54 protein-coding genes (1 of these 54 cut by a window edge) are annotated in these 57,109 nt (G+C 71.1%); 13 read left to right on the top strand and 41 right to left on the bottom strand.

Annotated features, from left to right (window positions below; translation table 11 throughout):
• The first annotated feature begins 73 nt into the window (after positions 1-73).
• Both ABZ374_RS21005 and ABZ374_RS21000 read left to right on the top strand, forming a co-directional pair.
• Positions 74-859, top strand: coding sequence for an ECF subfamily RNA polymerase sigma factor, BldN family (locus ABZ374_RS21005; protein ID WP_360313152.1), 786 nt, complete (start codon positions 74-76; stop codon positions 857-859).
• 145 nt (positions 860-1,004) lie between these two features.
• Entirely contained in the window at positions 1,005-2,234 is a 1,230-nt protein-coding gene (locus ABZ374_RS21000; protein ID WP_360313150.1) for a DUF5667 domain-containing protein, read from the top strand.
• A 106-nt stretch (positions 2,235-2,340) separates the two neighbouring features.
• On the opposite strand, the gene ABZ374_RS20995 is transcribed toward ABZ374_RS21000, so the two are convergent.
• The 15 genes from ABZ374_RS20995 to ABZ374_RS20925 all read right to left on the bottom strand — a co-directional run bounded on the left by ABZ374_RS20995 (position 2,341) and on the right by ABZ374_RS20925 (position 16,678).
• The gene (locus tag ABZ374_RS20995) at positions 2,341-3,531 is read right to left on the bottom strand and encodes a lysophospholipid acyltransferase family protein (RefSeq protein ID WP_360313148.1); all 1,191 of its coding nucleotides are present in this window, start codon (positions 3,529-3,531) and stop codon (positions 2,341-2,343) included.
• Positions 3,524-4,558 (bottom strand): NAD-dependent epimerase/dehydratase family protein, encoded by a 1,035-nt coding sequence (locus tag ABZ374_RS20990; RefSeq protein ID WP_360313146.1) that lies wholly within the window; start codon positions 4,556-4,558, stop codon positions 3,524-3,526. Before ABZ374_RS20990 ends, ABZ374_RS20995 begins: the two co-directional genes overlap by 8 nt.
• Before the next feature lie 287 nt (positions 4,559-4,845).
• A complete protein-coding gene (locus ABZ374_RS20985; protein WP_012854759.1) occupies positions 4,846-4,944 on the bottom strand; it encodes an AURKAIP1/COX24 domain-containing protein in 99 nt (32 codons plus the stop codon).
• 119 nt (positions 4,945-5,063) lie between these two features.
• Positions 5,064-5,267 carry a helix-turn-helix domain-containing protein gene (locus ABZ374_RS20980; protein ID WP_020549639.1) on the bottom strand — a complete coding sequence of 68 codons (204 nt, stop codon included), beginning with the start codon at positions 5,265-5,267 and terminating at the stop codon, positions 5,064-5,066.
• A gap of 146 nt (positions 5,268-5,413) precedes the next feature.
• Positions 5,414-6,232 (bottom strand): phosphatase, encoded by an 819-nt coding sequence (locus ABZ374_RS20975; RefSeq protein ID WP_360313143.1) that lies wholly within the window; start codon positions 6,230-6,232, stop codon positions 5,414-5,416.
• A gap of 54 nt (positions 6,233-6,286) precedes the next feature.
• Entirely contained in the window at positions 6,287-7,489 is a 1,203-nt protein-coding gene (locus tag ABZ374_RS20970; protein ID WP_360313141.1) for an acetoin utilization protein AcuC, read from the bottom strand.
• Positions 7,490-7,521: 32 nt separating this feature from the next.
• Entirely contained in the window at positions 7,522-8,721 is a 1,200-nt protein-coding gene (locus ABZ374_RS20965) for an MFS transporter (RefSeq protein ID WP_360313139.1), read from the bottom strand.
• 65 nt (positions 8,722-8,786) lie between these two features.
• The gene (locus tag ABZ374_RS20960) at positions 8,787-9,470 is read right to left on the bottom strand and encodes an HAD family hydrolase (protein WP_360313137.1); all 684 of its coding nucleotides are present in this window, start codon (positions 9,468-9,470) and stop codon (positions 8,787-8,789) included.
• A complete protein-coding gene (gene proC / locus ABZ374_RS20955; protein WP_360313135.1) occupies positions 9,467-10,276 on the bottom strand; it encodes a pyrroline-5-carboxylate reductase in 810 nt (269 codons plus the stop codon). Before proC ends, ABZ374_RS20960 begins: the two co-directional genes overlap by 4 nt.
• 84 nt (positions 10,277-10,360) lie before the next feature.
• Positions 10,361-11,098: an ABC transporter permease gene (locus tag ABZ374_RS20950; RefSeq protein WP_360313133.1), complete on the bottom strand. Its 738-nt coding sequence runs from the start codon at positions 11,096-11,098 to the stop codon at positions 10,361-10,363.
• Positions 11,095-11,853 carry an ABC transporter ATP-binding protein gene (locus tag ABZ374_RS20945; protein WP_360313131.1) on the bottom strand — a complete coding sequence of 253 codons (759 nt, stop codon included), beginning with the start codon at positions 11,851-11,853 and terminating at the stop codon, positions 11,095-11,097. Before ABZ374_RS20945 ends, ABZ374_RS20950 begins: the two co-directional genes overlap by 4 nt.
• A gap of 268 nt (positions 11,854-12,121) precedes the next feature.
• Positions 12,122-13,975, bottom strand: a complete 1,854-nt coding sequence (gene ilvD, locus ABZ374_RS20940) for a dihydroxy-acid dehydratase (RefSeq protein ID WP_360313129.1) — start codon at positions 13,973-13,975, stop codon at positions 12,122-12,124.
• Positions 13,976-14,122: 147 nt separating this feature from the next.
• Positions 14,123-14,737, bottom strand: a complete 615-nt coding sequence (locus ABZ374_RS20935) for a TetR family transcriptional regulator (RefSeq protein ID WP_360313127.1) — start codon at positions 14,735-14,737, stop codon at positions 14,123-14,125.
• Positions 14,730-15,560 carry a sugar phosphate isomerase/epimerase gene (locus ABZ374_RS20930; protein WP_360313216.1) on the bottom strand — a complete coding sequence of 277 codons (831 nt, stop codon included), beginning with the start codon at positions 15,558-15,560 and terminating at the stop codon, positions 14,730-14,732. The genes ABZ374_RS20935 and ABZ374_RS20930 overlap by 8 nt, the downstream gene beginning before the upstream one ends.
• A 191-nt stretch (positions 15,561-15,751) precedes the next feature.
• The gene (locus ABZ374_RS20925) at positions 15,752-16,678 is read right to left on the bottom strand and encodes a Ppx/GppA phosphatase family protein (RefSeq protein WP_360313125.1); all 927 of its coding nucleotides are present in this window, start codon (positions 16,676-16,678) and stop codon (positions 15,752-15,754) included.
• Positions 16,679-16,784: 106 nt separating this feature from the next.
• On the opposite strand from ABZ374_RS20925, the gene ABZ374_RS20920 reads away from it, so the two are divergent.
• Positions 16,785-17,525, top strand: a complete 741-nt coding sequence (locus ABZ374_RS20920; protein WP_360313123.1) for a hypothetical protein — start codon at positions 16,785-16,787, stop codon at positions 17,523-17,525.
• Between the two features lie 37 nt (positions 17,526-17,562).
• Here the strand turns inward: ABZ374_RS20920 and ABZ374_RS20915 are convergent, their stop codons facing one another.
• Positions 17,563-19,206, bottom strand: a complete 1,644-nt coding sequence (locus ABZ374_RS20915) for a hypothetical protein (protein ID WP_360313121.1) — start codon at positions 19,204-19,206, stop codon at positions 17,563-17,565.
• A gap of 117 nt (positions 19,207-19,323) precedes the next feature.
• A complete protein-coding gene (locus tag ABZ374_RS20910; protein ID WP_360313119.1) occupies positions 19,324-20,811 on the bottom strand; it encodes a hypothetical protein in 1,488 nt (495 codons plus the stop codon).
• Between the two features lie 133 nt (positions 20,812-20,944).
• Between ABZ374_RS20910 and radA the strand changes: the two genes are divergently transcribed.
• Both radA and disA read left to right on the top strand, forming a co-directional pair.
• The gene (gene radA / locus ABZ374_RS20905; protein ID WP_360313117.1) at positions 20,945-22,336 is read left to right on the top strand and encodes a DNA repair protein RadA; all 1,392 of its coding nucleotides are present in this window, start codon (positions 20,945-20,947) and stop codon (positions 22,334-22,336) included.
• A gap of 346 nt (positions 22,337-22,682) precedes the next feature.
• Positions 22,683-23,792, top strand: a complete 1,110-nt coding sequence (disA, locus tag ABZ374_RS20900) for a DNA integrity scanning diadenylate cyclase DisA (protein ID WP_360313115.1) — start codon at positions 22,683-22,685, stop codon at positions 23,790-23,792.
• A gap of 75 nt (positions 23,793-23,867) precedes the next feature.
• Here disA and ABZ374_RS20895 read toward each other — a convergent pair whose 3' ends face one another.
• Positions 23,868-24,710 (bottom strand): hypothetical protein, encoded by an 843-nt coding sequence (locus ABZ374_RS20895; protein ID WP_360313113.1) that lies wholly within the window; start codon positions 24,708-24,710, stop codon positions 23,868-23,870.
• Between the two features lie 181 nt (positions 24,711-24,891).
• Here ABZ374_RS20895 and ABZ374_RS20890 point away from each other — a divergent pair, with 181 nt between their 5' ends.
• A complete protein-coding gene (locus ABZ374_RS20890; RefSeq protein ID WP_360313111.1) occupies positions 24,892-25,845 on the top strand; it encodes an A/G-specific adenine glycosylase in 954 nt (317 codons plus the stop codon).
• Here ABZ374_RS20890 and ABZ374_RS20885 read toward each other — a convergent pair.
• Positions 25,769-27,541: a hypothetical protein gene (locus ABZ374_RS20885; protein ID WP_360313109.1), complete on the bottom strand. Its 1,773-nt coding sequence runs from the start codon at positions 27,539-27,541 to the stop codon at positions 25,769-25,771. The two genes, ABZ374_RS20890 and ABZ374_RS20885, sit on opposite strands and share 77 nt — an antisense overlap.
• Positions 27,542-28,014: 473 nt before the next feature.
• Here ABZ374_RS20885 and ABZ374_RS20880 point away from each other — a divergent pair, with 473 nt between their 5' ends.
• Positions 28,015-28,251 carry a hypothetical protein gene (locus ABZ374_RS20880; RefSeq protein ID WP_360313108.1) on the top strand — a complete coding sequence of 79 codons (237 nt, stop codon included), beginning with the start codon at positions 28,015-28,017 and terminating at the stop codon, positions 28,249-28,251.
• Between the two features lie 4 nt (positions 28,252-28,255).
• Here ABZ374_RS20880 and ABZ374_RS20875 read toward each other — a convergent pair whose 3' ends face one another.
• The gene (locus ABZ374_RS20875) at positions 28,256-28,717 is read right to left on the bottom strand and encodes a GNAT family N-acetyltransferase (RefSeq protein ID WP_360313106.1); all 462 of its coding nucleotides are present in this window, start codon (positions 28,715-28,717) and stop codon (positions 28,256-28,258) included.
• 341 nt (positions 28,718-29,058) lie between these two features.
• Between ABZ374_RS20875 and ABZ374_RS20870 the strand changes: the two genes are divergently transcribed.
• The 3 genes from ABZ374_RS20870 (at position 29,059) to ABZ374_RS20860 (ending at position 31,881) form a co-directional block, all read left to right on the top strand.
• A complete protein-coding gene (locus ABZ374_RS20870) occupies positions 29,059-30,171 on the top strand; it encodes a PRC and DUF2382 domain-containing protein (protein ID WP_360313104.1) in 1,113 nt (370 codons plus the stop codon).
• A gap of 178 nt (positions 30,172-30,349) precedes the next feature.
• On the top strand, positions 30,350-31,210 hold the full coding sequence (locus ABZ374_RS20865; protein WP_360313102.1) for a sterol desaturase family protein: 861 nt from the start codon (positions 30,350-30,352) through the stop codon (positions 31,208-31,210).
• Complete coding sequence (locus ABZ374_RS20860; RefSeq protein ID WP_360313100.1) at positions 31,207-31,881, top strand: lysoplasmalogenase; 675 nt, start codon at positions 31,207-31,209, stop codon at positions 31,879-31,881. The genes ABZ374_RS20865 and ABZ374_RS20860 overlap by 4 nt, the downstream gene beginning before the upstream one ends.
• A gap of 8 nt (positions 31,882-31,889) precedes the next feature.
• Here the strand turns inward: ABZ374_RS20860 and ABZ374_RS20855 are convergent, their stop codons facing one another.
• The 4 genes from ABZ374_RS20855 to ABZ374_RS20840 form a co-directional block, all read right to left on the bottom strand.
• Positions 31,890-32,240, bottom strand: coding sequence for a tetratricopeptide repeat protein (locus ABZ374_RS20855; RefSeq protein ID WP_360313098.1), 351 nt, complete (start codon positions 32,238-32,240; stop codon positions 31,890-31,892).
• 91 nt (positions 32,241-32,331) lie between these two features.
• Positions 32,332-33,372, bottom strand: coding sequence for an NAD(P)-dependent alcohol dehydrogenase (locus tag ABZ374_RS20850; RefSeq protein WP_360313096.1), 1,041 nt, complete (start codon positions 33,370-33,372; stop codon positions 32,332-32,334).
• A 141-nt stretch (positions 33,373-33,513) separates the two neighbouring features.
• Complete coding sequence (locus ABZ374_RS20845) at positions 33,514-34,266, bottom strand: SDR family NAD(P)-dependent oxidoreductase (protein WP_360313094.1); 753 nt, start codon at positions 34,264-34,266, stop codon at positions 33,514-33,516.
• Between the two features lie 74 nt (positions 34,267-34,340).
• A complete protein-coding gene (locus ABZ374_RS20840) occupies positions 34,341-35,030 on the bottom strand; it encodes a TetR/AcrR family transcriptional regulator (RefSeq protein ID WP_360313092.1) in 690 nt (229 codons plus the stop codon).
• A 137-nt stretch (positions 35,031-35,167) separates the two neighbouring features.
• Here ABZ374_RS20840 and ABZ374_RS20835 point away from each other — a divergent pair, with 137 nt between their 5' ends.
• Complete coding sequence (locus tag ABZ374_RS20835; protein WP_360313090.1) at positions 35,168-37,351, top strand: efflux RND transporter permease subunit; 2,184 nt, start codon at positions 35,168-35,170, stop codon at positions 37,349-37,351.
• Between the two features lie 108 nt (positions 37,352-37,459).
• On the opposite strand, the gene ABZ374_RS20830 is transcribed toward ABZ374_RS20835, so the two are convergent.
• Positions 37,460-39,982, bottom strand: a complete 2,523-nt coding sequence (locus ABZ374_RS20830; RefSeq protein ID WP_355542773.1) for an ATP-dependent Clp protease ATP-binding subunit — start codon at positions 39,980-39,982, stop codon at positions 37,460-37,462.
• Between the two features lie 460 nt (positions 39,983-40,442).
• Here ABZ374_RS20830 and ABZ374_RS20825 point away from each other — a divergent pair, with 460 nt between their 5' ends.
• Positions 40,443-41,156, top strand: a complete 714-nt coding sequence (locus ABZ374_RS20825; RefSeq protein WP_360313088.1) for an SCO3374 family protein — start codon at positions 40,443-40,445, stop codon at positions 41,154-41,156.
• Between the two features lie 112 nt (positions 41,157-41,268).
• Here ABZ374_RS20825 and ABZ374_RS20820 read toward each other — a convergent pair whose 3' ends face one another.
• The 4 genes from ABZ374_RS20820 to ABZ374_RS20805 all read right to left on the bottom strand — a co-directional run bounded on the left by ABZ374_RS20820 (position 41,269) and on the right by ABZ374_RS20805 (position 43,931).
• Positions 41,269-41,610, bottom strand: coding sequence for an Lsr2 family protein (locus ABZ374_RS20820; protein ID WP_355542767.1), 342 nt, complete (start codon positions 41,608-41,610; stop codon positions 41,269-41,271).
• 230 nt (positions 41,611-41,840) lie between these two features.
• The gene (locus ABZ374_RS20815) at positions 41,841-42,350 is read right to left on the bottom strand and encodes an amino-acid N-acetyltransferase (protein WP_360313086.1); all 510 of its coding nucleotides are present in this window, start codon (positions 42,348-42,350) and stop codon (positions 41,841-41,843) included.
• A 254-nt stretch (positions 42,351-42,604) separates the two neighbouring features.
• Entirely contained in the window at positions 42,605-43,102 is a 498-nt protein-coding gene (locus ABZ374_RS20810) for a DUF11 domain-containing protein (protein WP_360313084.1), read from the bottom strand.
• Positions 43,103-43,574: 472 nt separating this feature from the next.
• A complete protein-coding gene (locus tag ABZ374_RS20805) occupies positions 43,575-43,931 on the bottom strand; it encodes a BlaI/MecI/CopY family transcriptional regulator (RefSeq protein ID WP_360313082.1) in 357 nt (118 codons plus the stop codon).
• A gap of 288 nt (positions 43,932-44,219) precedes the next feature.
• Between ABZ374_RS20805 and ABZ374_RS20800 the strand changes: the two genes are divergently transcribed.
• The gene (locus ABZ374_RS20800; RefSeq protein ID WP_360313080.1) at positions 44,220-45,032 is read left to right on the top strand and encodes a M23 family metallopeptidase; all 813 of its coding nucleotides are present in this window, start codon (positions 44,220-44,222) and stop codon (positions 45,030-45,032) included.
• 55 nt (positions 45,033-45,087) lie between these two features.
• Here ABZ374_RS20800 and ABZ374_RS20795 read toward each other — a convergent pair whose 3' ends face one another.
• The 12 genes from ABZ374_RS20795 to ABZ374_RS20740 all read right to left on the bottom strand — a co-directional run.
• Positions 45,088-45,717 (bottom strand): GDSL-type esterase/lipase family protein, encoded by a 630-nt coding sequence (locus ABZ374_RS20795; protein WP_360313078.1) that lies wholly within the window; start codon positions 45,715-45,717, stop codon positions 45,088-45,090.
• A gap of 108 nt (positions 45,718-45,825) precedes the next feature.
• Positions 45,826-47,334, bottom strand: coding sequence for a bifunctional lysylphosphatidylglycerol synthetase/lysine--tRNA ligase LysX (lysX, locus tag ABZ374_RS20790; protein WP_360313076.1), 1,509 nt, complete (start codon positions 47,332-47,334; stop codon positions 45,826-45,828).
• 118 nt (positions 47,335-47,452) lie between these two features.
• Positions 47,453-49,069, bottom strand: a complete 1,617-nt coding sequence (locus tag ABZ374_RS20785; RefSeq protein WP_360313074.1) for an LAETG motif-containing sortase-dependent surface protein — start codon at positions 49,067-49,069, stop codon at positions 47,453-47,455.
• Between the two features lie 77 nt (positions 49,070-49,146).
• Positions 49,147-49,971 (bottom strand): hypothetical protein, encoded by an 825-nt coding sequence (locus ABZ374_RS20780; protein ID WP_360313072.1) that lies wholly within the window; start codon positions 49,969-49,971, stop codon positions 49,147-49,149.
• Positions 49,972-50,066: 95 nt separating this feature from the next.
• The gene (locus ABZ374_RS20775; RefSeq protein WP_020549599.1) at positions 50,067-50,855 is read right to left on the bottom strand and encodes a type III pantothenate kinase; all 789 of its coding nucleotides are present in this window, start codon (positions 50,853-50,855) and stop codon (positions 50,067-50,069) included.
• 104 nt (positions 50,856-50,959) lie between these two features.
• On the bottom strand, positions 50,960-51,850 hold the full coding sequence (nadC, locus tag ABZ374_RS20770; RefSeq protein WP_360313070.1) for a carboxylating nicotinate-nucleotide diphosphorylase: 891 nt from the start codon (positions 51,848-51,850) through the stop codon (positions 50,960-50,962).
• Positions 51,847-53,496 (bottom strand): L-aspartate oxidase, encoded by a 1,650-nt coding sequence (locus ABZ374_RS20765; RefSeq protein WP_360313068.1) that lies wholly within the window; start codon positions 53,494-53,496, stop codon positions 51,847-51,849. Before ABZ374_RS20765 ends, nadC begins: the two co-directional genes overlap by 4 nt.
• Positions 53,493-53,924, bottom strand: coding sequence for an aspartate 1-decarboxylase (gene panD, locus ABZ374_RS20760; RefSeq protein WP_360313066.1), 432 nt, complete (start codon positions 53,922-53,924; stop codon positions 53,493-53,495). The genes ABZ374_RS20765 and panD overlap by 4 nt, the downstream gene beginning before the upstream one ends.
• On the bottom strand, positions 53,921-54,781 hold the full coding sequence (panC, locus tag ABZ374_RS20755; protein ID WP_360313064.1) for a pantoate--beta-alanine ligase: 861 nt from the start codon (positions 54,779-54,781) through the stop codon (positions 53,921-53,923). The genes panD and panC overlap by 4 nt, the downstream gene beginning before the upstream one ends.
• The gene (locus ABZ374_RS20750) at positions 54,778-55,716 is read right to left on the bottom strand and encodes a DUF2520 domain-containing protein (RefSeq protein WP_360313062.1); all 939 of its coding nucleotides are present in this window, start codon (positions 55,714-55,716) and stop codon (positions 54,778-54,780) included. The genes panC and ABZ374_RS20750 overlap by 4 nt, the downstream gene beginning before the upstream one ends.
• Before the next feature lie 64 nt (positions 55,717-55,780).
• Positions 55,781-56,215 (bottom strand): hypothetical protein, encoded by a 435-nt coding sequence (locus ABZ374_RS20745; RefSeq protein ID WP_360313060.1) that lies wholly within the window; start codon positions 56,213-56,215, stop codon positions 55,781-55,783.
• Positions 56,216-56,408: 193 nt separating this feature from the next.
• Positions 56,409-57,109: the 3' portion of a cytochrome P450 gene (locus ABZ374_RS20740; RefSeq protein ID WP_360313058.1), read on the bottom strand. It continues 481 nt past the right edge of the window; 701 of the gene's 1,182 nt are visible here — the last part of the coding sequence; its start codon lies beyond the right edge, outside the window — the gene reads right to left on this strand; it ends in the stop codon at positions 56,409-56,411.

The following is a 57,109-nucleotide window of genomic DNA, read 5'->3' as shown; positions in this document are numbered from 1 at the left end:
GTATCCAACTTCCCTACTATGGGTGATCGATTCCGCACCGAACGTAATTACCGCTGAAGCAACAGGGAGTCCCGTGCACCGAATCGTCCGGGTTGACGTGTCCGGGCTGGCGACACTGCGTGCGGCGGTGTGCGCGAGCTTTGCCCCTCCGTCCGTAGGCTTCGCCGCCACCGCCGGTTACGGAGCCGGGGTCTGTTGCGCGACCTCGGGTCGGCCCGTGGGCTTCGCCCTCGCGGCGCGCGCCGGCACCACCGAACCGACCCGTCCGACCCGAGGCTCCGGATACACCCGGGGACCGGGTCCGGACGGCGAGGCCCGCCGCATCATGGCCCTCGTCGAACTCGCCCAGGACGGCGACGGCGATGCCTTCGCCCAGCTTTACGACAACTACTTCGACACCGTCTACCGGTACATCTACTACCGGGTCGGCGGCCGTGCCGTCGCCGAGGATCTGACCAGCGAGACCTTCCTGCGCGCGCTGCGCCGGATCGGCACCTTCACCTGGCAGGGCCGCGACTTCGGCGCGTGGTTGGTGACCATCGCGCGCAACCTGGTCGCCGACCACTTCAAGTCCAGCCGATTCCGCCTCGAAGTCACCACCGGGGAGATGCTCGACGCCAACGAGGTCGAGTCCAGCCCCGAGGACTGCGTCCTGGAATCGTTGTCCAACGCGGCCCTCCTGGACGCCGTGCACAAGCTCAACCCCCAACAGCAGGAGTGCGTGACCCTGCGCTTCCTGCAGGGACTCTCGGTCGCGGAGACCGCACAGATCATGGGTAAGAACGAGGGGGCGATCAAGACGTTGCAATACCGCGCCGTACGGACGCTCGCCAGGCTGCTGCCCGAGGACGTGCGGTGAATCACACTTCCGTAACCTTCGGGGCCGTCGGCTCGTTCTCCCGGATAGCGACCCCCTTCGGGGATCGTTGCGGCGGGGAGCCGCCCTGTGGCCCCCGACCCGGAGACTTCCCTGGACGGACATCCGGGGGGAGGAGGTGCGGCCAGTGAGCATTGCGGCCCTGGATCGGCGACCCGCGAACGCCTTCGCGCGGGCCCTCGACGAGAACGACCGCAACAACCGATCGGCAGATCCTCTGCCCGCGTTGGTTCCGCTGTTGCGGACCGCCGAGCTGCTGCGTGATCGGTCGGAGTCGGCGCCGGTGCCGAGCACGGACTTTCGAGCCGCGCTACGGCAACGTCTGCTGGACGAGGCCGCGGCACTGCCCGCGACCGAGGGCATGGCCACCGTGCCCGCTCCCCGCGGCGCCCATCGCCGCAAGGAGCCGACCGCCCCGCCGCGCACCGTGCGCTGGCGTCGGCGCGCGGCCATCGCGGGCGCGTTCGTGGTGGTCACCGGCGGCGGCCTCGGCGGGGTGGCCTATGCCAGCTCCGACGCGTTGCCCGGCGACATGACGTACGGCGTCAAGCGCACGGTCGAAGACTTCAAGATCTCGCTCGCCGACAACGATCACGAGCGCGGCGAGCGCTATCTCCAGCAGGCCGAGACCCGCATGGGCGAGGCCGAACAGTTGCTCCGGCGAGCTGGCCACACGCCCGCCGACAAGGCGACGGTGCGACACCTGCGGCAGGTGCTCGACGACTGGCGCGACGAGGCCGACAAGGGTCGTGCGCTGCTCACCGACCACTTCCGCAAGAGCGGCAGCGACGGCTCGATGCGCAATCTGGCCGACTTCGCCCGCGCCGGCCACGAGCGCATGGATCGGATCGGCGACCGGCTCCCGCCGGAGTTGTCCTCCGAGCGCGACCGGGTCCGCACCCTGCTCACCGCGATCAACGAGCAGGTCGCCCCGATCGCGGGCACCGCCGGGAAGACCTCGGCCGAGCCCGCCGACGGTGGGCGCACCGACGGATCGCCGGCCGCTCCCGGCGCGAACCCGGGCGGCGCACCCGGCACCGGATCCCAACCGCTCGCCCAGCAGCCCCCGGGCGGCACCGCGGCGAACGACGCACCGCATCCGAACAGCTCGGCGGCGCCGGGCGGTTCCGCCCCCCGGCCACAACCGCAGCAGGACGGCGGCCTGCTGCCGGGGCTGAACATCCCGCTCCTGGGCGGCGCACCGGCGGAGAGTCCCGCCGCCCAATCCGGCGGCGCGGGCACCACCCCGACCCCGGCGAAGACGCCCAAGGGTCAGATCCTCCCGCCGCTGTTGCCCGGCCTGCCCGGCATCGGGCTCAACCTGCTCGGTCCCGCCGAGGAGGATCCGCCCGGCTGAGTCGGCACCCCGGCTCGCCCCCGGCGACAACGCGAGTGGCTCGTGGACGACGTCCACGAGCCACTCGCGTTGTACCGCGGAACGCTCCCGACCGTGCGGGACGCGCCTAGAAAAAGACCGACCGACGCTGCATCAGCAGCCGGTAGATGGTGTGCTGGATCGTCTCGCGCACCTCGTCGGTGAGGTTGAACACCACCATCGGGTCGTCCGCCGCCTCCTGCGCGTACGCGTCGGTGCGAATCGGCTCGCCGAACTCGATCCGCCAGCGGGTCGGCAGCGGCACCAGACCGAGCGGGCCCAGCAGCGGGAAGGTCGGGGTGACCGGGAAGTAGGGCAGGTTCAGCAGGCGGGCGAGCGTGCGCACGTTGCCCACCATCGGGAAGATCTCCTCGGCGCCCACGATCGAGCACGGCACGATCGGCACCCCGGTGCGCAGCGCCGCCGAGACGAAACCGCCGCGGCCGAAGCGTTGCAGCTTGTACCGCTCGCTGAACGGCTTGCCCAGACCCTTGTAGCCCTCGGGCCACACGCCGACCAATTCACCCTTCGCGAGCAGGCGTTCGGCGTCCGCGTGGCAGGCGAGGGTGTGCCCGCTCTTGCGCGCCACCGACCCCACCAGCGGTAGCTGGAAGACCAGGTCGGCGGCGAGCAGTCGCAGATTGCGCTGGTCGGGGTGGTGGTCGTGCACCGCCACCTGGGTCATCAACGCGTCCACGGGCAGCGTGCCGGAGTGGTTCGCGACGATCAGCGCGCCGCCCTTGGCCGGGATGTTCTCCAGGCCGCTGACCTCGACCCGGAAGTACTGCTCGTACACCACCCGCAGCGCGGCCATCAGCTTGTCGTTGAGCTCGGGGTCGAAACCGAACTCGTCCACCTCGTAGTCGCCGGTGATCCGCCGGCGGAGGAAGGCGAGCCCGTCCGCGGCCTTGTCCTCCCAACCCGGCCCGGCCACCCCGTCCAACAACCCGGCGGCGGCACCGCCCACGACCCCGCCGACCGCGCCGGCGAGCGACCCGAGCAACGAACGCCCGGTCCCCGGTTCCCGTCCGCCCGCCGGTGCCCGCCTGGGCCCCGCACCGGCGTCCGCCTTCTCCTCGCCCGTGCTCTCCTCGCCCCGGCCGGCCGGCCGCTCCCGCGTCGGGCGCGCCTCGATCGACCGCACCGGCACCTCACCCTCGACCGGCTCGGGCACCCGGACCGCCCGAGCGGGTCGGGTGGGCCGTCGCCCCGACCGGGGCGCGGGGGTACGCGCGCCGGAGGTGGCACCGTCGAAGGGAATGATCCGGGCGTCACCCATCGGGGCTCCTCCTGGTGAGCAGCAACGTGGCGAGTCGATCGGGCACCTGTGCCAGGCGCCTGGGGTCGAGCAGGCCGGCCGAATGTCGACCCCCGGCATAGTCGGCGAACGTCTCGGCCGTGGTCCTGGCCGCGACGAAGCCCAATTTCTCCCGGGCACGCGTGGGGTCGACCACACGCCCGTGGGTGAGCAGCCGCACCTGCTCGGCGGACAGGTGCACCGAACCCGCGCGGCGCAAACCCTGATTGACCAGCCCGACCGCGGCGGCCGGGAAGGGCAACACCGGTCGACCCAGCCGACGCGCGGCCTGGGACAGGAACAGCACCCCCTCGGCGGCGATGTTGTAGGTGCCGGGCCGATCGGCCGATACGGCGATCCGCAGCGCCTCCAACAGGTCGTCCTCGTGCACGAACTGCAGGCGCGGGTCGTAGCCGAGCACCGTCGGCAACACCGGGAGCCCGAAGTAGGAGCCCATCGGCGAATCGGTCCGCGGCCCGAGCTGCGGCGCGAACCGCAGCACCGTGACCGCGACATCCGGCCGGCGCCGGGCGAAGCCGCGCACGTAGCCCTCGATCTCGACGGCGTCCTTGGCCCAGCCCCCGGTGGGCTGCACGCGCGGTTCGGTGTCCTCGGCGAACAGCGCGGGGTCGCGCGGCGAACCGCCGTAGACGGCGGTGGTCGAGCGCACCACCAGGCGGCGGATCGACGGGGCCTTCTGGCAGGCCGCGAGGAGCTGCATGGTGCCGATGACGTTGGTCTCCTTGATCGAGACCGCGCCGCCGTGGGTCGGCGGCACCTCGCTGGGGCTCAGGTGCACCACGGTGTCCACCGCGGCCGACGCGACCACCTTGGCGATCATCGGGTTGCGGATGTCGGCGAGCACGAAGTCCACCCCGTCGGGGGCGGACGCGGGTTCGACCAGGTCGACCCCGATCACGCGATCGACGCCGGGTTCGTCGCGGATCATCCGCACGAAATCGGCGCCCGGGTCGCCGGCCACGCCGGTGACCATGACGACACGTCCCATGTCGTGCCTCCCCCCGCCCATGTTTGCTCGCCAGGTGATCGCCGGGTGATCGGCATGCAGCCGAATGGTTACGGAACGCATACGCGAGACGACAAGTTCCAACGTATCCGTACCGACTACCCGCCGGGCGCGGGTTTACGAGGCGTTCACACGCGTTCCGCCCATCCGCGTGCCCGGGACATCCGCGCGCAACACCCCGAAACGCACGACGACCGCCCGACGCGTCCCCCGAAGGGAACACGTCGGGCGGTCGCCCAAGGCTTCAGCGGCATACGCCGGTGGGATGCCTACTTCTTGTTGCGACGCTGCACACGCGTCTTCTTGAGAAGCTTGCGGTGCTTCTTCTTCGCCATGCGCTTGCGACGCTTCTTGATGACAGAGCCCACCGACAACCCTCGCTCACGTGACGTTCCTACCGCGCGGAGCCGGATCAGCCCGCACAACTGGGGGCCAGCCTACTCGCCGCCCCGGCCCACCTCTAAACGAGGCGGTCCGTAATGCCCCCCTACGCTGTTTCCACGTAGGAGTCTCGCAGGTAGTCGTGGACGGCCTGTTCCGGAACTCGGAAGGACCGACCAACCCTGATGGCCGGCATCTCGCCACTGTGGACCAGGCGATACACCGTCATCTTGGACACCCGCATCACCGCGGCCACCTCGGCCACAGTCAAGAAGTTGACCTCGTTGAGAGGCCTCTCTCCAGAAGCCATGACGCACCGAACCATTCAGCACGCGTCGGGCGCCGGCTTCCCCTCCGGCGACTGCCACACGCACGTGCGTCCCTCCAGAGTAGTGGCGTGTGGTACCAGTGGGGAAGAGGAGTAGTTATCCCACCTGAATCGCCCATCAGGCCGTTTTATGGATTGATTCCGGACAGTCCGGACCGATCGAGGACGTAGGCCATGAGCGGCTTGTACAGGTGCGGCGCGACGTTGTCGTCGAGCGGGACGACCACCTCGACCCGGCCCTCCTCGGCCGCCACGAACAACGCGGGATCGTTGCAGTCCGCGAAGCCGATCGCGGGAACACCCGCCTGACCTGCACCTCCGGCCCAGCCGTGGTCACCGATCAGCAGATCCGGCAGCGGTTCGCGGGCGGCGGCGAACTCGGCCAGCATCGCCCGGACGCCACGTGCGGAATGGGTGTGCCGGAAGTCTCCCTCGTCGTCGACGACCATCGCGACGTCGCCCCGATACCGGACCGTGCGGCTCTGCCCGCCCTCGGCGGTCGGGGTGCGATAGGTCCATCCGGCGGCGGGGCGCAGGATCGTACAGCCGGCCTCGCGCAGCACCCGGGCCAGGGTGCGGTACCAATCCTGTAGTCCGTTCGGGTGACCGGTGGCCAGGATCACCCGCTCGCGGCGCTTGGCGGCCAGTGCCACCCGGTCCGCGTACGCGTCCAGGGCGGCGATGGTCAGATCCGGGTCGATGGTGTCCTGGCCGCTGCGGTGGGCCGGGTCGGCGACCACTCCGCACCGGCGCACCATCAGTGCCAACACCTCGTCCGGGTTCCACCGGCCGTCCGGTTCGAGGCCGAACAGATGGCCGGGGTGCCGCTCGCTCATCAGTCGGTAGTGCCGGAGGTTGTTCTCCCTCGTGGTCGCCACGTCGCCGGCGATCCGGCCGCGCACGAGGTGGGAGCGAAGCTCCGCGGGGGTGGGAACCGCAACGGTCACGCACAGCTCCTTGGGTCACGGGTCGAGGTCACGGCAGGCGTCGGGGGCGCCGGGTCACAGGTCGAACATCGGGTCGAGACCGTGCGCCGGGAAGACCGCACGTCGGGTGGCCAGAATTGATTGGTCGGTCCGGTCCGCCGGGTCGTAGCCCGCAGAGAATGGCCGAAAATCGCCGGTCCCGCCGTCGGTCATGCGTTGTGGTCCGGTTTCGCGGGTCAACATCCGCACCTCCTCGCGCCAGTCGAGCGGCACCTCCAGGGTGGGCTCGATCGGCGCTCCGGCCGCCTCGGCCACCAGGTGCGTCCAGGTGCGCGGGACCACGTCCACGGCCGCGTAGCCACCGCCGCCGGTGGCGATCCAGCGCCCGCCGGCGTGTTCGTGCGCGAGCGCGTGCAGTGCGGCGTGCGCCGTGCGCTGCGCGTCCAGGCTCAGCGCGAGATGGGCGAGCGGGTCCTCCACGTGGGTGTCCGCGCCGTGCTGGGTGACCAACACGTCCGGGCGAAAGGCCGCGAGCAGGGGCGGCACCACCGCGTCGAACGTGCGCAGCCAGGCCGCGTCGGCGATCCCGGGCGGGAGCGCGACGTTGACCGCGAAGCCCTCGGCGTCCGGGCCGCCGACCTCGTCCGGGAAGCCGGTGCCCGGGAACAGGAAACGCGGGCTCTCGTGCAGGCTGATGGTGAGCACGCGCGGGTCGTTCCAGAACGCCTGCTGCACACCGTCGCCGTGGTGCACGTCGACGTCCACGTAGGCGACCCGCTCGGCGCCGAGTTCGAGCAGCCGCGCGATCGCCAGCGCGGGGTCGTTGTAGACGCAGAATCCGGCCGCGGCGGCGGGCATCGCGTGGTGCAGCCCGCCCGCGAAGTTGATCGCGTGGTCGGCGCCGTCCGGGTGTTCCGGTCCCAGCCACACCGCGTCGGCGGCGGCGATCGAGGCGCCGGCGATCAGCGCGGACACCTCGTGCATGTCGGCGAACGCGGGGGTGTCCTCGGTGCCGATCCCGAACGCCGGATCGGCCTTTCGGGGATCGTGCGAGGCGGCCCGCACGGCGGCGACGTAGGCGTCGGCATGCACCGTGGCCAGTTGTCCGTCGGTGGCGATCGGCGGTGCGCACACCCGCACTTGCGGCAGCTCGTGCAGGCCGAAGGCGCGGATCAGGTCGATGGTCAGGCGCAGGCGTAGCGGCTTCATCGGGTGCCATGAGCCGAAGTCGTAACCGGTCATCCGGTCGTCCCACATCACCTGCACCGCTCGACTCATGCGGTCACGCTACCGCCCGGGCCGGCCCGCGATCATCGGTCGTGAGCGGGTTCACCGTGCGGGGCGAAGGCGCGGGCCAGGGGCACCACCGCGAGCACCAGGAACAGCGGCACCAGCATCGCGACGCGGAACGAGGCGAGGTCGGCGATCCCGCCCACGAGCGGGGTGCCGACCAGAAAGCCGACGTAGTTGAAGATGTTGAGCCGGGCCACCGCCTCGTCCGCGTCCTGCGGCGACTGTCGGCCGCCCGCGGCGAACGTCTGCGGGACCAGGACGCACAGGCCCACGCCCAGGATCACGAAGCCGAGCAGGCCCACCGCGGCGTGCGGGGCGGCCAGCACCACCGCGAAGCCGGCGGCGGCGACGACGGCTCCGCCGCGGACCACGTTGACCATGCCCCAGCGGCGCACGCCGAGGTCGCCCACGCTGCGGCCGATCAAGGTGGTGACCATGTACGCGATGTAGGGGACCACCGCGAACGCCTCGGAGCTGTCCAGCACCTTCTCCAGGTAGACCGCGCTCCAGTTGGCCACCGTCGAGTCGCCGATGTAGGCGAACGTCATCACCAGGCACAGCGGGATCAGCGGGCGCCAGGGCAGCTTGCGGGCGGCGCGGTCGGGGTCGGCGACCGGCATCGCGGCGTCCGTGCCCAGGTAGCCGGGGCCGATCACGAGCAGGGCCGGCACGGTGAGCACGGCGGCTCCCGCGTACATCCACCCCAGTGGGACGTCGCCCCACGCGCACAGTCCGGCGACCCCGGCGCCGGCCAGGCCGCCGAGGCTGTACGAGGCGTGGAAACCGAGCATGATGCTGCGACCGGCCCGGGCCTGGATCGCCACGCCCTGCATGTTCATCGTGGCGTCCACCGCGCCCAGCGAGAGCCCGAACACGAAGAGCACGAGGGCCAGTTGCCACAGTCGATCGCCCGCGCCGACGCCGATCAGGATCGCGCAGACGATCGGCTGGGAGACCCGAAGCACCAACCGGCTGCCGAAGCGCTTGGCCAGCGCGCCGGCGATCACGCTGCCCACACCCGCGACGATCGGCACCACCGACAGGACCGCGGTCAGCGTGCCGTCGCCCATGTCGTAGCGGCGCTGGATCGCCGGGATCCGGGTCACCAGGAGGGCGAAGGACGCGCCCTGGATCAAAAAGCACGCGAGCAGGCTGAACCGCGCCCGGCGCAACATCTCGTCCTTGAACGGCTCCGCCGCCGGTTCGGTCACCTGCATGGGCGTGCACGCTACCGACGGGTCACTTCGACGGACAGAGGCCGGGAAGATCTTTTGATGAATCGTCAGATTCGGTGAGCGGACGAACCGTTCGAAAGTGGTCGAATATCCAGCAGTTCCGGCAGGTCGGCCATGTCCTTGAACAACGAGTCGGCGTCCGCCAACCGCTCCGCCGGAGTCATCGCGGCATAGCCGTACACGGTCATCCCCGCCGCCCGCGCGGCCTCGACCCCCAGCGGACTGTCCTCGATCACCACACAGCGCGCCGGGTCGACGCCCATCGTGGCCGCCGCGTGCAGGAACAGATCGGGCGCCGGCTTGCCCTGCGCGACGTCCTGGCTGCTGAAGCGCACCGGGTCGGGGAAATGCCCGATCAACGCGGTCCGGGTCAGCGCGAGCCGGATGCGCTCGTGCGTGCCTGAGGAGGCCAGGCAGTACGGGACACCCGCGAGGTCGAGGGCGGCGAGCACGTCGGCGACCCCGACCACGGCCTCCAGCTCGGCCCGGAACCCGGCGAACACCCGCTCGTGGTAGACGTGATCGAAGTCGTCCGGCAACGTGACGCCGTCCCGTTCGCGGACGATCGTGTGCACGCGGGCCATGGTGCCGCCGAGGTAGTCGCGCAGCGAGTCCTCGTAACTGGTGGGCACGCCCAGCTCGGTGAGCAGGCCGGCCAGCGCCCGATTGGCGATCGGTTCGCTGTCCACCAGCACGCCGTCGTTGTCGAACAGCACCAGGTCGGGCTTCACTTGAGGCCCTCGGCGATCTCCTGCGACCGGTTGCTCGCGGCTTCCAGCGCGGCCAGCAGCGCGGCCCGTACGCCGTGGTTCTCCAGCTCGCGGATCGCGGCGATCGTGGTGCCGGCCGGCGAGGTGACCGCCTCGCGCAGCAGTGTGGGGTGCTCGCCCGAGTCGCGCAGCATCACCGACGCGCCGATCGCGGCCTGCACGATCAGGTCGTGCGCGGCGGCACGCGGCAGCCCGAGCAGGATGCCGGCGTCGGTCATCGCCTCGACCAGGAAGTAGAAGTAGGCCGGGCCGGAGCCGGACAACGCGGTGACCGCGTCCTGCTGCTTCTCCGGAACACGGATGGTCTTGCCGACCGAACCGAAGATCTCCTCGACCCGCGCCAGGTGTTCCTCGCCGGCGTGCGCGCCGCCGGAGATCGCGCTCATCCCCTCGTCGACCAGCACCGGCGTGTTCGACATGACCCGCACCACGGGGGTGCCGGCGGCCAGGCGCGCCTCCAGGAAGGAGGTGGTGATGCCCGCCGCACCGCTGACGACCAGCCGGTCGGCGGGTACGTGCGGGGCCAACTCGTCCATCAGCGCGGCCATGTCCTGCGGCTTGACCGTCAGGATCAGGATGTCGGCCGCCTTGGCGGCCTCGGCGTTGCCGACCGCCTCCACGCCGTAGCGGCGGCGCAGATCCTCGGCTCGCTCGGCCCGGCGCGTGGTGACCAGGAGGTCGCTTGGGCTCTTGCCCGCCCGGATCATCCCGGACAAGAGCGCTTCACCGATTTTCCCGGTGCCGACGACGGCGACCCGCTGAGCCATGGCCCCACACTTTCTCGCGTTCGTTGCTCCACCGAAGGCACGCCCGGTGCCTCCAGTGGCCACCGTACGGTACGTACACGTGTCCTATGGGGTGCGCCGGCGCAGGGTCAGCGCACCGAGCGCGAGGGCCGCGAGCACGCAGCCGGCGATCACCGCGACATCGCGAAGCAGCAGGCCGGAGACCTCGCTTTCGGTGGTCAGCCGGAGCATCGCGTCCACCGCGTAGGACAGCGGGAACACGGCGGAGATCGCTTCGAGCACCGGCTGCATCTCGTCCCGGGGCACGAACAGCCCGCACAGCAGGAACTGCGGCAGGATCACCGCGGGCAGGAACTGCACGGCCTGGAACTCGGTGTTGGCGAAGGCGCTCACCAGCAGCCCGAGGGCGAGCCCGAGCAGCGCGTCCAGCACCGCGACGCACAGGATCAGCCAGGTCGGCCCGGCCACGTCCAGGTCGAGCAGCCCGATCGCCAGACCGGTGGCCACGACCGCCTGGACCACGGCGACCAGACCGAAGGCGAGCGCGTAGCCGCCGATCAGCTGCAGCTTGCCGATCGGCATCGTGAGCAGCCGCTCCAGCGTGCCGGTGGACCGCTCGCGCAGCGTGGCCACCGAGGTGACCAGGAACATCACCACGAACGGGAAGATCCCCAGCAGCGGCCCGCCGATCCGGTCGAACTGCTGCGGTCGGTCGTCGTAGAGCCAGTACAGCAGGGTGAGCAGCACGCACGGCACGAGCAGCATCAGCGCGATGGTGCGCGGATCGTGCCGCAACTGGGCGAGCACGCGGCGTGCGGTGGCGGCGGTGGCGGCGGTGGTCATGACGCGCTCCCGGAGGCCGAGGGGGCGGTCGAGGGGGCGGCGTCGACCAGCGCGAGGAAGGCCGACTCCGCGTCCCGCGTCCGGGTGCGCTCCAGCAGCGCGGCCGGGGTGTCGTCGGCGAGCAGCACACCGTCGCGCAGCAACAACAACCGCTCGCAGCGCTCGGCCTCGTCCATCACGTGGCTGGACACCAGCAGCGTGACGCCACCGGCGGCGAGCCGATGGAACAGCCCCCACAGATCGCGCCGCAACACCGGGTCGAGGCCGACCGTGGGTTCGTCCAGCACCAGCAGCTCCGGCGCGCCCAGCAGCGCGGCGGCCAGCGAGACCCGGGCCCGCTGCCCGCCGGAGAGCCGGGCCACGGCCGCGTCCTGGCGATCGGTCAGGTCCACCTCGCCGAGCACCCGGTCCACCTCGCCCGCGCCGGCGCCCAGGATCGAGCCGAAGTAGCGCAGGTTCTCCCGCACGGTCAGGTCCGCGTAGACCGACGGCGCCTGCGTCACGTACCCGATCGCGCTGCGCAACCTCCGATGCCCGGCCGGCCGGCCCAACACCTCCAGCCGCCCGCTCACCTGTGCCTGCACCCCGACTATCGCCCGCATCAGCGTGCTCTTGCCGCACCCACTCGGCCCGAGCAACCCGGTGACGCTCCCGCGCGGCACCCCGAACGAGACGTCGTCGAGCACCACGCGCCCACCACGCTCGACCCGCAGCCCCTCGGCCCGGATCGCGTCGCCCCCGACGTAATTCATCATGTGTTGAATATGCGCTTCCCGCCTCCCCTCGTCAAGCGATCGCCCACGTTTTCCCCCGGTCGGCGACGAGGGCACCCCACCTGACGCGCAGCGGACCGTGCGAGGTGCTCGAACGGCTCGGCGGGGGCGGAACGGGCGAGGTCTCCCGGACCCGGAGCCGTCCGGCGAGTCCGTGTTCACCGCGATGGTGGGCCGATAACGCGTCAGGGCGCCCCGGCCGTGGCCGGGGCGCCCTGTGAAACGCGGTTGATCGGTGCGGCGTGAGGGGTCAGTCGAACATCGAGACGTCGCGCACGGCGCCCTTGTCCGCGCTGGTGGCCATCGCCGCGTATGCCTTCAGGGCGGTGCTGACCTGGCGGTCGCGGTCGACCGGGCGGTACTTGCCCAGGTCGTGCAGCAGCCGCTCGCGGCGCTCGGCCAGCTCCTCGAAGGAGACCTCCAGCTCGATCCGCCGGTTCGGGATGTCGATGGTGATGATGTCGCCGTCCCGGACCAGCGCGATCGTGCCGCCGGCCGCCGCCTCCGGCGAGACGTGCCCGATGGACAGGCCCGAGGTGCCGCCGGAGAAGCGCCCGTCGGTGATCAGCGCACACTTGGCGCCGAGCCCGCGACCCTTGAGGAAGGACGTCGGGTAGAGCATCTCCTGCATGCCCGGACCGCCCTTGGGACCCTCGTAGCGCACCACCACGACGTCGCCCTCCTTGACCCGCTTGGTCAGGATCGCGTCGACGGCCGCCTCCTGCGACTCGACCACCACGGCCGGGCCGGAGAAGGTCCAGATCGACTCGTCCACGCCCGCGGTCTTGACCACGCAGCCCGCCTCGGCGAGGTTGCCGTACAGGATGCCCAGGCCGCCGTCCTTGCTGTACGCGTGCTCGACGTCGCGGATGCAGCCCGCCGCGACGTCCAGGTCGAGCGAGTCCCAGCGCTCGGACTGGCTGAACGCGGTGGCCGAGCGCACGCAGCCGGGCCCGGCGTGGAACAGCTCGACCGCCTCGGCGGAGGGCGAACCGCCGCGCACGTCCCAGGTCTTGAGCCACTCGGCCAGCGAGTCGGTGTGCACCGAGCGCACGTCCTCGTGCAGCAGCCCGGCGCGGTACAACTCGCCGAGCAGCGCGGGCACACCGCCCGCGCGGTGCACGTCCTCCACGTGGTACGGCGCGTTGTTCGGCGCCACCTTGGCCAGACACGGCACGCGCCGCGAGAGCGCGTCGATGTCGGCCATGGTGAAGTCCATCTCCGCCTCCTGCGCCGCCGCGAGCAGGTGCAGGATGGTGTTGGTCGAGCCGCCCATGGCGATGTCCATCGACATCGCGTTCTCGAACGCCTCCCGGGTCGCCACGTTGCGCGGCAGCACGCTCTCGTCGTCCTGCTCGTAGTAGCGCTTGGTGATCTCCACCGCCGTGCGGCCCGCGTCCTCGTACAGCGCCTTGCGCGCGGTGTGCGTGGCCAGCACCGAGCCGTTGCCCGGCAGTGCCAGGCCCATCGCCTCGACCAGGAAGTTCATCGAGTTGGCGGTGAACATGCCCGCGCACGAACCGCAGGTGGGACACGCGGCGTTCTCGATCCGCTCCAGGTCCTCGTCGGAGACCTGGTCGGACGCGGAGTCGGCGATCGCGGTGATCAGGTCCAGGTGCGGGCGCACCCGGCCGTCGACCATGACCGCGGTACCGGCCTCCATCGGACCGCCGGAGACGAACACGGCCGGGATGTTCAGCCGCAGCGCGGCCATCAGCATGCCGGGGGTGATCTTGTCGCAGTTGGACACACACACCATGGCGTCCGCCTGGTGCGCGTTGACCATGTACTCCACCGCGTCGGCGATCAGCTCGCGCGAGGGCAGCGAGTAGAGCATCCCGGAGTGGCCCATCGCGATGCCGTCGTCGACGGCGATCGTGTTGAACTCGCGCGGGATGCCGCCTGCGGCGGAGATCGCCTCGGACACGATCCGGCCGACCGGCTGGAGGTGGGTGTGCCCCGGTACGAACTCGGTGAAGCTGTTGGCAACCGCGATGATCGGCTTGCCGAAGTCCTCACGCTTGACGCCTGCGGCCATCAGGAGCGCGCGAGCGCCCGCCATTTCGCGACCGTGGGTGACCGTCCGAGACCTGAGTTGCGGCACTGCACACACCCTCTCAGCAATTCACCGGTGGATCCGGGGTGCTTTCGAGCTTACGTCCGCGACCGCGACGGGCGGCGCGGACGTCCACCATGCGACCCGTCGCCGGCCTGTTCGGATCCGCCCCAAGGCCACCCGACCCGGCCGCGCTCAGCCGCTCAGGTGGCGCTGGAGGATCGGCGCGAGCCGGTCGATCAGCTCGGCCGACGACGTCGAGGCGATCGGCTCCAGCCCCAGCACGTAGCGGGTGAGCGCGACGCCCAGGAGTTGACTCGCGCACAGATTCGCCCGCAGTGCCCCGTCGTCGCCGCCGATCCCCTCGGCCAGACGTGTGGTCAGTTCGGCGCCGACGAACTCGCGAAACGCCGGGCTGCCCCCGTCGGAGACCGCGGTGCGCAGGATGGCCAGCAGCCGCGGACCGGTGTCCGGGTGGTCCCACAGCGTCACGAACGACTCGGCCAGCCGCTCGCCGGCCTGCTCGACGCCCGCCGCGAACACCCGGGCGACCAGCGCCTCGGGCTCCAGCGGCAGGTCCATCGCGGCGATGAAGACCCGGTCCTTGGGGCCGAAGTAGTGGTGCACGAGCGCCGGATCCACCCCTGCGGCACGGGCGATCGCGCGCACCGAGGCACCGGCGTAGCCGCGCGCGGCGAACTCGACCCGGGCCGCGCCCAGGATGCCCTCGCGCGTCGCCGAGGCGTCGCCGCGCCGGCCGGGCGGTCGGCCCGGACCACGCCGCGAGCCGGCGGTTCGTGCCTCAGCCATGCCGCCGCTCCACCCCGGCCTCGGCCGCCAGGTGCAGCCGGGTGTACGCGAGCGCCTCGGCCAGATCCGCCTCGCGTTCGGCGCGCGAAGCGGCTCGGCGGGTGTTGACCTCCAGCACGATGGCCCCGGCGAACGAGGTGCGCGCGAGGTGTTCGAGCAGTTCCGCGCACGGTTGGGTGCCGCGGCCGGGCACCAGGTGTTCGTCCTTGAGCGATCCGCTGCCGTCGGCCAGGTGCACGTGCCCGAGCCGGTCGCCCATCCGGGCCAGCATGTCCAGCGCGTCCGAGCGCGAGGTCGCGGTGTGCGACAGGTCGAGGGTGAAGTGCCGGTAGTCCTCGTCGGAGGGATCCCAGTCCGGCGCGTACGCCGCGACCTCCTTGTCCCGGTAGCGCAGCGGGAACATGTTCTCCACCGCGAACAGCACGTCGGTCTCCCCCGCCATGCGATCGATGCCGCGCACGAAGTCGCGGGCATAGCTGCGCTGCCAACGAAACGGCGGATGCACCACGACGGTCTTCGCGCCGAGCCGCTCGGCCGCGTCCCGCGCGCGCACCAGCTTGGTCCACGGGTCCGTCCCCCACACCCGCTGGGTGATCAGCAGGCAGGGCGCGTGCACGGACACGATCGGCACGCCGTGGTGATCGGACAACCGGCGCAGCGCCTCGACGTCCTGGCTCACCGGGTCGGTCGAGACCATGACCTCGATCCCGTCGTAGCCCAGCCGGGCCGCGATCTCGAAACCGTCGGCGGTGGACTCCGGGTAGACGGACGCGGTGGACAGGGCGATCTTCGCGTCCGGCACGCGCAACACCGCGTCGGGCACGCGCGGAACCGCGTCCGGCACCCGCGCCTCGGACGTGTCGGCCCCCGTACCGTTGAGTATGTCGTGGTCGTCCACGTCGCCCAGAGTAGAACCATCGGCCGCCGACCCGGCGGTATCCCACACATCGGTGCGGGTGATCCCGGCGGCGGCCGAGGCATCCGGGTGAACGCACGACCCGGGCCGGACCGGGCCTAGTCCATCCAGTCCAGCCGACGCAGGATGATCCCCTCGCGCAGCGCCCACGGGCACACTTCCAGCGCGTTCACGTTGAACAGGTCCAACGCCGCGTCGGCCACTATCGCGCCCGCGACCAGTTGCGGGGCCCGGCCCACGGACACCCCCGGCAGGGCGGCCCGCTCGCTCGCGGTCATCGCCGCGAGCCGGGGCAGCCAGTCGGCCAGGCCGGCCCGGCTGAGCGAGCGCTTGACGTAGGGGCCCTCGCCCGAGGACGGCGCGCCGGCGATCCGGGCCAATTGCTTGAACGTCTTGGACGTGGCCACCACGTGGTCGGGCCGACCGAGCCGGCTGAACTCGGCGACCGTGCGGGCGATCTCCGCGCGTACGTGCTTGCGCAGCACCCGCATCTCGTCCGGCGAGGGCGGGTCGGTGTGCAGCCAGGACCGGGTCAGCCGACCCGCGCCCAGCGGCAGCGAGGCCGCCGCGTCCGGCTCCTCGTCCACGCCGGCCGCGATCTCCAGCGAGCCGCCGCCGATGTCGAGCACCAGCAGGCGTCCGGAGGACCAGCCGAACCAGCGGCGCACCGCCAGGAAGGTCAGCCGGGCCTCGTCGGCGCCGGTGAGCACCTGGAGGTCCACGCCGGTCTCGCGGCGCACCCGATCGAGCACCGCCTCGGAGTTGGCCGCCTCGCGCACCGCGGACGTGGCGAACGGCAGCAGGTCCTCGACGCCCTTGTCCTCGGCCACCTCCAGGGCGGCGGCCATCGTCCGGACCAGCAGATCGACCCCCTGTGGGGCGATGCTGCCGTCCGGCTCCAAGAGCTCCGCCAGGCGCAGTTCGCGCTTGTGCGAGTAGGCAGGAAGGGGCCGAGCACCCTGATGGGCGTCGACCACGAGCAGGTGGACCGTATTGGAGCCCACGTCGAGAACACCGAGTCGCATGGTCACGAAGGTAATCCGTCGCCCCCGGCGCGCGAGCGGGGGCGTTCCCTCGGTTGCCACACCTTTGCCCGACGGATCACCCGGCGCCGAGCCCTACCCTTGTCCCGTGCCTGAGGTAGACCTGGATTTTCCGCGTGCTTGGTTCGAGTTCCCCGACCCCGATGACGCCGATCAGCTCTTTCGCTGCGACCTGACCTGGCTGACCTCGCGTTGGCAGTGCATCTTCGGCGCCGGTTGCCACGGCGTCGTGGCCGGCCGCGCGCCGGACGGGTGCTGCTCGCTGGGCGCGCACTGGTCGGACGAGGACGACGAGACGCGGGTGCTGACGTGGGCCGAACGGCTGACGCCGCAGACCTGGCAGTTCCACGACCTGGCCATGGAGCAGGGCGTCAGCGAGTTCGAGGACGGCGACAAGCGCACGCGCCTGGTCGACGGGGCGTGCGTGTTCCTGAACCGGCCCGGGTTCGCCGGCGGCGCCGGCTGTTCGCTGCACGCCCTCGCGCTGCGCGAGGGTGTGCACCCGCTGGAGACCAAGCCGGACGTGTGCTGGCAGTTGCCGGTGCGCCGGACGTACGACTGGATCGACCGCCCGGACGAGACCCGCGTGCTGATGGTGACGATCGGCGAGTACGACCGCCGAGGCTGGGGCCCCGGCGGCCACGACCTGCACTGGTGGTGCACCGGGAGCACCGAGGCCCACGGGGCGGGCGAGCCGGTGTACGAGTCCTATGGGCCCGAACTTCGCGAATTGATGGGCGCGGCGGCTTATGCGGTCTTGGTCACGGCTTGTGAGGCCAGGTTGGCGGGTGGGCGGGTGGTTGCACCGCATCCGGCGGATCCGGACTGAGGGTGTTGGGGGCGGCTGGGGGCTCGGCCCGTCGGACTCATCCCGTTGGTTTCTGGGTGGGACGGGTCGGGGGCGGGGTCGTGGGTGGGGTGGAGGGGGTTGGGGTGCCTGTGGTGCCTGTGGTGCCTGTGGTGCCGTCGATGGTGATTACCGTGGCGCCGGGGGCGATCAGGACCTTGGCTGTCCAGGAGCCGTGTGGGGCTCGTTTCGGGTCGACCGAGACGGTGATGGTGTCCTGTTGGCCCGGGGCCAGCGTGCCGTGCGTGGGGGTTGTTCGCAGCCAGGGCGCTGACGGGTGGACCTGCCAGTCGACCGGGGTGGAGTCGATGTTGCGCAGTGTGATGAGGGTGTGGTCGCCGGTGTGGGTGGCGGTGACCAGTAGGGGCTGGGGTGTGGGCGGCGGCAGCGGGATGATGCCGGGCGCGACGACCTCGGACGCGCGCGAGGCGGGGGCCGCCGCGGAGAGGGGCGGGGCGAAGCCGTGGGCGTGTGGTGCTCCCGAGGCGGCGGGGCTGCCCGTCGTGGTCGGCGACCTGGCCGGCTCGATGGGAGGCGAGGCGACCGCGCGACCGCTCGGGCTCTCCACCCGCGCGGAGGCGATGGTGACCACCCTGATGTCCGACTCGCCGGCGGATCCGCCCGATGCCTGCCACAAGGCCAGCGCGGGCGCGGCGACCACCGCGGCCACCACGACCGCCGCGATCACCGTGGCCCGGCGGCGATTGCCCCGCTCGACCACGCCGGCCCGAAAGACCGGGAAGCCGGCCCGGTCGAACTCGGCGACCCGCCGGGCGATCTCCGGCGGCCGCTGGGCCGAGCGCCCCTTGCCGACCTCGCCCAGCACCTCGATCCGCAGTGCCGCCGGCGGCGCGATCAGCGCGAGCCCCACCGGCACCGCCGCCGCGCCCGTGGTCGGCGCCAGGTAGGTCACCGCGCGGCGCACCTGCGGTCCGCACCGCCGACACGTCTCGACGTGCCCGATCAGGCGCTCGCGCAGCATGGAGGTGAGCCGCCCGGTGGCCAGCTCCTGGCCCTCGGGGCAGTCGGCCGAGGTCTCCGCGCCCGCGATCGCCGCCCGGGTCCGGTCCACCTCCCGGCCGGCCGCCAGGAGCAGGCTGCGCGCGTGCTGTTCGTCGCAACCGAGGACGGCGGCCAGGCCGCGCGGGTCGAGCCCGTGCCGGACGGACAGTTCGAGCGCCTCGCGCTGCTCCGGCACCAGCCCCACCGCGTCCGGCCAGGCCAGTTCGTCCAGGTCGCCGCGCCGGGCCGGAGTCCGCCCCGCCTCGGTGCCGGGGAACAGGTCGGCGTCCGCGGCCAGCGGCGGCAGGCTGCGCTCGTGCGCCCACACCACCCGCACGTCCTCGGGCCGCGCGGGCCCGGTGCCCACCCGCACGTGTGCGTCCAGCCGGACCAGGCACTCGTACCGGGCGAGCGCGTACAACCACGGTTTGAGCAGATCCAGGTCGGGGAGCCGGCCGATGTGACGATCGGCCAGCACGAAGGTGCTGCGCAGCGACTCCGCCGCCGCCTGGTGATCGCGAAGCACCGAGAGGCAGTAGGTGTAGAGCCCTTCGGCGTAGGCGTCGTAGGCGGCGCGTCCCCACGAGAGCACCGCGGTGGGGGACGCGAAGCGAGGAGCCCCTCCGGGGGCGGTTGCCGGGCCGGTTACCGAATCCGTCACGCTCGTGAACGTAGGTGTCCGAGACCCGTCGACTCAGGCGATTTGCACTTTCATACGCCTTTCGAGGTCGACAATCATACTTTCGAGTGAATGTCCGTCACCTTTGGCCGAATTCGTTCATCGAACATCCACGCGATCGACGGCCCAACGCACCACGAGCGAAGCACCCGTCGGATTCGCCGTGAGGGTTACCGCGCTCGTGGCAGCCGGTGCCTTGTCGGAATTCGCCGAGATCGTGATCGATATCGACTGGCCATTGGCCAGCGTCCCCGATTTCGGACTCACCGTGAGCCAATCATTTTCCGACATGGCCACGGTCCACGTCACCGGTCCACCGGTGGCGGTGAGCCGGACGGTCCGCGTGGCACCGGCCGCGTCGAGGTCCACCGAGGCGAGAGACCACGCGAGCGTGCCCCGCGGCGCCGGATTGCCCTGTGTCCCCTCCACCGACCGCGGCCGGGTCACCGGCACCGCGGCCGCCGACACGGGGCCGGCCGCCGTGGGCTTGGCGCTCCTGGTGCCGCGGGTGGTCGGCCTCGCGCTGCCCACACGCGTACTCGGCGCCGCCGAGGTCGGCCTCGACGTGGCGACACCGGGCAGGTGCGAGGCAGCCGTGGACGGATGCACGACCACCGGCTGTTCCGGCAACTGGGCCGGGCCCCGCGCGACCGGCGAGCCCGCGTCCCCGTCGCCCGGTCGCACCACCACGGCCAGGCCGAGCGCCAGCGCCACGGCCACCGCACCCGCCAGCACGACCGGCACCCGCGAACGCGGCCGGCCCATCCCCTTGGGGAAGCCGCTCCGATCGACCGGCTCCGCGCCGTCCCAGCCACCCGCACCCGCCGGCCCGGCCGCGAGCAACTCGGTCCGAATCGAGTACGGCGCCGCGGCCGGGAGCGCGGCGGCCAACACCGCCCGCGCGTCCACCTCCCCCGGTCGCAACACCAGGCAGTCCGGGCACGAGTCGACGTGCAGGTACAGGGGCAAGCGCAGCGACGCGTCCACCGCCGCACCCGCGTCCGGCAGCAGCAGCGCGAGTTCGGGGCAGTCCCGGCGCGCGTGGGTGGCCACCGCGTAGACCGCGAGCGCGTGCTCGAACTGCTCCTGGGCACGGGCCAGCACGCGTTCCACCCGCCGCTCGGACAGCGCCAGCACATCGGCCAGTTCCCGATCCCGCAGACGATGCCGCACGGACAGGTCCAGCACGATGCGCTCGACCTCGTCCACCGCCCACAGCGCGTACGGCACCAGCGGCACCAGTCGTTCCCGATCGGGCACGCTCCAGGACGCGCCGCCCGCGGCCAACACCTGCCGGACCACGCCCGGGCCGGGCCGGTCGGCCGCCGTACGGGCACACTCGGCCCGGGCCAGTGCGTACAGCAGCGCCCGGGCCCGGCCCGGCTCGCGCAGCACCCGGATGCGCTCGGGCGCCGCCGCCAGCGTCGCGCGCACCGCCCGCGCCGCGACCCCCGGCCCGTAGCCCAGCGCCACGCAGAACCCGAACAGGGCGTCGCCGTGCACGTCGTACAACGCGACGGCGTCGGGCACCGCGCCCGTCACGTCCGTCGTACCGGATCCCTGCCCCGCAACGTCCCCACCCGCCATGCCGCCTCACGGTAGGGAGAACGCCCCATGGTCACCATCTCTTTGCCGGCTCGGTGACAGGATCAAGACATTCCGACCATGATCGATCGGTGGCCGGCGATCGATGTCGGCGCGGGCCGTTAACGTTCCTGGCATGGCCAGGACCACCACGAAGGATCGCCCGTCGTACCGCTGCACCGAATGCGGCTGGACCGGGCCGAAATGGCTGGGCCGCTGCAACGAGTGCCACGCCTGGGGCACGGTCGAGGAGTTCGGCGCGCCCAAGGCCCGTTCGATCGTCGCCGGCCCGGTCACCACCGCCGCGCTGCCGATCGGCCGGATCGACGTCCAGACGGCCAAGTTCCGCTCCACCGGCGTCGAGGAGCTGGACCGCGTGCTCGGCGGCGGCCTGGTCCCGGGCGCGGTCGTGCTGCTCGCGGGCGAGCCCGGCGTCGGCAAGTCCACCCTGCTGCTGGACGTGGCCAGCAAGTCCGCCTCGCCCGCCGGGCGCACGCTCTACATCACCGGTGAGGAGTCCGCCGCCCAGGTCCGCCTGCGCGCGGGCCGGATCGGCGCACTCAACGAAGAGCTCTACCTCGCCGCCGAAACCGACCTCGCCGCGCTGATCGGCCATGTCGACGCGGTCAAACCCGCGCTGCTCGTGGTCGACTCGGTGCAGACCATCGCCTCGCCCGCGATCGACGGCGCACCCGGCGGCGTGTCCCAGATCCGCGAGGTCACCGGCGCGCTGATCCGCATCGCCAAGGAACGCAACATCGCCACCGTCCTGGTCGGCCACGTCACCAAGGACGGCTCGATCGCCGGCCCGCGCCTGCTGGAGCACCTGGTCGACGTCGTGCTGCACTTCGAGGGCGACCGACACGCCCGACTGCGCCTGGTCCGCGCGATCAAGAACCGCTACGGCACGGCGGACGAGGTCGGCTGCTTCGAGCTGCACGACGAGGGCATCACCGGCCTGACCGACCCCAGCGGCCTGTTCCTGACCCAGCGCCAGGAGCCGGTCTCCGGCACGTGCGTCACGGTGACCCTGGAGGGCAAGCGCCCGCTCGTGGTCGAGGTGCAGGCGTTGGTGGCGCCGTCCCAGATCCCCACCCCGCGCCGGGCCACCTCGGGGCTCGACTCGGCCCGGATGGGCATGGTGCTCGCGGTCCTGGAGCGGCGCGGCGGGGTGCGCCTGGAGAAGACCGAGATCTACACCGCCACCGTCGGCGGCGTGAAGCTCACCGAGCCGGCCGCCGACCTGGCCGCGGCCCTCGCACTCGCGGGCGCCGCCGCCGACCACCCGCTGCCGTCCAAGCTGGTCGCCATCGGCGAGGTCGGCCTCGCCGGCGAGATCCGCCGGGCCACCGGCGTGCAGCGCCGACTCGCCGAGGCGTTCCGGCTCGGCTTCACCCACGCGCTGGTGCCGCCGGACCCGGGCAAGATCCCCAAGGGCATGAAGGTGATCGAGGTGGCCGACATCCGCGAGGCGTTGCGCGCGTTCAACCTGGTCTCGCAGCGCGAGCGCAAGTCCGACCGCGAGTGAACGAGCCCGCCGCGGCCCGCCCGGAGCGGACGTCCAGGGGACACCGGCGGGACGGTTTCCGCACCGTCCGACAACTTTCCGTGCCCCGAGGAGTGACCAAGCGTCGCCTCGGAGATACTCGACAAGCGGAACGGCATGCGCGACCTGTGCCGAAACACGGCTTCGGGCCGGATAAGGCGACCGGTCGGCGGCCGGGAGGCACTAGACTTTTCCACCGATCTTCCGACGTAGCGGCCGACCTGTGTCGACCGCAGGTCCTGAGGCGCTCCCGGCCGTGCATACCGGAGCAAATGCCCGGGTGACGGCCGATGGCCGGCCGAGGATGGCAACGACCACGGGGAGTTCTGTGGCTACGAATGACCGGACCGACAAGGGCACGAGTGCCGACGCGGCCCTCGTGAGGGCCGCGCTGCAATCCGTGGCCCCGGGCACCGCCCTGCGCGACGGCCTGGAGCGCATTCTCCGGGGCAACACGGGCGGCCTGATCGTGCTTGGTTTCGACAAGACGGTGGAGGCGCTGTCCACGGGCGGCTTCGTGCTCGACGTCGAGTTCTCCGCGACCCGACTGCGCGAGCTGTGCAAGCTCGACGGCGGGGTCGTGGTCGACCGCGAGTGCACGAAGATCGTCCGGGCGGGCGTGCAACTCGTCCCGGACCCGTCGATCCCGACGGAGGAGACCGGCACCCGACACCGCACCGCCGAGCGGGTCAACAAACAGACCGGCTTCCCGGTGGTCTCGGTGAGCCAGTCCATGCGCCTGATCGCGCTCTACGTCAACGGCAGGCGACACGTGCTGGAGGACTCGGCGGCGATCCTGTCCCGGGCCAACCAGGCGTTGGCCACCCTGGAGCGCTACAAGCTCCGGCTCGACGAGGTGTCCGGCACGCTGTCCGCGCTGGAGATCGAGGACCTGGTCACCGTGCGGGACGTGTGCGCGGTGTCCCAGCGGCTGGAGATGGTGCGCCTGATCGCCCGCGAGATCGACGGCTACGTCACCGAGTTGGGCGTCGACGGCCGGCTGCTCTCGCTGCAACTCGAAGAGTTGATCGCGGGCGTCGAGGACGACCGCAAGCTGGTCGCCCGCGACTACGTGCCCGAGCGGGCGATCAAGCGTGGCCGCACCGAGGCCGACGTGCTCGCCGAGCTCGACGGTCTCGCGCACGCGGATCTGCTCGACCTGCAGACGGTGGCCCGCGCGCTCGGCTTCACGTCGGGCCACGAGGTGCTCGACTCCGCGGTCAGCCCGCGCGGCTACCGACTGCTCGCCAAGGTCCCCCGGCTGCCACCCGTGGTGATCGAGCGGCTCGTGGAGCACTTCGGCGGCCTGCAGAAGCTGCTCGCGGCCAGCGTCGACGACCTCCAGGCCGTGGACGGCGTCGGCGAGGCGCGGGCGCGCAGCGTGCGTGAGGGCCTGTCCCGACTCGCCGAGTCCTCGATCCTGGAGCGCTACGTGTAGAGCGGTCGCACGACACGAGAAGGGCCCCGGCGCGTGCGCCGGGGCCCTTCTCGTGGTCGAACGCGGGTCGTCCCGCTACTTGCCCACCGTCGCGGTGAACACGAACTCGCCGGACGGCTCCAGGCCCGCCAGCGTGCCCTTGGCGCGGTAGGCGGCCTTGTCCGCGGGTGCGGCCTTGGTCTGCCCGCCGTTGGTGGCGCACTGTCCGGCGTTGGAGCGGGTCCAGGACCAGTCGCGGGTGATCGAGACGGCCTGCGCGTCGCCCTGCTGCAACTGGCGCACGTCGGTGGCCGCACCGGCGGCGCAGTCGGCCGAGCTCCACAGCCGGTCGTTGCCGGAGAGCACCTCGATGTAGGCGTGGCCCGGCGCGAGGTCGACGAAGCAGGTGGGGCCGGTCTGGTTGGTGACGATCAGCTTGAGCGCCACGTTCTGCGAGGCGTTGTACGCGCTCTTGCCCGACTCCACCGGCTGGATCTGCACCCGGATCATGCTCGGCGTGCACCAGGTGCCACCGGCCGGCGCGGCCTTGCCGCCTCCGGGCGTGGTGCCGCCGCTGCCGGCCGTGCCGCCGGGCTGTCCGGCGCTCTGGCCCGCCTGCCCGCCGGTCTGGCCGGACGTGCCCGCCGACGCACCGGAGGTGCCCGCCCCGGGCGTGCCGGAACCACCGCCCGGGATCGGCGGATTGGCGCCGTTGGTCGGGTTGGGCCCCGGCGTGATGGCGCTCGGATCGGGCGAGGCCGTTCCGGTCGCGATCGGCTTCTTGTCCGAGGCGTTCTTCTTGTCGTCGGAGTCCCCACCGGCAGTGCATGCCCAGGCCACCAGCGCGATCAACAGCGCGAGGGCGAGCAGCACGAAGACCCGCCGTCGCCAATACACGGTTGACGGCAGGTGACCCACGGGACGGCGCATCGAGTCCACGGGCAAACTCTAGGGGAGATCGTTACGCCGTCCGGTGTAGCCACACCGTCCGAAGCGTTGGAATTTCGTGGCGTGTCGCGACCGAAGAAGCCCTGGTCGCAGGCTTATTCCGGCATTTGCGGGCAGAAGCCACCGTCACTCGCCCGAGTGATCCGCCGTAACGTGCGAGGATCGGGGAGAGATGTCACACGCACTGCACGAGCCGATCCTCGACTGGTACTCGGCCAATCAACGCGATCTGCCCTGGCGCACCCCCGACGCATCCGCGTGGGCGGTGGTGGTCAGCGAGTTCATGCTGCAACAGACCCCCGTGGCGCGGGTGTTGCCGGTCTACCGGGCCTGGTTGACCCGCTGGCCCACGCCGGCCGCGCTGGCCGCCGACGAGCCGGGCGAGGCGGTGCGGATGTGGGGCCGACTCGGCTACCCGCGCCGCGCTCTGCGGCTGCACGGCGCGGCCGTCGCGATGGTCGAGCGCCACGCCGGCGATGTCCCGTCCGCACACGCCGATCTGCTGGCCCTGCCGGGCGTCGGCGAGTACACCGCCGCGGCCGTCGCCTCGTTCGCGTTCCGGCAACGGCACATCGTGCTGGACACCAACGTGCGCCGAGTGATCGGGCGGGCGGTCACCGGCGTCGAGTACCCGCCGCAGGCCACCACGCCGGCCGAGCGGCGCACCGCGACCACGCTGCTGCCCGCCGACACGGAACGCGCCGCGACCTGGGCGGTGGCGATCATGGAACTCGGCGCGCTGGTGTGCACCGCGAAGTCGCCCAAGTGCGTGGGTTGTCCGATCGCCGCACTGTGCGCCTGGCGGCTGGCGGGCAAGCCCGCGTACGAGGGCCCGCCCCGACGCGGCCAGACCTACGCGGGTACCGACCGCCAGGTCCGCGGTCGCCTGCTCGCGGTGCTGCGGGAAAGTGCCGAACCGGTGTCCCAGGCCGCGTTGGACGCGGTATGGGACGAGCCCGTCCAACGCGCACGGGCACTGGACGGGCTGGTCGCGGACGGGCTGGTCGAGCCGTTGGCGGCGGGCGTGTACCGGTTGCCCGCCGGCCCGCTCAGCGGCAGTACTTCTTCTCCGCCTCGATCGGATTCGTCGGAATCCGCATCGAGTTCCGTTCCGGCGACCCGATGAGGTTCTTCCAGAATCGCGATACCGACATGGGCTCGCGGGTCGCTTCCTGAAGTTCGCGAATACCGCCGCAGTTCAATGCCCGCCGGGCCGCCTCGACCTTGGCCGGATCGACATTGCGCAGGTCCAGTGGGGTACCCGGCTGGGTGAAGTCGGCCAGAATCCATTCGATGTAGGTCAGCTTGTCGTGCCCGGACCGGGTCCGATAGTCGAGGTCCAGGTGTGCGCCGAGCGGATTCGCCAGGCCGAAGATGTCGATCGCCAGACCCGAGGTCGGCACCAGCACCGCGGGTTGCCCGAGCGCGCCGTAGACCACCGAGTCGGTGATCGGGACGTGGTACTTGAGCGGCGCGGAGCGGAAATCGAAGTTCAACATCCAGAACTTGTCGGGCTCGTGGTAGTAGGTCAGGTAGACGAACTGCGCACCGGGCGTCGCGGCGTCCTTCTTCCACTCGACGCCCACGCCCTCCAGCCGCTTCACGAACGCGTCCCGATAGGACTTCGCGGTGACCGGGTTCCGCTCGCCGGTCCAGGTCACGTACCACGAGCGGGTGTCCTCGATGTTCTGCGGACCGAAGCCCTGGTACGGCACCCGCATCGAGGCCGCGCAGACCACCGACCACACGGCCAGCCCCGCCGCGGTGCTCGCGTACAGCCGCTGCAACGGCAACACCAGCACCGGCAGCAGGAACGCGAACGTGCCGGGCAGCAGCAGCCGGGCGTGCATGAAGTCGCCGCCGACCACGATCACATAGCCGAGCAACACGCTGCCCACGACCAGCGCGGTCGCGGTCAGCACCCGGATCCGGTAGCGCTCGAAGTCGCCGACCGAACGGCCCACGGTGACCAATAGACCGACCGCCACCACGGTGAGCAGCAGCGGCGCCCAGATGTTGTACGGGCTCGCGTAGTCCTCGAAGTAGGTCCAGCCGCGACCGATGTCGGTCTTGGTGCCCTCCTTGGCTATCGCCGTATTGGGCAACAGGACGCCGTAGTAGCCCATCCGGAAGATCTGGTAGAGCACCGGGAGCAGGCCGCCGCACAACGCGAGCAGGGCCAGCCGCTTCGGGGTCGGCCGCAGCAGCAACCACGCCGCAACGGCGAACACGATCGTGCCCAACGCGAGGTCGGGCCGCACCAGTACGCCCATGCCGAGCGCGAACGAGGTCCACGCCTGGCGGGCGAGGGAGCTGTCCCGGTCCAGCCGGGCCAACAGCGTCCAACTCGTGCCCAGCCAGACGAAGATCAGCCCCATCTCCAGACCGGACGTGGCGAAGTCCCAGAACGGCGGCAGCGCGGCGATCACCAACGCCCCGGCGGGCAGCGGCCACCCGCCGCCCGGGAGATCGCGGTACAGCCGCCGGGTGCCCATCGTGGCGATCGCCAGACCGACCACCGCGCACAGCAGTGAGCCGTAGACCGCGACGGCGACCAGATCGATCCCGGTCACCCCGCCGACCAGCGCGAGCAACCACGGCCACAACGTGGACGTGGCCGCCTCGGCCCGCTCGCCGACATTGAAGTTGGGCCCGTTCCCGTCCAGGATCTGCTGCGAGACCCGCACGAAGATCAGTCCGTCGTCACCGATCCAGCGGCGCCGGAAGGCGGCCAGTCCGAGCAACAGCGCCGGAACCAGCACGACGGCCAGGGCCCATCCGGTCCGCGCGTCCGGCCGATACCACGGTCTTTTTCGCGACATTTCGGGATCGGCATTCCCCGTGACCTCGGTCGCATTATTTTCGACCAAGGCGCTTTCTACGCCCATCGCCCTGCTCCCGAGCTGTTGTCGTCCCGCACACCGATCGGCCGCAATAATATCATCGTTGAAATAGTCGATCGAATTGCCCCTCATGGTCGTTCGACAATTCGATCGAAAACTGTATCGCCAAGCCGCGCAGCGCGTGACATTTCGGCAATAATTCTTTTCCAACGTAACGAAACCACCGGGCAAAAGCATTGCAATGCGCGCCCCGGCGACCCCGATCCCGAACACCGCGCCCCCCGACGCTCCGCCGTGCCCGCCCCACGCGCACTCCCGCACCCGACCCGACAACCTTTGTGTCCCGAATCCCGGCGCCGGGCGCACGGCCCGCGAATACTGGGTGTACACGCGCCCACTACGGAACGCGATACGGCTCGATCGCGGGCGCACACCGATCGAAGGGGGACCCGGTGACGGAGGAAGTCGGACATCACGAGTCCGCGGCGGGCGACGCGATCCGATGCATGGGTTGCCAGGGCACCGGCCTGGACACCTCCGGCCGGGTGTACCGCAGTCGGCATCGCGAGGTGTCGACGATCTGGGCCGGCACCCGCTGCCCGCACTGCCGAGGCACCGGCTGGCTGCACAACGGCCCCACCGACCCACCGGAAGGCTCCCTCGGCGGCCCCTGGCGCACCGGCAGGTGACCGGCTAGCCCCTGTCCGACGAGACGGGTCGCAGGTAGCGGCGGAAGCCCCGAGCCGGGCTCTCGAAGCCGCAGGCCCGGTAGAACTCGTGTGCCTCGGCGTTGTCCGCGGCCAGGATTTGCAGCTTGTAGCACCCCGAGTCGGCGGCCAGCGTGCCGGCCGCGGCCAACAACCGGCGACCGATCCCCAGCCTGCGACGCGCCGCCGCCACCACGACGTTCTCCACGAACATGATCGAGTGCCCGCCTCGGGTGAGATTGGGCAACACCACGCAGTCGGCGGTGCCGACGACGGTCCCGTCCAGATCCGCGACCAGCACCGTACGACCGCGCTGCGTGGCGATGTCCGCCCAGATCAGGTGTGCGTCCTCGATCGGCAGTGGCACATCGCGGGGATGGAACTCGGCGTAGAGCGCGAGCACCCCGGACAAGTCCCGAGCCGTCGCCGGGCGGATCGTCATGGTCATGCCGAGAGCCTACAAATCCCGACCGGCCCACCCCGGGATACGCGCCGGCCCGACCCCTGCGCGAGGTTGCCGCGAACAGCCCGAACAGTGCGCTCGATATCCGGTCGAGCGCCGCCCGTCACTCACCCACTCGGGTGAATCCTGCCGGCCCCGCCGCAGGTCGGCGCCGGTTGCATTCCCGCTGATGACAGCGCCGCGACGGGCACCGGACGGACACCGTCCCGGCCGCCTCCGGTTGTCCCCTCGGCCGATTCGCCGTCTGCTGGTGAGCGGAGCTCCCACACGACGACCGCCATGTCGCGACACCCTCGCCGCGACGCCGGGAACAGGAGCGTTGGCTCGTGAAGACGAATGTCACTCCACAGGAACTGATCGGCCGCAAGATCGTCGATTCCGAAGGCAACAAGATCGGGACCATCGGCCAGGTGTACCTGGACGACCGCACCGGCGAGCCGGAGTGGGTCACCGTCAAGACCGGCATGTTCGGCGGACGCGAGAGCTTCGTGCCCCTGGGTCCGGCCGACATGCAGGGCGACGACCTCCGGGTGCCGTTCGACAAGGAACTCGTCAAGGAGGCGCCGAGCCTGGGCACCGACGAGCACCTCTCGCCGGAGGAAGAGGCTCGCCTCTACCGCCACTACAGCGTCACGCCGTCCGGCGGCATGACCCGCACCGGGACCGACACCGGCACCGCCGCGGCTGCCGGAGCCGCCGGTACCGCGGGAGCGGCCGGGGCGGCCGGCACCCACCGGCGCGAGGACATGTCCAAGTCGCAGCTCGCGGGCTCGGACGACGGCTTCGAGGAGCTGACCGGCAAGCACGATCCGTCGGTGCGCACCAACGACCCGCCGGCGGCGAGCGCGGCGGCCGGGATGGCCGGCACCGCGACGCACGATCGGCCGGCGATGGGGCCGGACTCCAAGGCGGGCATGGCGACCTCGGCCCCGACCCGCATGCCCGCGGCCGGCACCGCCACGGGCACCGGCATGGGCACGGGCACCGCCCGGACCACGTCGACGTCCGGCGCGGCCGGTACCGACAACGTGATGACCCGCTCCGAGGAGCGACTCGACGTGCACGTGGAGACGATCGAGACCGGGCGCGTGGCGCTGCGCAAGGTGGTCGAGACCGAGCGGGTGGAAAAGGTCGTCCCCGTGACGCACGAGGAGTGGGAGATCGTCCGCGAGCCGATCGACGGCTCCAACCGCGGCGCCGCGCTCGACGCCCCGGACATGCGCGACAGCTCGCGCGAGATGGTGCTGCACGCCGAACGGGTCGTCGTCCGCAAGGAGGTCGTCGCGGTGGAGCGCATCCGACTGGTGGCCAAGAAGGTGCAGGGCGAGCAGCGGGTGACCGAGGAGGTCCGGCGCGAACGCATCGAATTGCACGATGGGGACAAGGTGCAGGTCCTCGACGGCAAGGGCGAGCGAGCGGACAAGAACAAGCACGGCTAGGCCCGCTCCGCTCCGCTTCCCGCGAAGCCCCCGATCGCCCCCGGCTCATCCCTCCGAGGGCGGCCGGGGGCTTCGCCCCGTGTCGGGCGGACGATCGGCGCGGCCACGGGAAACCGGTGGAAAATCAGCGGTAAATCACCCCTTCCGCCCGGCGTTACTCGCCAGTAGGGTCCGAGGCATGGACCTCACGGTGTTCGCCGTTCCGGTCTTCACCCTTCTCCTGGTCGTCGAGTGGGTGTCGTACCGATTCGCCCCCGACGACAACGAGCGCGGGTACGCGGTGAAGGACACCGCGACGAGCCTGACCATGGGTCTCGGCAGCCTGGCGGTCGGGCTCGGTTGGGGGCTGCTCACCGTGCTTGCCTGGGACGGGCTGCACGAGCTGACCCCGCTGCGGCTGGGGTACACGTGGTGGGCCTGGGCCCTGGTGATCCTCGGCGTGGACTTCTTCTACTACTGGGAACATCGCGCCGGACACGAGATCCGGTTGTTGTGGGCCAGTCATGTCGTGCACCACTCCAGCCGGCACTACAACCTCTCCACCGCACTGCGCCAGACCTGGACCGGGGCGCACCACATCGTGTTCATCGGGCCGATGTTGCTGCTCGGTTTCCCGCCGGCCATGGTGATCACGTCCTTCTCGATCAACCTGCTGTACCAGTTCTGGATCCACACCGAGCGGATCGACAAGCTCTGGAAGCCGATCGAGTACGTCTTCAACACGCCCTCCCACCACCGCGTGCACCACGGTTCGAACCGGCAGTACCTGGACCGCAACTACGGCGGCATCCTGATCCTGTGGGACCGGCTGTTCCGCAGCTTCGAGCCCGAGGGCGAACCGGTGGACTACGGGCTCACCAAGAACATCGGCACCTACAACCCGCTGCGGGTGGCCTTCCACGAATACGCGGCCATCGCACGCGACGTCCGGGCCGCGAGCACCTGGCGGGTGCGGTTCGGCCGGGTGTTGCGCGGGCCGGGCTGGCAGCCCGCGACCGAGGCGATCGCCCCGCCCGCCGGCGCCCGGGCCGGCGCGTGAGGGCACGCGCGCTGCTCGCGGCCTACCTGACCCTGGGCGTCGCCGACACGGTTTTCGCCGCGAGTGGCGTGGACGGGCCGCGCTGGGTGAGCAAGACGCTGCTGATGCCGGTGCTGATCGCCTTCGTGTGGGTGGCGGCACGACCCGATGCGAGGCGCGCGGGGCTGCCGATCGGCGCACTGGCGGGCGGGTTCGTCGGTGACGTCGGGCTGCTCGTGGACCACGACGCGGCCTTCATGATCGGGATGGCCGGGTTCGCGGTCGGGCACGTCTGCTATCTCCTGGCCTTTCGGCGCCTGGGCGGCACGCTTTCGCCGCGTCGGGCGCTCGGGTACCTGCTCGCGTGGGGCGCGATGATGGCGCTGGTGTGGCGCGGGCTGGACGAACTGCTGGTGCCGGTGCTCGGCTACAGCCTGCTGCTCACCGCGATGGCGGCGTACGCGGCGGGAGTGGGCCGGCGTACCGGGCTCGGCGGCGCGTTGTTCCTGCTCTCGGACGCGGTGATCGCGTTGGGCATCGCCGACGTGGACCTGGTGCCCGGTCAGGACGCGGTGGTGATGCCCACCTACGTGGCCGCCCAGTTGCTCCTCGCGCTCACCTGGGCGGCCTGGCCGTTCGCGCGCCCGGACGCCGAAGAGGCGACGGATCGCTCCGCCGCCTCTTCGGGCTGAGTCTTCGCTCAGTCGGCGTACCTCGCCGCTGCCGCGGTGTACTCCGGCTCCGGGTTCATCGCCGCGGCGAGCCGCAGATACGGCGCGGCCTCGGTGCCGCGGCCGGCCCGCTCCAGGGTCCGGCCGAGTGCGTGCGTGGCCCATGCGTCACACGGGTCGAGTTCGACCACCCGCCGCAGCGTCGCCTCGGCCCGGCCGAGCCGGAGCGCGAGGAAATACGCCCGGCCGGCCAGTTGCTGCACGGCCACGTTGTCGCGCTCGTCCTCCAGCACCGGCTCCAGGATGCGCAGCGCGCCCAACGGGTCGCGTTGCTCGACCAGTTCCTCGGCTACTCGGTAGTTCTCCAGGGTCAGCGTCACGGTGGCTCCCTTCGCGATGCTCGTGACGGTGTCGGACACCTCGCAGAACCGCATACCCCGTCGAGGTATTCCGCAGCCGGTCGCGCGCCGGTCAGGTCCCGGGGACCAGCACCGCGCGGCCGTTGATCCGGCCGTGGTGCAGCCGGTCGTAGACGTCGGCGGCCTGGTCGAGCGGGAACTGCTCCACGTGCGCGCTCACCCCGCCGTGCCGGGCCAGCTCGATCAGCTCGATCAGTTCGGTGCGGGTGCCCCAGTAGGGCGTGCTGACCGAGCACTCGTACGGGAGCAGGCCGAAGCCGACCGGGAGGGTGCCGCCGCCGATGCCGACGATGGTCAGGTCGCCCTCCGTGGCGGCGCACTTCGCGGCCAGGTCGACGGTGGGCTGCACACCGGCGAAGTCGAGCACGAGCTGCGCGCCGAGGCCGTCGGTGGCCTCGCGGACGATCCCGGCGGCCTTGTCGTCGGACCTGATCGCCAGATGCGCACCCGAGGCGCGGGCCAGCTCCAGCTTGTCCTCGCTCACGTCCAGGGCGATCACCCGGGTCGCGGACAACGCGCGCAGGAGCTGCACGCCGATGTGGCCCAGGCCGCCGACGCCCAGGACCACGGTGGTGCTTCCCGCGTAGAGCTTGTCCAGCGAGCGCTTGATCGCGTGGTACGGCGTCAGCCCGGCGTCGGTGAGCGGCACGGTCTGCACCGGATCCAGGTCACCGATCGGGACCAGGTGCCGGGCGTCGTCGATCAGCACGTAGTCGGCGAGCGCGCCCGGGGCGCCCAGGCCGGGCGGTCGGATGCCCAGCTCGCCGGCGCGCGTGCAGTAGTTCTCCTTGCCCTGCGCACAGGCGTGACAGGCACCGCAGCCCCACGGCCCGTAGACGACGACCGCGTCGCCGAGCGCGAAGCCGGTGACCCCGTCGCCGAGCGCGGCCACGATGCCGGCGCCCTCGTGGCCGAGGGTGAGCGGGGCGTCGGGACCGAAGGTTCCGGTCGGTTGACTCATCACGAAGATGTCGGAGTGACAGACACCGCCGGCGGTGACCTTCAGCAGCACCTGCCCGGGGCCCGGTTCGGGCGCGGGGATCTCCCGCACCTCGACCGGCTTGCCGAACTCGACGTATTGGACGGCCTTCATGGGTTTCTCCCTTTCCGGCGTACCGGCCCCGTGTGATACACGAGTGATGCCCGGGTGGCACGGTGGGCCGGCGACGTCAATGGTGAGGCTATTACTCACCAACCGAATGGATTACCCGGGCGGGGTATCCGCGGACCCGCGCTACGGCGCGGTGTAGCCGCCGTCCACCAGGTGGTAACTGCCGGTCACGAAGGCGGCCCGATCGGAGAGCAGGAAGGCGACCGGCTCGGTCACCTCCTCGACCGTGCCGAGTCGGCCCATCGGGTGCAGCCTGGCCAGCGCGGCGTGCGCCTCGGCGTCGGATTCCTTCAGCAGCGGGGTCTCGATGAAGCCCGGGCCGACCGCGTTGATCCGGATCCCCTGCTGCGCGTACTCGATCGCGGCGGTCTTGGTCAGGCCCAGCACGCCGTGTTTGGCGGCCACGTAGCCGACCGCGTTCGGGAAGCCGACCGAGGACAGGATCGAGGCCATGTTGACGATCGCGCCGCCACCGGACTCCAGCATCGCCGGAATCTGGTGGCGCATCCCGTAGAAGACACCGCTCAGGTTGATCTCGATCACCTTGCGCCACCCGTCCGTCGGGTACTCGCCGGTGTGCGCGTGCGGGCCGGTGATGCCCGCGTTGTTCACCGCCAGGTGCAGCCCGCCGAACGCCTCCACCGCCGCGCGCACGAGCGCCGCGCAGGACTGCGGTTCGGCCACGTCCACCCGCATCCCCCGGGCGGTGCCGCCGGCCTCGGTGATCTCGGCGGCGACCCGGGCCGCGCCGTCGTCGTCGAGGTCGGCGACCACGACGTTCGCGCCGTCGGCGGCGAGTCGGCGGGCGATCGCGGCGCCGATGCCCGAGGCGGCTCCGGTGACGATGGCGGTCCTGGTCGCGAAGTCGGCGCTCATGCCTTCGATCCTGCGAGCGGGCGAGCGCCGGCGCCCGTCGGACGGGACCTAATGGGGGACGGCCGCGACCGGTCTCACAGGCCGTTCAGGGCCACGTCGATGCCGCGCCGGACGATGTCCGCCTTGGTCTCGTCCGGGAGATGGGCCAATTCGGTGTCCAGCAACAACACGCTCAACCCGTGCACGGCGGACCACATCACCACGTCGGAGTACTCGCGCCGTTCGGCCGGGAGACGACCGAGCACGACCAGTTCGTCCAGCGCCTGGGACATCAGCGAGTAGGACTCCTCCGATTCGTCCGGCGTGCCGGGCAGATGCCCGTCGTCCTCGCCCGCCGCCCGGGCCGCCTGCCGACGGCCGATCAGCGGCTCGCCCTCGGCGGCACCGTGGAAGATGGTCCGGAACAGGCCGGGCTCGGCGAACGCGAAGCGCACGTAGCCCAGCCCCGCCGCCCGCAGCCGACGCAGCGCCTCGTCGCCCGGATCCGCACACGGCTCGCCCGCGGCCAATTCGGCCCGCATCGTCGCCGCGAGCATCGCCAGACCGCGATCCTTGACCGCCACGACCAACTCGTGATGGTTGGCGAAGTGCCGGTAGGCGGCGGTGGAGGACACCCCCGTCGCGCGCGCCGCCTCGCGCAACACGATCGCCTGCGGGCCGCCGGCCCGGGCCCGTTCCACCGCGGCCTCGGTCAGCGCGTTGCGCAGGTCGCCGTGGTGGTATCCGCGACGACCCGAGGTGCCGGCGGCTTGCTCGCTTGCCATGGTTCTCCGTTCGATCCAGCCCCATGTTGACACTGCGCACATTCAATGCCAAGTTATCAATGCAAACATTGTTATCGCCGTCAACATGATGTCTCCGGCTCCGGCACCCGTCTCCCCACGGACCACATGGAAGGTCGATGATCATGCTCGAACGACTAGGGGATCTCGTATTCCGCCGAGCACGCGCCGTGCTCGTGGTCGGCACGTTGTTGTTGCTCGTCTCGGCCGGGGTCGGCTTCGGTGCCTTCGGCAAGCTCCAGTCGGGCGGGTTCGACGCACCGGATTCGGCCTCCACCCGGGCCCAGGACGAGATCAAGCACACCTTCGGCGGCCGACCCAACCTGGTGGTCGAGGTCCGCGCCAAGGACGGCTCGAACGTCGACGCACCGGCCGTCGCGGAGGCCGGCCGGCGCCTCACCGCATCCCTCGCGGCCGCCCCCGGCTTCGACCAGGTGGTCTCCTACTGGACCACCAACGCGCCCGGACTCAAGGCCGACGGGGGCCGCGGCGCACTGCTCGTCGCCCATTCGGTCGAGGACGACGTCAGCGAGTTGCCCAAGGCCGCGCAACTGCCCCCGGACAGCCCGCTCAAGGTCCGGATCGGCGGTGAAGCCTCGATCGGACCGGCGGTCAACGGACAGGTCGGCAAGAGCCTGGCGATCGCCGAGTCGATCGCGATACCGCTGACCATGCTGCTGCTCGTGCTCGCCTTCGGCAGTCTGATCGCGGCCTTGGTCCCGCTCGTGATCGGGTTCATCGCGATCATGGGCACCTTCGCCGAGTTGTTCGTTCTCGGCAGCCTGACCGACGTGTCGATCTTCTCGATCAACCTGACCACGGCCCTGGGCCTGGGCCTGGCGATCGACTACGCGCTGCTGATCGTGGCCCGACACCGCGAGTTGCTGCACGCGGGGCACGATCTGCACGACGCGGTGGTGGGCACACTGCGTACCGCCGGGCGGACCATCCTGTTCTCCGCCGCGACGGTGGCCGCCGCGCTCGCCGTACTGCTGGTCTTCCCGCAGTACTTCCTGCGCTCGTTCGCGTACGCGGGGATCGGCGTGGTGATCATCTCCGCGCTCGCCGCGCTGATCATCGCACCGGCCCTGCTGACCGTGCTCGGACCGCGCGTGGAGTCGATGCGGATCAAGGGCGTGCGAGGCGTCCAGGGCGGCGAGGCGCCGGTGTGGTCGCGGCTGGCCGGCTTCGTCACCAGGCGGCCCGCGCTCACCGCGCTGCCGGTGCTGGCGGTGCTGCTGGTGGCCGCCTCGCCGCTGCTCGGGGTCAAGTTCGGCACGCCCGACGAACGGGTCCTGCCGACGAGCACCGAGGCCCGTCAGGTCGGCGACACGCTGCGCGCGGACTACAGCCTCGACGACACCCGCTCGCTGGACGTGGTGCTGCTCGGCACCGGCGCCCAGGCCCCGGTGGACGCCTACGCGGGCCGGCTCGCCGCGCTGCCGGGCGTGACCCGGGTGGACACCGCCGGACCGGACCGGATCCGACCCGACGCGCGCCTGCTCTCGGTGATCACCACGCTGCCCGCCAAGTCGGACGCCGCCCAGGACCTGGTCCGCGACGTCCGGGCGGTCCCCGCACCGGACCGCACCGAGGCCCTGGTCGGCGGTACGGACGCGCGCCTGGTCGACACCAAGACCTCGATCGGCGACCGGCTGCCGCTCGCCTTCGGGCTGATCGTGCTCAGTACGTTCGTGCTGCTGTTCCTGTTCACCGGAAGCATCCTGCAACCGCTGCGCGCGTTGCTCCTGAACGGGATCAGCATCATGGCCGCGGTCGGCATCACCGTGTGGGTCTTCCAGGACGGGCATCTCGCCGACCTGCTCGGCTTCACCCCGCTGCCCATGGACACCTCGATGACGGTGCTGCTGTTCTGCATCGCGTTCGCACTGTCGATGGACTACGAGGTGTTCGTGACCAGCCGGATCAAGGAACTGCACGACGCCGGGGCGTCCGACGAGGACGCGGTCCGGCAGGGGCTGGGACGCACCGGACGGATCGTCACCACCGCCGCGGCGCTGCTCGCGGTGACCTTCGTGGCGTTCCTGACCAGCAGCGTGAGCTTCCTGCAGCTCTTCGGCTTCGGTGCGGCCCTGGCGATCCTGCTGGACGCGACCCTGGTCCGGGGCATCCTGGTGCCGGCCGCGATGCGCGTGCTGGGCCGGCACGCCTGGTACGCGCCGCGGTTCCTGCGCCGGGTGCACGCCCGGGTGGGCCTGCGCGAGTCGGCCGAGTCGGTGCCGCCGGCGCGATCCGAAGCGGCAGGCCGAGCCGACGAGCAGATCACCGACGGCGTGCACTGATCCGGCGCCCCACCCGGCGCCGAACCGCCACGACGAAGGGGCCGCCCCCGGGAATCACTTCCCGGGGGCGGCCCCTTCGTCGTCGTGCGCGGTCTCCCGCGAACCCGACTACTCCTTGGTCAGGTTCGGGCCCGAGCCGGTCGCCTCGATGGGCGGTGCGTCCGGCAGCGGGGCCTTCTCCATGCCCTCGAAGGTGAACTGCTCGTCCTTGCCCTCACCCTCGGTGTCGACCACGATGATCGACCCGGAGCGCAGCTCGCCGTAGAGGATCTTCTCGGAGAGGTTGTCCTCGATCTGGCGCTGGATCGTCCGCCGGAGCGGACGGGCACCCAGCAGCGGGTCGTAGCCCCGCTTGGCGAGCAGTGCCTTGGCGGCGGGACGCAGCTCGATGCCCATGTCCCGGTCGCGCAGCCGCTCGTCCACCTTGGCGATCATCAGGTCGACGATCTGGATGATGTCTTCCTCGGAAAGCTGGTGGAAGACGATCGTGTCGTCGACACGGTTGAGGAACTCGGGACGGAAGTGCTGCTTCAGCTCTTCGTTGACCTTCGCCTTCATCCGGTCGTAACCGGTCTTGACGTCGGACGATCCGGAGAAACCGAGGCCGAAGCCCTTCGAGATGTCCCGCGTGCCGAGGTTGGTCGTCATGATGATGACGGTGTTCTTGAAGTCCACCACCCGACCCTGGGAATCGGTCAGTCGACCGTCCTCCAGAATCTGCAGCAGCGAGTTGAAGATGTCCGGGTGGGCCTTCTCGACCTCGTCGAACAGAACCACCGAGAAAGGCTTGCGACGGACCTTCTCGGTGAGCTGGCCACCCTCTTCGTAACCCACATATCCGGGCGGCGAACCGAACAGCCGGGAGACCGTGTGCTTCTCGGAGAACTCGCTCATGTCCAGCTGGATGAGCGCGTCCTCGTCGCCGAAGAGGAACTCGGCGAGCGTCTTGGACAGCTCGGTCTTACCGACGCCGGACGGGCCGGCGAAGATGAACGAACCACCGGGACGCTTCGGGTCCTTGAGTCCGGCGCGGGTGCGCCGAATGGCCTGGGAGAGCGCCTTGATGGCGTCCTTCTGGCCGATGACCCGCTTGTGCAGCTCGTCCTCCATGCGGAGCAGACGGGCCGACTCCTCCTCGGTCAGCTTGAAGACCGGGATGCCGGTGGCGGTCGAGAGAACCTCTGCGATCAGTTCCTCGTCGACCTCGGCCACGACGTCCATGTCGCCGGCCTTCCACTCCTTCTCCCGCTTCGCCTTGTCGGCGAGCAGCTTCTTCTCGCTGTCGCGCAAGGACGCGGCCTTCTCGAAGTCCTGCGCGTCGATCGCGGACTCCTTGTCCCGACGCACGTTGGCGATCTTCTCGTCGAACTCGCGCAGGTCCGGCGGCGCGGTCATGCGCCGGATGCGCATCCGCGAGCCGGCCTCGTCGATGAGGTCGATCGCCTTGTCCGGCAGGAACCGGTCGGAGATGTACCGGTCCGCGAGCGTCGCCGCGGCCACCAGGGCCTGGTCGGTGATCGACACGCGGTGGTGCGCCTCGTAGCGGTCGCGCAGACCCTTGAGGATCTCGATCGTGTGCGGCAGTGACGGTTCCGCGACCTGGATCGGCTGGAACCGGCGCTCGAGCGCCGCGTCCTTCTCCAGGTGCTTGCGGTATTCGTCGAGCGTGGTCGCACCGATCGTCTGCAGCTCGCCTCGCGCCAGCATCGGCTTGAGGATGCTCGCCGCGTCGATCGCGCCTTCGGCGGCACCCGCACCGACGAGCGTGTGCAGCTCGTCGATGAACAGGATGATGTCGCCTCGGGTGCGGATCTCCTTGAGCACCTTCTTCAGCCGCTCCTCGAAGTCACCGCGGTAGCGGGAACCCGCCACCAGCGCGCCGAGGTCCAGCGTGTAGAGCTGCTTGTCCTTGAGCGTCTCGGGCACCTCGCCCTTGACGATCGCCTGGGCCAGGCCCTCGACGACGGCGGTCTTGCCGACGCCGGGCTCGCCGATCAGGACGGGGTTGTTCTTGGTGCGGCGGGACAGCACCTGCATGACCCGCTCGATTTCCTTCTCGCGCCCGATGACCGGGTCGAGCTTGCCTTCGCGCGCCGCCTGGGTCAGGTTGCGCCCGAACTGGTCGAGCACGAGGGACGTGGAAGGCGTCCCCTCCTGGCCGCTGCCGCCCGGCGCGGCGGATTCCTTGCCGGTGGAGTAGCCGGAGAGCAACTGGATGACCTGCTGGCGGACCCGGTTGAGGTCGGCGCCCAGCTTCACGAGGACCTGGGCGGCGACGCCCTCGCCCTCGCGGATCAGGCCGAGCAGGATGTGCTCGGTGCCGATGTAGTTGTGGCCGAGCTGGAGCGCCTCGCGAAGCGACAGCTCGAGGACCTTCTTCGCACGGGGCGTGAAGGGGATGTGACCGGACGGGGCCTGCTGACCCTGACCGATGATCTCCTCAACCTGCTGACGCACTGCCTCAAGCGAGATGCCGAGGCTCTCCAGGGCCTTCGCAGCGACGCCCTCACCCTCGTGGATGAGGCCGAGGAGGATGTGCTCAGTACCGATGTAGTTGTGGTTGAGCATCCGGGCCTCCTCCTGAGCCAGGACGACAACCCGCCGCGCGCGGTCGGTGAACCTCTCGAACATCGTTATCGCTCCTCAGAGCGGTCGTGCAGATCGGGGACGGTCCCCTCCCTGTCCTTCCGCATGCTAGTCCTGCACGCAGGACCGCTCGATTCGTCCGTGAAGACGTGCGACCCACGTGTTGCGGACCGCTTTGGACAACTAGTCAAACCCGATGGTGCGTGTCGGTGTTCCCGCCGGCCACGTCCTGAGGCCGATTCCGAGTACGCCAGAAGCGAACGCGGTATTTTCCGATCCCGTCGCGACCCGGCGACGGCACCGATCACACCTCCCCGAGTCCCCTCCATGGTCGGGTCATACCCAGGACGACACCCGCTGTATACCGGCAGGTCACGACCGCTGTGCGGGCATCCACACGGGCACTCGGGCAGGCCCGGCGCGACCGGCCCGCCCGACATGTCACTCATCGCGGTTGGCATATCACCTTTCGTAACCTCGCTGTCGTCCCGGAGTTGAACACGTTATGGCAGCCACGCTTGTTTTCGCGTCCCGTTCGGCGCCCGTCGTGCCGGGCCCGTTGGACGAGGCCCTCTGGTACGCGCGTGCCCTGGGCTGGCCGGCGGGTCCGGGATCGGCCGACGCGAAGGGCGGGCTCGCGGTGGCGACCACCGATCCGCAGGTGCTCTCGCGACACTGGGCGGCCGACCCGTCGGCGTCGGTCCGGCTGGCCGCCGGGGTGCGGTTCGACGTCCTGGACGTTCCCGGGGCGGCGGGCGTCCGGGCCCTGGACCGGGCCGAGCGGCTGGGCGTCCCGGTCGGGCCGGTGGCCGCGACCGGGACCGGCCGGATCCAGTTCTTCGTGGCCCCCGGGGTCGCGGACGATCTGCCCGCCCTGCTGGACTGGCTGGACTGGGCCGACCTGGACCTGGACCTGCGCGCGTACGGCGAGGGCGACACGGTGGCCGCGCCGTCGCCGTGGCCGGCCACGTGGCGGGCGCCGTGGCCCCGGTCGTGGGAGCACGCGCGCTGGTTGCGCCCGCCCGTCGACGCGGGCCGAGTGCGCCCCGTCGAGCACCTCGCCGCCCTCGGCGCCGTGCTGCACGTGGATGTGCGCTTTCCGGACGTCACCCGGCTGCTGAGCACGTTGGCGCACGCGTGCCAGCATGTGCGGCTGTTCCCCCGGCCGCGGGCCACCGAGCCGAGGCCGCTGACCCACCACCGCCCGGTACCGGCCTGAAGCACGGCCGGGCCGGCGCTCCGGGCCCGCCCCGGCCCCGGAAAAACGACATGAGCGGTGCCCTCCCCCGGTTCGTTCGGGGGAGGGCACCGCTCGATGATGGCGTCGACGATCAGGCGTGGGCCTTCTCGTAGGCGTCGCGAATGTTGCCCGGCACGCGACCGCGCTCGCTCACGTCGTAGCCGTTCTCCTTGGCCCAGGCGCGGATCTTGGCGGTGTCACCGGAGGCGGCACCACCCTTGACCACCTGGCGGACGCCGCGGCGCGCGGCGACCCGGCCACCGGTCTTGCGGCCGGCCTCGACGTAGGTCGTCAGGGCCGCGCGGAGCTGCTCTGCGTGCGTGGCGCTCAGGTCGATCTCGTAGGAGACACCGTCGAGCGCGAACGTCACCGTCTCATCGGCCTTGCCGCCGTCGAGGTCGTCAACGAGAAGAATCTGGACCTTCTGTGCCACCAGGATTCCCTTTCATCGGGAGGGTTCAACCAACTCAAGAAAAGGAAACCGCTTTCTGCGGGAAAATACAAACCCACCCGCGCGGAACCCGTCCGGCCGGCAATACGTTACCGGGTTTGTGGTTGCCACTTCACCGCACACCACACCGTCATCGGCAAGAAGCGTCAAGGGGTTCGCCGGCATGGGTCACGCGATCTCCACCACACTCGCGCGGTCTACGCGGATCGAGATCACTGCCAGAGATGGAGCAGCATCCGCGTGTTGCCAAGGGTGTTGGGTTTGACGCGTTCCAGATCCAAAAACTCGGCGACGCCCTCGTCGTACGAACGCATCAGTTCACTGTAGACATCGCGGTCGATCGGCGTCTCCTCGATCTCGACGAAGCCGTGCTTCACGAAGAAGTCGACCTCGAAGGTCAAGCAGAATATCCGCCGAACACCGAGCCAACGCGCGGTCTCCAGGAGTTTGCTGAGCAAGAGGTGGCCCACTCCGTGGCCGCGGCACACCGGATCCACCGCGAGAGTGCGCACCTCGGCGAGGTCTTCCCACATCACGTGCAGAGCTCCGCAGGCGACCACCTCGCTGTCGGTGTCCCGCTCCGCAACCCAAAACTCCTGCACATCCTCGTAGAGGGTGACCGTGGGTTTGTCCAGAAGGATACGCAGCCCCACGTACCCATCCACAAGGCGTCGAATGGCCCGCACATCGGACGTTCTGGCACGTCGGATCGTCACTTCCATGGGGTGACGCTATCGCGATCACGATAGTCGTCGCCGCTCCGCCCTGTTTACCACCGATCTGCCCCGCTGGTAGCGGAAACACCCCAACCGACGACGGCGGGCCGGACGGCGTTTCGCACCGTCCGGACCTCGCGTTCTTCATACATCCGGATACATCCGGCACCGGATACCCGAGGCCCGCGGCACGGCCGCGGAGTCATCGGGTGCAGTGATCGGATCGAGCGATCAGGTCGGATATGGCCGGATTCCCCCGGTCATTTCCGGGTCGCGGAATCGGCCACGCGCGTGCTCGCACAGGCCGCCTCGGCGTCGTCGCCGCACGCGTCGCGGATGACCGGCTCGGCACCCGGCGTGCTGATGAAACTCGATCGAGCGGTCATCTCGGTTCCGGCCGCACCATGCGGGACCCGGAGTACGAGAATCAGGACGACCTCGGAGCCGGCCCTGATCGGGCCGGTCTTCCACAGTGCGGTGGCCGGGTCGAATTCACCCTGGGACGGCTTGGATTCCATCGGTTTCACGCCTGCCGGCAACGTGTTGCGCACGACCGCGGACTTCGCCTCGCCGTTGCCCGAGTTTCGCACCGTCACCGTGTGGGTGACCGCGTCACCCGGCTCGGGGTCGGCCGTGCGGCGCAATTCCAGCCTGGCCGTCGGGGCCGGGTCCACCTGCCGACCGGGCGGCCCGGTCGAGGTGGGCGGCGCGGGCGGGAACGGCGGCCGGTTCGGCGGCTTCGCCGCGGCGGTGCCCACCCCGAAGTCGGCCGGGCCGGGCAGGCCGGCAATGCGATACCCGGCGACGACGTGCCGAGCGCGCTCATCAGGTCCGCGAGCGCGCTCTGCAGCCGCCGCCCGAACTGGGGTGCCGGACACCCGCGAGGACGACCACCCGCTCCACTCGTGCGTTGTGGTCCACCCGTACGACGTGGCGACGGGTTCCGGCTGCCGCTCGGGGCCGCGCCCGCCCGGCCGACCATGCCCGGGATCGCGGCCGGCGTTGCGCCCACCGGGACGCCAGCCATCGCGAGGACATGCCCCACTCGGGTTTTAACTCGCATCGTGTCGGCCCACTTTCCGTTCCGCCGTACCGAAGTCGCATTTCTTACGTAGATCATTAATACGATTACGCAGAGTTGCGCCGGGAGCGTTGCGGGCTGCGCCGAACGAATTGACAAGACCCCCGGTACGGCCCAGGCGCCGGACCCCACCGAACGGCCGATTCGACTCAGGGCAGCGCCACCCGCAACGCGTCGCGCAACGCCTGGATCTGTTCCGGCGTCATGCCCTCGACGAAGTGCACGAGAGCGCCGGCGCGGCTGTCGCCGGCCGCCCAGTCGGCGCGCATCAACTCGGCGGTATAGGCGTCCCGGGAGTACACGGCCTCGTATCGATAGGCCCGGCCGTGCAGTCTGCGGCGCAACAGGCCCTTGCGAAAGAGTTTGTCGAGCACGGTCATCACCGTCGTATAGGCGGGCTCGCGCTCCGGCAGCAGCGCCTCCTGCACTTCACGCACCGAGGACGGGCGATTGAGCCGCCAGATGCGAAGCATCACCCGGGTCTCGAGTTCGCCGAGTCGCTTCATGGTCGGACCCTCCCGAAACCTTGTCGCACCGTGAGCTGCGTCACGCGTGGCGAGCGATCCCCTACGCAGCATCGTAGACGCGACTTCGTCCGGATTTGTCGCATCCGGCCCTTCCCGGCGCGAGCGGATGCGGGAACGCGGAACGCACTACTACGTGGCCGCGTAGTGTCCACTCCATCACGACTTGGTCGATGTGCGGTGAATTGTTACCACTGATCGCGGCCCTGTCGTCGATTCACCGAGGTGTTCGTGCCGCACTCCCCCGAAGCTCCGTCCACGCCCACGTCCATGTCCACGCCCGCCGACCGCCCCGCGCGGCCGAAGGCGTTGCGTCCGCGCCGTCCGGTCATCGTGGTCGCCGGTCTCGCGCTGCTGGCCGTCGCGGTCACCACCGGGGTGCAGGTGTCGGGGACGGACCCCGGCGATGCGCGCGCGGCCGGCTCGACCGGCGCCGATCCGGAGAACGCGCAGTGGCTCGCCGATCGCGGCGCGGACGTCGCGGCACGCTCGCAGGAGCGTCCGTCGTTGGACGCCGCGCGGGAGGCCGAGCGACAGGCCGCCGCGGAGACTGCCGCGCGAGCGGAGGCGGAGCGCCAGGCGGAGGCCGAGCGGGTCGCGGAGGCGGAGCGCCAGGCGGAGGCCGACCGGGCGGCGGAGGCCGAGCGTCGGGCCGAGGCCGACCGGGTCGCGGCCGAGCGGGCGGCCTCGGGATGGGTGGTGCCGACATCCGGCTACACGTTGACCGGTCGCTTCGGCAACAGCGGCTCGCGCTGGGCGCACACGCACACCGGCCTGGACTTCGCGGCCCGCTCCGGTACGCCGATCAAGGCCGCCGCCGCCGGGAAGATCTCCTCCGCGGGCAGCGCGGGCGCGTTCGGCAACCGGATCGTGATCACCCACCCCGACGGCACCCAGACCTGGTACTGCCACCAGTCCCGGTTCGCGAAGACCTCCGGTTCGGTGGCCGCCGGCGAGGTGATCGGCTACGTCGGTACCACCGGCAACTCCACCGGGCCGCACCTGCACTTCGAGGTGCACCCCAAGGGCGGCGCGGCCGTGGACCCGAAGACCTGGCTGTCCGGCAAGGGCGTCGCGGCCTGATCACCGCGCTCCGGGATCACCGGACGGCTCGACCACGCCCACGTCGGCCGATCCGTCAGCGGCCGACCGCGAGCGAGTCCAGCCAGTCCCACCAGCCGCCTTCGGCGATCAGCGCGGCGAGCTTGGCGTAGCCGGTCGAGTCGCAGTGCGCCCCGTCGCCGTAGGCGTCGATGCTCGCCCACCACTCGGGGTCCGCGCGCAGGGTGTGCTGGAGGGGCACGAAGGTGATGCCGCGCGCGGCGCACGTCTTCGCGTACGCGTCCTCCAGGGCGAGCGCGTCCTCGCCGCCGTTCGGCTCGCCGGGCACCGGTGGTGCGCCGACGACCAGGCAGGTCCAGCGGGCGCCGGTGGCGGTGTCCAGTATCGCGTCGAGGTTGGCGACGCTGTCCGCGTGCCCGACCCGACGGCGGCCGCGCTCGACCTTGACGTCGTTGACGCCGAACGCGAAGACCATGCCGGTGCCGTCGGCGTGCCGCATGCGCGGGACGGCCTCGCCGTACCAGCGCTCCGCGACGTCGGCCGAGGTCTCCAACCGCACGCCGAGGTTGTACGCGGTCAATTGCCGGCCCCGGCGACGGGACTCGGCCGCCAGGCGGCCGACCCATCCGCCGCCGGCGAGATCGCCGACGCCTTGGACGAACGAATCACCGGCGACGCAGATCCGGAGATCGGGGGCTGCTTCCATGCGGCCGACCCTATGCGTACGAACGGGTGACGCGCCCGGGAATGCGACAGGAGCCCCCTCGGGGACGACGATCCGTCACCGAAGGGGCTCCCGAGCGCGGGCCGACCGTCAGTCGGTGGTCGGCTTCACCAGCGGGAACAGGATCGTCTCGCGGATGCCGCGACCGGTGAAGGCCATGATCATCCGGTCGATGCCCAGCCCCAGACCGCCGCTCGGCGGCATCGCGAACTCCAGCGCGCGCAGGAAGTCCTCGTCGATCCGCATGGCCTCGACATCGCCGCCCGCGGCGAGCAGCGACTGCTCGGTGAGCCGGCGACGCTGCTCGACCGGGTCGACCAACTCGGAGTACGCGGTGCCCAACTCCATGCCGAAGCCGATCAGGTCCCACTTCTCCGCGACGCCCGGCGTGCTGCGGTGCTGGCGGGTCAGCGGGGACGTCTCGATCGGGAAGTCGCGGACGAAGGTCGGCTCGGCCAGGGTGTGCTCGACCAGCGCCTCGTAGATCTCCTGGACCAACTTGCCCTGGCCCCACGCCTTGTCGTACTCGATCTCCCGCGCGTCGGCGAGCTTGCGCACCGCCTCGATCGGCGTCTCGGGGGTGACCTCCTCGCCGAGCGCCTCGGAGACCGAACCGTAGACGGTGATCTCGCGCCACTCGCCGGAGATGTCCACCTCGCGGTCGCCGTAGCGGAAGGTGTGCGTGCCGAACACGGCCTGGGCGACGTGCTGGTACACCTCGCGGGTGAGCGTGGCCATCGTGTTGTAGTCGCCGTACGCCTCGTACGCCTCGAGCATGGTGAACTCGGGGTTGTGCGTCGAGTCCGCGCCCTCGTTGCGGAAGTTGCGGTTGATCTCGAAGACCTTCTCGGCGCCGCCGACGACCAGGCGCTTGAGGTAGAGCTCCGGCGCGATGCGCAGGTAGAGGTCCATGTCGTACGCGTTGATGTGGGTGACGAACGGGCGCGCGGTGGCGCCGCCGTGCACCGGCTGGAGCATCGGGGTCTCGACCTCCAGGAAGTCCCTGGCGTCGAACCACTCGCGGATCGAGCGCACGATCCGGCTGCGGGTACGCAACATCGCGCGCGACTCGTCGTTGACGATCAGGTCGACGTAGCGCTGGCGGACCCGGGCCTCGGGGTCGGTCAGGCCCTTGTGCTTGTCCGGCAGCGGACGCAGGCACTTGGACGTGATCGCCCACGAGTCGACCATGATCGACAGCTCGCCGCGGCGGGAGGTGATGACCTGGCCCTCGACGCCGACGTGGTCGCCCAGGTCGACGTCGCTCTTCCAGGCGGCCAGCGACTCGGCGCCGACGCCGTCGAGCGAGACCATCACCTGGATGTCGCCGTCGCCGTCGCGCAGGGTCGCGAAGCACAACTTGCCGCCGGTGCGATACAGCACCACCCGGCCGGTGATACCGACGCGGCGCCCGGTCTCCACATCGGCTTCGAGACCGTCGAACTCCGCACGCAGGGCCGCCACCGTCGTGCTGCGGGGGAATCCGACCGGGTACGGGTCGGTTCCCTCGGCTCGGAGCCGATCGAGCTTGTCGCGGCGAACCCGCATCTGCTCGGGAAGGTCGTCGATCTGCGGCTGCGCTGCGCTCTGCTCGGTCACGGGACAAGGCTACCCATGGCCAACCACCTCCCCGAACCGATATCCGTCCGGCCCGGGGGCGGATACGCCGGAGGGCGGAATCGCCGCCGCGACCCCGCCCTCCGCCGATCGTTGTGAATCAGGCCACGAGGCCCGCACCCTTGCGCCGACGCGCCACGAAGAACACGCCACCGCCGAGTACGAACAGCGCCGCTGCGCCGCCCACGATCAACGTCGTGGACGAGGAGTCCGAGCCGGTCTCGGCCAGCTCGGTGCCATTGCCACCGCCGGTCGAACCCGCGCCGGCCGTCGTGGCCGCACCACCGGTCGAACCGGACCCACCGGAGGTGGCACCTTCCTTGGCGGTGAACACCATGTCGACCAGCGGGACCTTGGCCGCGACCGTCACGATGCCGCCCTTGGCGTCGGTCAGGCCCTTGGCGAGCTCGACCTTGAACGTGAAGTCACGAGTGGTACCGACCTTCCAGAGCTCGCCCCCGGTGATCTCGCAGCCATAGACGTCCGCGCCTGCCGCCTTCAGCGGCCGGAGCGCATCCTGGTCGGCGGCCAGCGATTCGTGCGAGCACTCCTTGGGCACAGCGGCCACCCGCACGCCCTTCGGGAAGGCGATGCCCGCAACACTTCCGGGCCCGCCGGTGTCGAACGAATTGAGGACGCGCGGCCCGTCGTTCTTGACCGACACCCGAACCGGAACCTCGATTCCCGGGCTCGCCACCACGGAGATCGGCGGCGTACTCGTCGTGCTCTGTGGCTGGTCCTCGCCCAGCAGCACATTGAAGGAGCCCGAACTCGCCCGCCGGTCCGGCGCCTGCGTGGTCGTCGAGGCCAGTTTCAGCGCGTCGCCCGCACCCGGAGACCACTGGATGTCGGCACCGCGCAGCGACTTCGTGACGTCGGCGGTCTGTACGAACCGGTAGTACGCCTGAGCACCGAAGACCGGAACATCCGGCGAGACCTTGTACGGGTAGGGCTCCGCCAAGCCGAACGACTCACCGGCCTTGACTGGCCCCTTGAAGTCACAGACGACGAGGTTTCTGGTGCCGTACGCGAGGCCGTAGCGGCAGTTCGCATACTTCTTCGCCGGTTCCAGGCCGTAGTCGGACTCGCTGATCAGCGAAACATCGGTGAGTGTGCGTTCCCGTACGTTCTGGAAACCCATCGGAACGGCGAAGGTGTCACCCGGCTTGCGGGTGCTCCGCGCGTCCTTGTCGAGCACGGCGAAGTCCACCGGCTCTTGGTGGACGACATCGATGCTCTTGGTGTCCGCGAAACCGGCACCGCCGGCCATGACATTGATGACCTCGTGCGACACGCTCGGATTGGTGGCTACGGACGTGACCTTCAGCGCGAGTTTCGTCTGTCCGACGGGAAGGCTGTCCCACCTGCACGAGAAGGAATCCTCGGGGGCCGGCAGGCACGGAGCGGGGAGTACGAGTTTCAGCGATTTGACCGAAACTCCGACGCCCGACTTGAACAGGGCGTAGACATTGGGAGTTGTGGTCGCGCCCGGCTTGTCCGGCTTCACGTCCAAGGTCACGGTCAGCGTCGTCGACGTACCCAGTTCCAGGTCGACCGATGCGGGAGCCGTGATCTCGACGAGTTGGTCGCGGGTGTCCGCCGCAGCCGTGGAAATCGCCGACGCGCCGATCAGCGTCAGGCTCGCGGTCGTGAAAAGGGCAGCTTTTCGAGCAGGCGAAAGGCGAATCCGAAGCAAGGTCCCCCCAAGGATCTTCAAAGTCGCGTCAGACTACGGGTCGGTTGGGCCACGTGACCAGCGGCGCCGTATCACGAATCGGCGACGAAACGTTTGGCTCAGCCGGTGCCCGTGCGCAGGGTCTCCGGGGCGGGCAGTTGGCCGAGTTGGCGGCCCTGCCGACGGTGCGGAATCACCGGAGACAGGGCTTCGACGGAGGAGTCCTGCTCCAGGACATCGGCGTCGCTCGAATCCGCACCGGGCTCGGACGTGCGTGCCGACTCTCCTGCGACCCCCGGTTCGGGGCGGTCGGTGGGGTCCGTCTCGGGAGCTGTCACGACCGCAGGGTCGGCGCTCTCGGCCAACCGTCCGGTCTCGGGTCCGGGCTCGCACTCGGGTCCGGACCCTGGTGCGACAGCGGGCTCGGGCTCCGGCGGAGCCGGGGGCTGGGGGGCGATCGGCCGGGGGCGGGTCGGGATGAGGATGTCCAGGGGGTCGGGGCGGGCGGACCGGGCGGTGGCGCGGCGGTGGGCTCGGGCGGTGAGGCGTTGTTCGAGGGCGGCCTCGGCGAGGTGGGTGCAGCGGTGCAACAGCGCTACGCGGCTTGCTCGTTCGTGTTCGCCGCAGGGCAGGTCGACGGTGCTGCGCAGGGCGGCCAGGTCCTCGGCGGACGGGATGTGTGCGACCTCGTCGACCGCGTTGCGCAGGCAGGACAGGAAGCCGGCCGCGCTGCCGGGCATCGCCGCCCGATAGCGCCGCAGTTCGGCCGTCATGAACACGCGCAGCCGGTCGCGCTCGTCCTGCGCCTCGGCGATCGCCCGGCCGAGCAACCAGAAGTCGACCGCGTCGCGACCGCCGCGCAACGCGGCGGTCAGCGCGCGACACAGCACCCGCACCTCGTGCGCGCTGAAGGCCATCCCCTGGTCACCATGTGGCGTCGGCATAGCACGCACTGTATGCGGCGAGATGGACAATCCGGTTTATTTCATGCGTGTTTTTTTCCGATTGGGATCGGGAGCCGGCCCCGCAGCCGGCCCGCTCAGACCGCCGCGTTGCGCTCGTAGACCATCCGCAGGCCGATCAGGGTCAGCCACGGCTCGTGCACGTCGATCACCGAAGCCTCGCCCAGCACCAGCGTCGCCAGTCCGCCGGTGGCCACCACGGTGACCGCGTCCGGGTCGTCCGGGGACAGTTCGGCCGCCATCCGCTTGACCACGCCGTCCACCTGCCCGGCGAAGCCGTACAGGATGCCCGCCTGCATCGCCTCGACCGTGCTCTTGCCGATCACGCTGCGCGGACGCATCAGCTCGATCTTGCGCAACTGCGCGCCGCGCGCACCCAGCGCGTCCACCGAGATCTCGATGCCGGGGGCGATCGCGCCGCCGACGTACTCGCCCTTGGTGCTGACCGCGTCGAAGGTGGTCGCGGTGCCGAAGTCGACCACCACGCACGGGCCGCCGTACAACTTGACCGCCGCGAGCGCGTTGATGATCCGGTCGGTGCCGACCTCCTTGGGGTTGTCCATCAGGACCGGCACACCGGTCTTGACCCCGGGTTCGACGACGACCGTGGGGATGTCGCCGTAATAGCGCCGCACCATGTCGCGCATTTCGTGCAGCACGGACGGCACGGTGGAGCAGATCGCGATGCCGTCGATGCCGTCGGCGCCGATCAGCGGGTGCTGGCCGAGCAATCCCGCGAGGACGACGGCGAGTTCGTCCGCGGTCCGCCGGGCCTCGGTCGAGATGCGCCAGTGCTCGACGATCTCGTCACCGTCGAACAGGCCGAGCACGGTATGCGAGTTACCGACGTCGATGGTGAGCAACATCGTGGGCGTCCTTGGTGTTCTGGCTCGGGCCGTGGGGGACGGAGCGCGGCTTCGGAAAGGGGGGCGGGACGGGGAGTGCTGATCCGGTGAACGGTACCGGTCGCTCAGGCGCGCAGGTCCACGCCGACGTCCAGGATCGGGGCGGAGTGGGTGAGCGCGCCGACCGCGATGTAGTCCACACCGGTCTCGGCGACCTCACGGGCGGTCTCCAGGGTGAGGCCGCCACTCGCCTCCAGTCGGGCCCGACCCGCGACCAGGGCCACCGCCTCGCGCATACGATCCGGCGTCATGTTGTCCAGCAGGATCAGGTCGGCGCCCGCGTCCAGCACCGGCGGGATCTGGTCGAGGTGGTCCACCTCGACCTCCACTGGCACGTTCGGGAAGGCCGCCCGCACGGCCTTGAACGCCTCGGCGACACCGCCCGCGGCGACCACGTGGTTGTCCTTGACCATCGCCGCGTCGGACAGCGACATCCGGTGATTGACCCCGCCGCCGCAGCGCACCGCGTACTTCTCCAGGGCACGCAGGCCCGGCGTGGTCTTGCGGGTGTCCCGGACCGAGGCACCGGTGCCCTCGATCGTGTCCGCCCACGCGCGGGTGGCGGTGGCCACGCCGGACAGCCGGCACAGCAGGTTCAGCGCGACCCGCTCGGCGGTCAGCAGCGTGCGGGTGCTCGCCTCGGCGGTGAACAACACCGTGCCGGGCGTCACCACGTCGCCGTCGCGCACGTGTCGGGTGAGCACCAGGTCGGCGCCGCAGACCAGTTCGAGCACGGCCTCGGCGACCGGCAGGCCCGCGACCACGCCCGCTCCGCGCGCGGTGAACTCGGCGTGGCCGCGCGCGTCCTCGGGCACGGTGGCCACCGAGGTGACGTCCACTCCGCCGTCGAGGTCCTCCGCGACGGCGGCGGTCACCAGCGCGGCGACGGCGAGCGGGTCGAGCCCGGCCTCGGCCAGGCGGGACGTGAGATCGGCGGACAGCTTGACGGTGCTCACGCGGTCGACTCCTTGGGTTCGTGTGCCTGGTAGGCGACGTGCAGGGCACCCTCGCGCAGCGACGTGACGAGGTTGCCGCGCCACCGGGCGTCGTCGAGGTCCGGACGGTCCTCGCGCCAGTGACAGCCGCGCGTCTCCTCGCGGAGCAACGCGGCCCGGGTGAGCGCGCTCGCGACCAGGTGCAGGTTGGTGGTCTCCCACGTCTGCGTGCACGGATCGGTGCTGGTACGAGCGGCCAAGGCGGTCAACGCGCCCCGGGTGTCGGCCAGTCCGGCCGCGTCGCGCAGCACCCCGGCGCCCGAGGTCATCGCGCGTTGCAGGCGCGGCCGGACGTCCTCGGCGAGCAGCCCGGCCGGGCCCTCGGGGGCGACCGGCGCGGCGAACGGCGGCATGTCCCGGGCCAGATCGGCCGCGATCCGCTCGGCGAAGACCAGGCCCTCCAACAGCGAGTTGGAGGCGAGCCGGTTGGCACCGTGCACACCGGTGCAGGCCACCTCCCCACACGCGTACAACCCGGGCACGCTGGTCCGTCCGTGCAGGTCGGTACGCACGCCTCCACTCGCGTAGTGCGCGGCGGGCGCCACCGGGATCGGCTCGGTCACCGGGTCGATCCCGTGCGCGCGGCAGGCGGCCAGGATGGTCGGGAAGCGGTGCTTCCACATGTCCGCGCCGAAGTGCCGACCGTCCAGGTACATGTGTTCGGCGCCGGTTTCCGCCATTCGGCGCATGATGCCCTTGGCCACGATGTCGCGCGGGGCCAACTCGCCGAGCGGATGACGGTCCGTCATGAACCGGATGCCGGCCGCGTCCACGAGATGGGCGCCCTCGCCGCGGACCGCCTCGGAGACCAGCGGCTGCTGGCCCTCCGCGCCCGCGCCGAGCCACAACACGGTCGGGTGGAACTGCACGAACTCCAGGTCGGTGACCTCGGCCCCGCCACGCAGTGCGAGCGCGACCCCGTCGCCGGTGGACACCGACGGGTTCGTGGTGGACGAGAAGACCTGGCCCATGCCGCCGGTGGCGAGCACGACGGCGCGCCCCAGGGCGGCGCCGACCCCGTCCCGGGCGCCCTCGCCCATCACGTGCAGGGTGACCCCGCAGGCACGCCCGGAGGCGTCCTTGAGCAGGTCGAGCACGAGCGCGTTCTCGATCACCTCGATGTCCGGCGTGGCCCGTACCGCGGCCACCAGCGCCCGCGATATCTCGGCGCCCGTCGCGTCGCCGCCCGCGTGCGCGATCCGGTTGCGCAGGTGGCCGCCCTCGCGGGTGAGCAGCACGTCGCCGTCCGGCCCCCGGTCGAACTCGGCGCCGGTGTCGATCAGCCGGCGCACCGCGTCCGGGCCCTCGGTGACCAGCACCCGGACCGCGTCCTCGGCGCACAGTCCGGCCCCGGCCACGAGCGTGTCGCGCAGGTGCTGTTCGGGGGTGTCGCCCTCGCCGAGCGCGGCGGCTATCCCGCCCTGCGCCCAGCGCGTGGAGCCCTCGTCGAGCTGGGCCTTGGTCACCAACAGGACCCGGCCGGCCCGGCGCGCACGCAACGCGACGGTCAGGCCGGCCACCCCGGAGCCGACCACGATGACATCCGCGCGCACGTTCCACCCGGGATCGGGGGCGGCCAGGCGCGCGGGCAGTGCGGGCGTGTTCATTGCGCGGCCCGGTCGCCGACCACGCGGTCGCCGCGCAGCGTCTCGCCGCCGGGCAGCGCCTCGGCCGGGTCGTGGCCGGTGCCGGTGATCGTGTTGGTCGCGTCCACGAACACCACGCGCGGCTTCATCGCCCGCGCCTCGGCGTCGGTGACCTGGGCGTAGGCGATGATGATCACCAGGTCGCCGGTGTGCACCAGGCGGGCCGCGGCACCGTTGATGCCGATCACGCCGGTGCCGCGCGGGCCCGCGATCGTGTAGGTCTCCAGGCGGGCGCCGTTGTCGATGTCGACCACGTGCACCAGTTCGCCGGGCAGGATGTCGGCGGCTTCGAGCAGATCCTCGTCGATGGTGATCGAGCCGACGTAGTGGAGGTCCGCCTGCGTGATCGTCGCGCGGTGGATCTTGGACTTGAACATCGTGCGCATCATGACCGGGGGACTCCCGTGATCTTCAGTCGGGCGTTGTCGATGAGCCGGGTGGCGCCCACGCGGGCCGCGATCGCCAGGATCGCCGGGCCGGCGTGGTCGGCGGCCACCGGGGTGAAGTCGTCGATGTCGACCAACTCCACATAGTCGGGTTTCAGCACGGCGCGCAGCACGTCCTCGGCGGCGGCGCGCACGGCGCCCGCACCGTCGTCGGCGCGCCGGGCGCCCGCGTCCAGTGCCCGGCTGAGCGAGAGCGCGATCTCCCGTTCGGCCTCGGACAGGTAGCGGTTGCGGCTGGACCGGGCCAGCCCGTCGGGTTCGCGGACGGTGGGCACGCCCACGATCTCGACGGGGAAGTTCAGGTCGCGCACCATGCGCCGGATCAGCGCGAGTTGCTGGGCGTCCTTCTCGCCGAAGAAGGCGACCTTCGGCACGGTCAGGTGCAGGAGTTTGGCGACCACGGTGAGCATTCCGTCGAAGTGGCCGGGCCGGGAGGCCCCTTCGAGCACCGCGCCGGTGGGTCCGGCGGTGATCCGCACGCGCGGTTCGCCGCCCGGGTACACCTCGTCCACCGAGGGCGCGAACACCACGTCGGCGCCCGCCTCCCCGCTCAGTTCCAGGTCGGCGTCCAGAGTGCGCGGGTAGCGGTCCAGGTCCTCGCCCGCGCCGAACTGGAGCGGGTTGACGAACACGGTGACCACGACGTGGCCGGTCGGGCCGACGAACGCGCGCGCCGCCCGGATCAGCGCCGCGTGGCCCTGGTGCAGCGCGCCCATCGTCATCACCACGGCGCGCGGGCCGCCGGGCCGGTCCGCACCGGCCAGGTCGGACGCGGTCCGGGCCAGGCGTACGGCGGTCACGGTCGGCCTCCCTCGGCCAGCACGCCCAGCAGCGCCTCGGCCGACTCGGCCTTGAGCAGGCCGGCGTTCAGCGCGCGGTCGGCGGTCAGTCGGGCCATCGCCACGTACGCGGCCAGCGCCTCGGGCGAGACCCGGCGCAGTTCGGCCACATGCGCGGCCACGGTGCCCGCGTCGCCGCGCGCCACCGGGCCGGTGAGCGCCTGGTCGCCGGCGCGCAGCGCGTTGTCCAGGGCGGCGCCGAGCAGCGGTCCGAGCATCCGGCCCGGGGCCCGGACGCCGGCCGCGCCGAGCAGTTCGAGCGATTGCGCGACCAGGGTGACCAGGTGGTTCGCGCCGTTGGCCAGGGCCACGTGGTAGAGCGCGCGGTCGCGCTCCTCGATCCACTCGGGTTCGCCGCCCATCTCCACCACGAGCGCCTCGGCGACCGGGCGCAGCGGCTCGGGCGAGGTGACCCCGAAGGAGCAGCCGGCCAGCCGTTCGAGGTCGATGGTGCTGCCGGTGAAGGTCATCACCGGGTGCAGCGCGAGCGGCAGCGCGCCGGCGCGGGTGGCCGGTTCCAGGATGTCCACGCCGTAGCGGCCGGACGCGTGCACCAGGAGTTGACCGGCCTTGATCGCGCCGGTCTCGGCCAGGCCGCGCACGAGCGCTTCGAGCGCGTCGTCGGGCACGGTGAGCAGGGTCAGGTCGGAGGCCGCGATCACCTCTTGCGGGGCGACCAGCGGGACACCCGGCAGGAGGTCCTCGGCACGGCGCCGGGAGGTCTCCGAGACGCCGGAGGCGGCCACCACCGAGTGCCCGGCGAGGGCGAGGGCGGCGGCCAGGGTCGGGCCGACGCGACCGGTGCCGACGACTCCCACGCGCAGCCGCGCGGGGCGGTCGGCGGGGTCGGGCGAGCGGCCGTGCGGATGCGGACGTGCGGTGATGTCGTTGTTCACGCGAGCGAGCCTTCCGTTCCAGTCCGCGGCGGGTACCGGACGAGTACTGGCCCGATCAGGGTACTCACGCGCCGGGCGGCCCGGTCCCCGGGTTGGTCGGCAGGTCGGTCGGCAGCGGGCTCGGCGGCGGCCATCGATACCGGGAGGAGCCGGCCTGATACGCGACACGTCGGGCGACCTTGTGCCGGATCAGCTCCGGTCCGCGCATCCCGATCGCGCCGAGCGCGGTCAGCACGAGCCCGGTCAACAACATCGTGCCGGTGACCACCCGGGCCACCCGGACGCTGCGCGGGCCGCCCTGGGTCTGCAGCGAGTAGGCGGAGGGGGCCGGGCGGCCCGGGTCGGCGGTCGATTCCACCGAGGCGCCGCTACTGCGGCCGGGTGACGGTGCGGGGGTGGGGCCGACCTCCAGGGCCCCGGCCGCCGCGGCGATCCCGAGCGCGGCAACCGCGAGCGCACAGCGGCGACCGGCACGTATGACGAGTTGACGGCTTCCCATGGGGAGCCTCCCGGAGACCGGCGTCGATTGACCAGGTGCGAGGGTTCCGCCCTCTTCTTTCCCCGAGTCCGTCGCTTATGTGTCCCCTTTCGACCCCGTTCGCATGCCTCTCGTCGTGTGAAGAAGCCGCGCTCGGGCCCCGCCGGACGGGCTCCGGGCGGCCCGAGCGACGGTCACCGACACGCGAAAGGGCCTAGCCCAGCCGGACCGGCAATCGGGTGAGCGCGTTGTTGAGGTTCGAGCGCAGCCGCTCGGGCTCGCCGGTCGCCTCGATCGTGGGGTAGGTGGCGAGCAGTTCCTCGAAGAACACCCGACCCTCCAGGCGGGCGATGTGCACGCCCAGGCAGAAGTGCTCGGCGAAGCCGAAGGACAGGTGCGGGTTGGGCCTGCGGGTGATGTCGAAGCGCTGCGGGTCGGTGAACACCTCCTCGTCGCGGTTCGCCGAGGTGTAGTACATGGCCACCTTGTCGCCCGCCTTGATCGGCACGCCGCGCAGTTCGGTGTCCCGGGTGGCGGTCCGGCGGAAGTAGTGCAGCGGGTTGGCCCAGCGCAGGATCTCCTCGACCGCGCCCGGGACCAGGTCGGGGTTCGCGCGCACCGCCGCGAGCTGCTCGGGGTGGGTCAGCAGCGCGTGCAGGCCGGCGGACAGCATGGTCTTGGTGGTGTCGTTGCCGGCCGTGACCAGTTGTACGAAGAACTGACCGAAGTCGAGGTCGGTCATCATCCGGCCGCCGAACTCGGACTCCAGGATCAGCGAGGTGATGTCCTCGCGCGGCTCCTGGGCCCGGCGCGCGGCGGCGAAGCCGATCGCGTAGCGGGCCATCTCGATCGCCGCCCGACCGCCCTCGCCCGCCGTGTTGCGCTCGGCGAGCGCGTGGATGTGGTCCCAGTCGG

This window comes from Embleya sp. NPDC005971, assembly GCF_040629175.1.
Lineage (GTDB): Bacteria > Actinomycetota > Actinomycetes > Streptomycetales > Streptomycetaceae > Embleya.
Note: the sequence above shows the minus strand (reverse complement) of the source record. Positions and strands in the feature narration are given on the sequence as shown.

Coding starts and splice junctions, on each gene's coding strand:
- ABZ374_RS20995 (WP_360313148.1), bottom strand. CDS start 3,531: ATGGGTGACGCCCGGATCATTCCCTTCGACGGTGCCACCTCCGGCGCG.
- ABZ374_RS20990 (WP_360313146.1), bottom strand. CDS start 4,558: ATGGGACGTGTCGTCATGGTCACCGGCGTGGCCGGCGACCCGGGCGCC.
- ABZ374_RS20980 (WP_020549639.1), bottom strand. CDS start 5,267: ATGGCTTCTGGAGAGAGGCCTCTCAACGAGGTCAACTTCTTGACTGTG.
- ABZ374_RS20970 (WP_360313141.1), bottom strand. CDS start 7,489: ATGAGTCGAGCGGTGCAGGTGATGTGGGACGACCGGATGACCGGTTAC.
- ABZ374_RS20965 (WP_360313139.1), bottom strand. CDS start 8,721: ATGCAGGTGACCGAACCGGCGGCGGAGCCGTTCAAGGACGAGATGTTG.
- proC (WP_360313135.1), bottom strand. CDS start 10,276: ATGGCTCAGCGGGTCGCCGTCGTCGGCACCGGGAAAATCGGTGAAGCG.
- ABZ374_RS20950 (WP_360313133.1), bottom strand. CDS start 11,098: ATGACCACCGCCGCCACCGCCGCCACCGCACGCCGCGTGCTCGCCCAG.
- ABZ374_RS20945 (WP_360313131.1), bottom strand. CDS start 11,853: ATGATGAATTACGTCGGGGGCGACGCGATCCGGGCCGAGGGGCTGCGG.
- ABZ374_RS20935 (WP_360313127.1), bottom strand. CDS start 14,737: ATGGCTGAGGCACGAACCGCCGGCTCGCGGCGTGGTCCGGGCCGACCG.
- ABZ374_RS20925 (WP_360313125.1), bottom strand. CDS start 16,678: ATGCGACTCGGTGTTCTCGACGTGGGCTCCAATACGGTCCACCTGCTC.
- ABZ374_RS20910 (WP_360313119.1), bottom strand. CDS start 20,811: ATGGCGGGTGGGGACGTTGCGGGGCAGGGATCCGGTACGACGGACGTG.
- radA (WP_360313117.1), top strand. CDS start 20,945: ATGGCCAGGACCACCACGAAGGATCGCCCGTCGTACCGCTGCACCGAA.
- ABZ374_RS20890 (WP_360313111.1), top strand. CDS start 24,892: ATGTCACACGCACTGCACGAGCCGATCCTCGACTGGTACTCGGCCAAT.
- ABZ374_RS20885 (WP_360313109.1), bottom strand. CDS start 27,541: ATGTCGCGAAAAAGACCGTGGTATCGGCCGGACGCGCGGACCGGATGG.
- ABZ374_RS20875 (WP_360313106.1), bottom strand. CDS start 28,717: ATGACCATGACGATCCGCCCGGCGACGGCTCGGGACTTGTCCGGGGTG.
- ABZ374_RS20865 (WP_360313102.1), top strand. CDS start 30,350: ATGGACCTCACGGTGTTCGCCGTTCCGGTCTTCACCCTTCTCCTGGTC.
- ABZ374_RS20850 (WP_360313096.1), bottom strand. CDS start 33,372: ATGAAGGCCGTCCAATACGTCGAGTTCGGCAAGCCGGTCGAGGTGCGG.
- ABZ374_RS20845 (WP_360313094.1), bottom strand. CDS start 34,266: ATGAGCGCCGACTTCGCGACCAGGACCGCCATCGTCACCGGAGCCGCC.
- ABZ374_RS20840 (WP_360313092.1), bottom strand. CDS start 35,030: ATGGCAAGCGAGCAAGCCGCCGGCACCTCGGGTCGTCGCGGATACCAC.
- ABZ374_RS20835 (WP_360313090.1), top strand. CDS start 35,168: ATGATCATGCTCGAACGACTAGGGGATCTCGTATTCCGCCGAGCACGC.
- ABZ374_RS20830 (WP_355542773.1), bottom strand. CDS start 39,982: ATGTTCGAGAGGTTCACCGACCGCGCGCGGCGGGTTGTCGTCCTGGCT.
- ABZ374_RS20825 (WP_360313088.1), top strand. CDS start 40,443: ATGGCAGCCACGCTTGTTTTCGCGTCCCGTTCGGCGCCCGTCGTGCCG.
- ABZ374_RS20815 (WP_360313086.1), bottom strand. CDS start 42,350: ATGGAAGTGACGATCCGACGTGCCAGAACGTCCGATGTGCGGGCCATT.
- ABZ374_RS20805 (WP_360313082.1), bottom strand. CDS start 43,931: ATGAAGCGACTCGGCGAACTCGAGACCCGGGTGATGCTTCGCATCTGG.
- ABZ374_RS20800 (WP_360313080.1), top strand. CDS start 44,220: ATGTCCACGCCCGCCGACCGCCCCGCGCGGCCGAAGGCGTTGCGTCCG.
- ABZ374_RS20795 (WP_360313078.1), bottom strand. CDS start 45,717: ATGGAAGCAGCCCCCGATCTCCGGATCTGCGTCGCCGGTGATTCGTTC.
- ABZ374_RS20780 (WP_360313072.1), bottom strand. CDS start 49,971: ATGCCGACGCCACATGGTGACCAGGGGATGGCCTTCAGCGCGCACGAG.
- ABZ374_RS20775 (WP_020549599.1), bottom strand. CDS start 50,855: ATGTTGCTCACCATCGACGTCGGTAACTCGCATACCGTGCTCGGCCTG.
- ABZ374_RS20765 (WP_360313068.1), bottom strand. CDS start 53,496: ATGAACACGCCCGCACTGCCCGCGCGCCTGGCCGCCCCCGATCCCGGG.
- panD (WP_360313066.1), bottom strand. CDS start 53,924: ATGATGCGCACGATGTTCAAGTCCAAGATCCACCGCGCGACGATCACG.
- ABZ374_RS20745 (WP_360313060.1), bottom strand. CDS start 56,215: ATGGGAAGCCGTCAACTCGTCATACGTGCCGGTCGCCGCTGTGCGCTC.